Raw genomic sequence first — 57,671 nt, 5'->3', positions numbered from 1 at the left:
TCTCGATCTCCGCCGCCGCATAGAGGACGTTGCCATCGGGATCGAGGAGCACGTGGTCGGTCGGGCCTGTCCGTCGGCCCGTCGCCTCGATGTCGATCTCGGGGTCCTCCTCGATCAGCAACTCGGCAAGCTCCACATCGTCGGGGCAGCGGTGACGGAGCACCCCGTAGCTCCTCGACATCGGCGCCTTAATGAACCGGGCTGCCTCGACGGCTCGCCCGTCGAGCGCCTGGAGCGTCGGCCGGCCGCGGCGATGGGCAGGCTCCATCCGCACCCGCGCATCGCGGCCGCGGCTGTCACGAATCCGAATCCAACGCGACATCATCTGTCTCCTGCATCAGAGCCTGGCGAAGTCGAGGCCGTCCCAGGCCCCATCGCTCTCGGGGATCGACAGGTCCGCCTGGTCGGGACCCACGAAGCGGAAGCCGCTCGGCTCCCCTATCATGAGGAAGTAGCCGGCGGCGTTCTTCACGAGGAAGCGTACCTCGCCGCCATCGTCCCCGCCCTCCAGGCGGCAGATGCCCGTGGCGGCGAGACGCCTATCAAGCTGCGCCGACACCGCGACGGGCACCAGGCCATAGACCCGGCGAACGACACAATCGAGAAGGTCAGCTGCCTTTGCGACCTGCGGCTCGGGAGCCGATGCCGCGCCCTGGCCTCGCTGCGCCGCGCGCAACTCGCCGCGCTCGACGGCGTCCCCGCGATCATCCAGGTATAGCGTGGCTGTCGTGCCTGGCGGCAACAGGAATCGGCCGTCGCGGGTCAGGGCGGCAGCCTTGCACTCTCGGCCCTCGCAATCCACCGGCACCCGCCGCCTCGTGCCGTACAGGGTCGCCCGGCTCAGCTTGCGGACGGCGAAGCTGCTGGTCGTCCCCTCGCAGGCTACCTCAAGCGTTCGTTCCATGGTCAATCCTCCATCGGCGGGCGGCCCAAGTGCCGCCGCAGCCTTGTCTCACATACATCCTCGTTCGCGGGGGAATATCAAGGCGCAAGTGAGGAATTCAGCGGGAATTCTGTGCCGACAGATGGGGGCGTCACCTGGGACGCCGGCGGGGCTTCTTCTCCGCCCGGTCGTAGCCGCGCAAAAGGATGATGGCCAGCTCGGAGCACTCCTTCAGGAGGGTCCGGAGGCGGCGGGCCTCCGTCACCCACCCTCTGACCTCCTCCACCCGGCCCGCCGGCACGTAGACCGATTGCGTCCGCCCGCCCTCCTTGAATGTCAGGCGGTGGCTGATGTGCTTCTCGCCCCGATAGCAGCGGCAGCCGTACCGCCCACAGGTGCGGCGGCTCTCTGTCAGGCTTGCGGCCATGACCGGGCCGCGGGCCCGGAGTTCTCGCAGCCGAGTGTCGAGCAGGCGGCGAATCCGGATGGGATCCTCGGCAGTGGCCATGAGGCACCTCGCGGCGGGGGTGTGAGGAACTGCGCCATGCGATCCGAGGCGCCATCTTACGCCCTGGATCGCGCGCGGTCAAGACGGCGCGTTCGCGATCTGAGGACACCGAGGCGCCTCAGATCGCGCAAGGCGGGCTCTGCGATCTGAGGAAACCTCTGCGCATCAGATCGCGGCCGCGAGCGGCCCTCCGAATATCCTCCGGGGCCTCTCGGCCCCCTTACCTGGATTGGCGGGCCCCCTTACCTGGGGGCCTCCGGGGACCTTACCACCCCCCCTTTTTTCGACCTTAGCTGAAAACCGTCTCCCGGCCGCGCCGGAGAGGCGTTTTCCGTTTCCGCGCCGCGCACGCGAGCAGCGGCCGGCGAAGGCGCGAAGGAAGGCGACCTGAAGCATAGTTAACCTTCCTTCCGCAGCCGGCGACGGCTACGGAACATCTGCCACGCCAATGACGTACGCCGCTGACCAGAGGATGGTCTCAAGCCCGAACCCAGGCCCGGAACGCGGACCCCGCGGCGGGAGGAAGGCTGGTTCAACCAGGCTTCCGATGCGTCTCCAGACGCCAGTCTCGGAGACTGTTGACAGCCGGAGAATCGGGAGGGGGCCCGAGGCCCCCATGGGGTTGAACCATGGATTTTGTTTTGGGGCTCTTGGTAGGTCAGGAGAATGCCGGGCGATGAGGCGCGCGGCGTAAGTGGCGAGCCGGGGCGGACATGGAAGGAGCCGCTGCCGACGATGCTCAGCAACGGCTCCAGTCAACCAATGCGGAGAAACCCGCAGACCGAAAAATCGTGGCTCCCCGACGAGGACTCGAACCTCGAACCTAGTGGTTAACAGCCACCCGCTCTACCGATTGAGCTATCGGGGAACGTGGAATCCGTGACTCCTCATGCTTATACCAGGACGGGGCGCGATTGTCAAGCTTGACTGCTCTCCTTCGGCAGGATAGGATGCCCTGCGCCCCAGAGAGGACTCCGCGGGCGCCAGTGAGAAGTTCAGTCACGGTAGGACGCCGTGCAACGAAGGATACGATGACGTGGGTCCATCACGGCAGGAGAAACCCGAGTCAGGCTCGAAGCCTGAACTACCCGATGAGACCCTGGCACGCAGGTGTCTCGATGGCGATGGGGCGGCTTTCGAGACGCTCGCTCGGCGCTTTCAGAACAGGTTGTTCACCTTCGCACTCCGAATGACAGGGGACGTCCAGGAGGCGGAGGATCTGACGCAGGAGACGCTGTTCAGGGTGTTCGAGTCCTTGGGCCGATTCGACCCGGGGCTGTCGTTCGCACCATGGGTCTTCGGTATCGCGGCGCACGTGTGCCGGGACTGGCTGCGGCGGCAGGGACGTCGGTGTGAGTCGCCATCGGAGGCTGTGGAGCAGGCCCACACGACGGCGACGCCCCGCGATGAGGCGGGGGCGAACGAGGAGCGTGAGCGGGTGCTGCGCGCTGTGAGACGTCTGCCACGCAAGTATCGAGAGGTGATTGTGTTGCACTACCTCGAGGAGATGGGGTACGATGAGGTGGCCGCGAGCCTGGGTATTCGGCCGGAGGCGGCGCGCCGACGCGCGCTGCGTGCCCGCGAGATGCTGCGAGACTATCTGGGCGGGGGGGAATCGGCATGAACCGTGAGTGCCGCAGAATCCGGGTGAGCTTTCTGGCGCTGGAGGAGGGGACTCTGTGGTCGGATGAGGTGGAGGAGGTCCAGACGCATCTGGGCGGCTGTGAGGGGTGTCGGCGGGCGTGGGAAGCTTGGCGGGGGGATGATCGCGCGTTGCGTTCGGCTCTCGCTTTGGTGGAGGCGCCGCGTGATCTGTCGTGCGCGGTGGTTGCGCGGTTGCGAGGCGCCCGGAGGCCCCAACGTTCGATGGGGCGGCCCAGTGTGTTGCTGCGCTGGGGGCTGGCGGCGGCGGCTGCGGTGCTGCTCGTGGCGGGTGCGTTCGCGCTGTTGAGCAAGCGCTATGTGCAGGTGGGCCGCGTGGCGGCCCTGGAAGGGCAACCGATGGCCCGCCAGAGGGGGGCGCGGCGCGCGTCGCTGGTTCAGATTGGCTCGCCGGTCTATGACGGCGATGTGTTGATCGCGGGCAAGGGCAGTCGGTTGACGCTGGAGGTGGACGATGGTTCGTTGCTTGACGTCCATCCCCAGACCGAGGCTCAACTGCACGGGGGCGCGTCGGGGGCGGCCTGCGCGCGGCACTTCCGCCATGTGTGCCTGCATGAGGGCGAGGTGGAGTTCGATGTGCGGAGCACCAATCGGTTCCAGGGGGTGGGGACGCCGTTTGGGTCGGTCTATGTTCGTGGCACCAAGTTCAAAGTGACCTATGAATCGGGCGTTCGCACGACGCTGGAGGTGACGGAGGGGGAGGTGACGTTCAGTTCGGAGCGTGGCGAGGTGACCGCAGGCCCCGGCTCTGTGTGGGCGATTGACGGCCCTCTGAGCCTGCCCAGGCTGGTGCGGCCGGGGCCGTAGCTCGGGGCGACATGGCGGTGGGCAGGGGTTCGGCCCCAAGGACGTGGTGGGCCGGCCCCTGACAGGGCCTCATCGGGAGGAATGAGGGCGCAGGCAAGGCGTCGCACGGCCGAACCGGCGGCCAGGGCCGGCTACTTCTCAGGCACAGTGATGTCGGCGAGGAACTCAGGCGTTCTGCACCACCTGGGCACGCGGGCGGGCCGGAGGGGGTTGAAGCCGGAACGCTGGAGAAGCTCCTGGCCGGTGGGCGAGAGCACGTAGCGGACGAACTCCCGTGCCAGCTCGGGATGGCGCGACTTCTTCGGCACGATGATGCCACAGGCGATGTAGGTGCCCTGGAGGGTCTCGCGCCCGCCGTGGTAGTCGGGCACGGTGATTTCCGCCTGGGCGTACTCGCCGGCGTGGGCGGGGTCGCCGAGGTTGATCTCCTTCGGCAGGGGGGTGAAACTCAGCCTGTGGCCCACCGCATGCGTCTTGTAGACGAATGCGTAGTCCACGCGTGCGGGCACGAGTAGGTCGGAGATGAGGCGGGTGGCGTCGAGGGCGATGAACTCCTCGGGGCACTTGGCGATGAGTTGCTGTGCGAGGGGGCGCGGTTGGCTCTGGGAGGTGGCGTAGTGCTTCTCCGCGAGGAGCCAGGTGAGACGGGTCCAGTAACCGCAGGGGTCTTGCGTGGGATTGGCGATGCCGAACTGGATGTCGGGTTTGAGCAGGATTTCGTACCAGTTGTCGGCGTTGATCTCGGCGCGCCGCCGGCTCGAGTTGTGGTTTGCGAGCACGATTTCATTGGCGGCGAACTTGGCGACCCAGTCGGCAACGTCGGGGTGGAGCACCTTCTCGATGAGTCGGCAGTCGGCGAGGGCGGCCACGTCGGCCTCGTGGTCGGGGAGCAGCCGCGTGACGAGCACGTCGCCGTGGAGGTTGAGGGCGATCCGGCAGTCGGGGCGCAGATGCTCGAACTTGGCCTTCAACTCGCGGAGGCTGGCGGCCAACGTGTCGGCGGCCCACACGTGCAGGGTCACCCGCTCCTCCGTGCCGCAGCCTGCGAGTGAGATCAGCAGAAGGCACATCCAGGCCCACGGCCGGCGTCGAGGGCTCTGCACCACGGTTCCTCCATCGCCACATCCCACATTCAGAGTAGCACAGCCACGGCGGCGGACGCAAGACGAGGCGGCGCGCAAGGCACGGTCGTGCGGCGCTGTGGTGGCGGGGAACGGGGAGCGTCATTTGACAGCGAGCCGGCGAAGCGGTGTACTGATCGCGTGCATGCTGCCTGAGCGGAGGGGCCGCGTCGCCAGGGAGAAGTGTCACGCCGAAGGACGTTCTGTCGAAGACACATTCGGCCTCCGCGGCAACGGACCCTTCGTGCCGCGGCGGCCGCAACGTGGCGTCAGCCAGCAGTTCCTGCACCAGGCATAGGCGTGGGAGAACGCCGTGGGGTTGGGTCGGGCATTGCCGGTCCTGCTCGTGTGGTCCTGTGTTGCCCAGGGCGCCGAGGCACCTTCCCCCGAGGGCGGGAAGCCGGGTGCGAAGGCCGAGCCGGACTTCCTCGACCGGCTGAAGACGGTGAAGGCAGGCGACATCGTGTTCCGGTTCGCCGCCGAGGAGCGCATCCGCTTCGAGCGCTGGAACAACGAGGACCTGGACGATCACAAGGACGACCGCGACCGCCGCCTGTTCGCCCGCACGCGCCTGAAGATGGACACGGTGTTCAGCGACTGGCTTCAGACGCGCGTGGAGCTGGTGGACGGGCGCGAATGGATGTCGGAGCGCGACCCTCGCAGCCAGAACGACGACCTCGATCTGCACCAGGCCTACGTGGAGCTGGGCGGCAAGCCAGTGATGGTGCGCCTGGGGCGGCAGGAGATTGACCTGGGCTCGCGGCGCCTCGTAGCCGCGCCCACCTGGAACAACATCCTCCGCTCGTTCGACGCCGTGCGCGCGACGTACACGAGCGACGCGGTGGAGGTCCACGCCTTCTGCGGCAGCGTGGTGGTGGGCGAGGACGACCACTTCAACGAGCACCGCCACGACGAGCGCTTCTCGGGCCTCTACGCCACCCTCAAACCCGTGCCCGACCACAAGCTCGACCTCTACGTCTTCCGCCTCCACACGTGGAACCCCGGCTACTATGTGACCGGCGAGGACAAGGTGAAGGGCGAGCACAAGCGGTACACCTACGGAGCCCGCCTCCACGGCAACCTCGCGAAGCGGTGGACCTATGAGGTCGAGGGCGCCGTCCAGCGCGGGCATTACGCGAATGACCCGATCCGCGCCTGGGCCTTCTACGGCACCACCACTTACACCTTCGACCTCCCGTGGCAGCCGGCCATCCAGCCCGTCCTGGTGTGCGCCTCGGGCGACAAGGACCCCACCGACGGTAGGCACGGCACCTTCGACCCGCTCTACGCCTCTACCCACGATATGTTCGGCGGGATCATGGACCGTGTGACTTGGATGAACGTGCGCTCGGCGGGCGTGCGCCTGCGGGCGAAGCCCACCGCGAAGCTCACCGTGGGCGTCGAGGCCCACCGCTACTGGCTGGCCGAGGAGAAGGACGCCTGGTACACCACGGGCAAGAAAGCCGCGCGGCGCGACAAGGCCGGCAAGTCGGGCGACGACATCGGCTGCGAGATCGGCTGCTGTGCGAAGTACGCCGTGAACAAGCGACTTGAGGTGGAGGGCGGCGTCGCGCGCTTCTTCCCCGGCGCCTTCGCCGACCGCACCGGGCCGAGCGACACCGCCGAGTTCTGCTACCTGATGACCGTGCTGAAGTTCTGAGGGGTGGCCCCTGCCTGTTGTGACGGGCGCGACGTGCGCCTCGCGCGTGCGGCTGCTCGGCACTGCGGGGGCTGGCTCGCCGTGCGGCCATCGCGAGAGGCGAGAGTCAGGGTCTCAGGACGGCCCAGTGAATCCGACCGCGCCGTGTTACAGCGTCTGGCGCGTTGGCCGTGCCCCACGACGCGTGGTCGGGCTCCGACCATTCGCTCATGAAATCACGGGCCGAGTACAGTCCAATATGCCCATCCACGAACACGACGTTCCCACGCCCGCCATGGCGGAAGCGGGGGCCCTTCAGGCCGTCGTTGAGGAGATTGGGCGCCACATCCGCCTTCACGTAGTCCATGAGCAACATCGTACGGGCGGCCTCAGGAACCAGCGCGAATTCACCCAGGCGCGTATAGGCGCAGGGCCAGGTCTTCCGAGGAACTAAGCCCGTGTCGCAGTTGCAGTACTTCATTCCGCCGGAGTCCTTGCTGGGGTCATAGAGGTGCCTCGGCCGGCCGACGATGACCCCCCAGGAGATTGCGAGGTCGCGGTAGTAGCTGCTGTTGCCCGGACAGCTCCAGTCAATGGGAGCCGGGCTGCCGATGGCACACTTGTTCTCCTTCGCCGTGTCTCCGACATTGTAGGCAAACCCGAAGTTATTGTAGCCATAGCAGTTATCGAATACGCGATCCTTGTCGGTGCCTTGGACCTTCCAGAAGGCGCCCCTCACCCGCGTCTGGTCATAGGGGTCGGGCGAACCCGGGCAACGCAGGGCGTACCGCTCGTGGGGCACCGCGGCCCCCTGGAGCGGGTCCATCACTGTGGCACCGAATCGGGGATAGAGCGCGGCTGATACCTTTCTGTACCACCAGCGGTCCTCCTTTAGGGGGTAGTTCTGGAGCTTCAGAGGGTTGTCGGCCGTGTCGAGTTCCACGCAGGTGGGCAGCTTGCCGTAGTTGGCGTTCCTGACCAGTTCGACGCCCAGGTGGACCTGTCGGAGATTGCTCGCGCACGAGCGAGCCAGGGCCGCATGCTTCGCCTGGAGGATCATGGGGCTCGCCAGCGAGGTGATGATGGTGAGGATGGAAATCACCGTGAGGAGTTCAACGATCGTCAGCCCGTGCTGCCAGGGGCGTCTGGGGACGGCAACGCAGCCTCTGTGACTCGTCGCCGGGGTCTGAGCGGCTAACATCACCCACTCGATGCGTCGCGGCCTCATAGCGCCTTCTCCACGGTCTGCGGGGGCTCTTGGGGACCTGCCTTGGCCCCTCCGGCTTCCTATTCGCGTGGGGGCCACGCACCATGACACCATCTGCCTTCACGCAACGAGAATGGTCGCACAGGCCGCACCATGTGCCCAAAGCGAACACGAGCAACACGGCTCTTGGCGGTCTACAGGAACAGGTGTCACGCGGCCGTGCGCAAGAGCGAATACGATGCGTGACGTGCGCGGCGGCGCGCCCATGCGGCACAAACCTGCGGCCACGCCGGGCGCCGAAGACGACGGGAAGAGATAATGCGCACCCACGACGGAGTCCAGGGCCGATGGACCAGCAAGGATTGTCAGCAACAGACGGGACCAATGGCTTTCCCAGGCCTGGCCGGTGCGCCATCTGCGGGTGCCCGCGGGGTGTGGAGTTCCTGCGGGCCGCGGTGGTGGCGCGGGCGCTGGACGTGTCGGCGATGACCGTTCGACGCATGTGCGCGCGGGGCGACTTGCGCGCCATCAAGGTGGGCAGCACGTGGCGCATCTCGCACTATGGCGAGGGCGGGATTCACGAGTACCTCGCGCGGGCGGCGGACGAGTAGCGCGGCTCAGCAACCAGGGGCCAAGACCCACCTTGGGTCTCGGTGTGGGTTCGGCGCACAGAACGCCCAAGTCGAACAAGCCGAACACCCGTATTGCGTTAGCGCGCTATGATTCACGGCTACGGGGCCCCATAGCATCGAAAGGAGACCCTGGTATGCCGTGCCGTGCCCCGACCCGAGCCCGGGCCACAGATTCCTGTGTCACGCACCCGCCTGCCAGACGAATAGTCAGTCAGCTCACGTTGTCAGGAGGGAAGCGCGAGACCGCACAAGTCTCAGCCTACATGCTCACGCGAAAGGAGTTGGGTGCTATGCGACGCCTCCTGATCGGCTTGTGGCTCTCAGTTCTCAGCGGAGCCGTGTGGGCGGTGCCTATCACGATCTCGATCACGCCGACGGCGGACGCGTTCGTGCGTTCGGAAGCGCCGGCCAGCAACTACGGGCTGGCGGGCGGCCTCTCGGTCTCGGGCTCGGCCGCCGTGAACGCCTCGGGGCAGCAGCGCGGGCTGCTCAACACCTTCATGCGTTTCGATCTCTCTGCCTTTGTGGCGGCCATGGACGCGGCCTTCGGCGCCGGAGGCTGGCAGCTCGAGGACGCCGTCCTGGACCTTACCGAACAGGGCACCCCCAACAACCCTATCTTCAATCGCGGCATCGGGCAGTTCGAGGTGCGCTGGCTGGCGAACGACGCCTGGGCCGAGGGCACCGGCACGCCCAACGCGCCCACCGCCGACGGCGTAACCTACTCGTCCGGGCTGCTGCTGCTTCAGCCCGCGCTGGACATGTCGCTGGGCCTCTTCACCAACCTCGGCGTGGACGGCCCCCTCTCGCTCACCCTGAGTCTGCCGGAGGCGTTTGTGGACGACATTCTCGCGGCGGGGCCGGTGAGCCTGTTCCTCACCGCGGCGAGCGACACGGTGGGCTTCACCTTCAACGCGCGCGACATTCCGCTGCCGCGCCTGCCGCCCGTGTTGCGGCTTACCGCCGACGCCGCGCCCGCGGCCATTCCCGAGCCGGCGTCCGTGGCCATCTTCTCCCTAGGGCTGGCGGCGGCCGGCCTGCGGCGGCGAAGGAACTGAACCATGACGGCGGGCAGAAAGCGCGCCTTCACCCTCATCGAACTGCTCGTGGTCATGGGCGTGATCGCCGTCCTTACCACGTTGCTGCTGCCGGCGCTGCACCGGGCCCGCGCCAGCACCCACGCCCTCGGGTGCAAGGCCAACCTCTCCCAGCTTGGCCAGGCGCTTGCCCTCTACCTGGAGGACTGGGACGGCTTCATCCCTCGCCGCGGCCAGGGCGAGCAGAAGCTCGCCGTGATCAACCGAATGTCGGACTGGTTCAACTGCCTGCCTCCCTACGCCGGGCTGCCGCCGTACTGGCAGATGGCCGTGGAGGGGCGACGGCCACGGGAGGGCGAGCACTCGGTGCTCGTGTGCCCCATGGCCACGGACCCCGGGTGGCTGTACTTCCTGCCCTACGCGATGAACATCTACGTCTCGCCCTGGATCCGCCCTGCGCCGCATCGCCTGAGCGAGATGCCCTACCCATCCCAGACCGTGTTCATGGCCGACGCGCACGGCGCCTACTCCGCCACCGCGCCGTCGAAGAAGGAGTACAGCGTCGTGGCGCGCCATCAGGGCAAGGCCAATCTCGTGTTCCTGGACCATCACGTCGAGTCATTCCAGGGCGTCTACGTCGGCTGCGGCGTAGGAGACCCGCGCCGCAGCGACGTGCGCTGGGAGACCGGCACCGGCGGCATCAACCAGCCCCCCCTGCCATGAGAGAATCAACATGCGCACCATTGCGATTCCGGTTGTGCTGACGCTGGCCTTCGGCTCGTGTGGCACCCAGCGTGAGGCCGCGCGGCCTGAGGGCCGTTCGCGAGTCGTGCGCACAGCGGTGATCGGCGGCATGGTGATGACCGGGCTGTGGCCGGAGATCGCCAAGCGCTTCGAGGCGGCCACGGGCTACCAGGTCGAGGTCGTCGCCTCAGGGCCGCGTCCCCTCATCTCCGAGCCGTTCCGCGCCGGCAAGGCCGACCTGTTGACCATGCACTCCGGCGACATCACGACCGACCTCGTGGCCGACGGCTACGGGGTGAACATGCGGCCCTGGACGCGCAACGACCTGGTCATCGTGGGGCCGGCTGCCGACCCCGCGGGCATCGCCGGGCTGGCCGACGGCGCCGAAGCCTGCCGCCGCATCGCCCGGGCTCAGGCGCCGTTTGTGGACTTCCACGGCATCGGCACCCGCGAGATGTCCCACAAGCTCTGGCAGAAGGCGGGGGTCGAGCCCAAAGGCCCCTGGGTGATCCCCGACGAAACCGACGGCCATCTGGACGCGCTCACCTTCGCGCAGAAGCGCGGCGCCTACATCATCGTGGGCCGCATGCCGGTGCTCTTCGGCAAGCTCAAGGCCGAGGGCATGAAGATTCTGGTCGAGGCCGACCCCGACATGCGCCGCCCCTATGTGGTGATGGAGGCCAACCCCGCGCGCTTCCCCCACACCAACTCGACCGGGGCACGCGCGCTGTCGGACTTTCTGGTGTCGCGGGAGACGCAGGAGTTCCTGGCGGAGTTCGGCGCCGCGAAGCACGGCCGCATTCCACTCTTCCACCCCATTGCCGCCGCGCCTCATTGACCGCCGCAGGCCGGCTCTACTGCCCCAGAGCGCAGGACCCACCGGGGGCAACGAGTTGGGTCATCTCGAGCGCACGGCGAGCCGTCTCGATGGGGCAACCCCGGGCCGATCGCCTTGTGGCCCGAGCCCCCGGGCCGGCTCCTGCTTCCTCGCCCTTCCGCCCATACTTGCTCATCGCCCTGACAGGCCCGGCATCGCCGGAGCCGCGAGAATCGCCCATCCTCGCCCTTCCACCCATACTTGCTCATCGTTCTGACAGGCCCGGAATGGCCGGAGCCGCAAGAATCGCTCATTCTCGCCGTTCTGCTCATACTTGCTCACTTCCTCCCCACAGGGATGAGCAAGTATGGGCGCTTGCCCGGCCCCGCGCGCCCGCACCGACGCGCCTCCCTGCCTCACGGGCGGGTCGGCACCACACCTAACTGCCTGATACGGAAAAGCTTGCGCCGGCCAGGCGGTCCGCATGGCGTCTGAGAAGATTTCCGAGCGCCGATGGCGTGTTGCGGCAAGTCGGCGCAGGCGAACCCGGGCGCGGCGGGTCAGCAGCCTCGGCTCCTTCGCCGCGCCGAGGCCCGTCGAGCGAGCGCGGCGACGCCCAGCCCCAGCAGCCCCAGCGTGGCGGGCTCGGGGATGGCCATGTTCTGCGGGAACACATCGGTCCACGAGGTTCCCAGGCGCAACTCGTCCACGATCACCAGCTCGCCCGCATCCAGATTGACCGAGCGCAGGCCGACGGTGGTGAAGGACGAGAACCCCGCGTTCCCGGTGGCGATGACGTCGGGGATCGTGTCGTTCTCGAAGTTAGGGTTCACCCACAGCTCGTAGGTCTCGTAGTTGCCCGAGCCGCCCTTGACGAGACGGCCGATGATGAAAAACGTGCTGTCGTCGGTGATGTTCCCCGCGTAGCGGGCCGTGCCGGAGCCCGAGAGACGGGTGAAGAAATCGAGCCGATTCGGGTCGGCCGTGTCCTCGTTGCCCTTGACGCCGATGCTGGGGCCGTTGCTGTTGCCCAGCCAGATCGCCACGAAGTCGTTCTGGCCCACCGAGCCCTGCGCCCAACGCAGGAGGAAGCTGATGTAGACCTCGTTGGCGCTCCAGGTGCGGCGCAGGGTGCGGCTGGCGAGGGTGGGGTCGGTGTTGCCGGTGATGGCCAGGGCGCGGTCGCCGCCCTCCACGAGGCCGTAGCCCTGCGCGTAGCTGAGCGGCAGCGCGGGCGCGATCACCGACTCGTTGGCGCTGGTGGCGGTCCAGGGGCTGTTCCAGCCCAGGCCGCCCGCGCGGTTGTTCAGGTCGCCGGTGTCGTAGCTGAAGCCCTCGTGCGCGTAGTAGGTGGGCGGGCCGAGCACGGCGCTGGGCAGCACGAGGCTGGCCGGAGCCACCGTGCCGTGCTCGCGCGAGGCGAGCGCGTGGGCGTAGTTGACGGTGGCGTTCGGCGCCTGCGTGTCGCGGGTCACGATGAAGGTCACCCGCTGGTTGGTGTCCGCGGCCAGGAAGCTCTGGAGCGCGGCGCCCGAGATCGTGTAGGTGGTGGACGAGCCGGTGTAGCCCTTGCCCGAGACGGTGAAGGTGCCGAGGCTCACGGTCTTGGTCGGGTCCACAGCGGTGCCCGAGCCGGTGACGTTGGCCGGCGCCGTGTTCCACAGCAAACTGGCCTCGCTCCAACTGTCGAGCGATTCATCGGTCAGGCCGTAGACATGAAACGTCCAGTTCCCCGTCGCGTCGGTGCCGAGGCCCGACTCGATCATGGGCAGGTTGAGGCTCGGGTTCGTGAAGTCCGCCACCACGAGGTCCGACAGGTCATAGCGGATCCACGTCTTCCGGCTGTAGAGCGTGTCGCCCGGCTCGCTGTACTTGAGGGCCAGAATCGTGCTCGAGCCGTAGGGGCCCGAGTTGTTGCTCTGGCCGTACGTGTCGGACTCAGGATAGAGCAGCGCTGCCTGGATGGTTGGCGATGCCGTCACACCGAGGAGGGCGATCCACACGAGCATGCGCAGGCGAAGCACTCACCTACTCCTTCTGCCGGACCCTGGTTGGGAGGGGGACTGCCACATCCCTCACATACTAGCAAACCCACGACGGGCGATCAACCCGGATTTTCGCCCGGCGACAGGCCGCAGAGGCCGGGCGAATGCCAAGGGGGCGTCGGACGGGTCGGACCTGTCCGGCCCCTCGGCCGCCCGGGGATGGCGCGACCGCCCGTCGAGTTGACTCGGCGCGGGCGCCGGGCTAAGATCGCCGGCGAAACAGCCTGCCCCGCCGCAGCGCGCGGGGTCCGACCCTTGCCGAGGAGGCGCCCGTGCTCTTCCGCAACTGCCGCGTGATCACGCCGTGGGAGGACCGGCCCAATGGCTGGCTGCGCATCCACGGCGAGGAGATTGCCGCCCTGGGCCATTTCCAGGCGCCCGACACCCACGAGGGCGAGACGGTGGTGGACCTCGATGGCCTGATCCTCGCCCCCGGGTTCATTGACATCCACTGCCACGGCGCGGGCGGCGGCAAGGCGTCGGACGAGGCGGGCATCGCCACGATGGCGCGGTTCAAGGCGCGCCGCGGCGGCGTGGCGTTCGCGCCCACCCTCCAGTCGCTCGAGCCCGAGTGGCTGGGCATGGTGGACTATTTCCGCACCGAGCCGCCCCACGGCGCGCTGGTGCTGGGCGCGCACGTGGAGGGCGTGTACGTGAACCCCGTGTGCATCGGGGGCCTGAACCCCGACCGCGCCCGCAGCCGCTACCAGGACGGCGAGCTGGACGACGTCCTCGACCGCTTCGGCGACGCGATTGCCCTGATGACGCTCTCGCCCGAGATCGAGGGCGGCACCGAGCTGATCCGCGCCCTGGTGACGCACGACGTGGTGGCCTCGGTGGGCCACTCGTGCGTCACGTGGGAGGAGTTCCGCACCGCCGTCAGCGCCGGCCTCTCCCACGCCACCCACCTGTTCAATGCCACGCGCTACGGCTATCCCCCGCCCGAGCGCGGCCTGAGCCGCGCACGCCTCGACGAGATGGTGATGCTCACCGACGAACTGACGAGCGAGCTGATCTGCGACGGGGTGCACGTGCACCCGATCATGCTCCGCCTGGCGCTCAAGGCCAAGGGCCTCAGCCGCCTCTCGCTCATCACCGACGGCACCTTCACCGCCGGCCTGCCCGAGGGGCGCTACAAGCGCGACGACGGCGAAGAGGTCTACGCCCGCCCTGACGACGTGTGCCGCAGCGTGCACGACAACCGCATCCTCGGCTCGAACCTCACGATGGACCGCGCGGTGCGCAACGCCGTGCGGCTCATGGAGATACCCCTGAAGGACGCGGTGCAGATGGCCACCATCAACCCCGCGCGAGTCGTCGGAGTGTCGGCGCGCATGGGCAGCCTCGAAGTGGGCAAGGAGGCCAATCTCGTGGCCTTCGACGAGCGCCTGAGTGTGCGCCTCACCTGCGTGCGCGGCGTCGTGGTCTTCGACCCCGAAAACCGCTGCCCGCCCTGCGTGCATCGGCGGGTGGTGGAGTAGCAGGATTCTCCCGCGCCCTCACGCCCATTTGGCGATGCCCGCCCGGATGGCGCGGGCGCGCGAAGCGGTGCGGTCGGCAGGTAGTTCGCGGTAGATGTCGGTGATGTCGCCCATGCGGTCGCGGAGGCGCTGGGCGAAGTGGCGGGCGGTAAGGCGGTCGCCCGGGGCCAAACCCAGGCGCTCGCACCAGCGGCGGTCAATGAGCAGGTTCCACTCGCGCTTCGACCTGGGCGCGGCGGGGCGGAAGCTGGTGTCAATCACGTCGTCGCACAGGCCGCCCACGTTGTGGACGCACGGCGCGCAAATGTCGTCGGCGCCCAGCTCTATCTCGAGCAGCACGTCGGGGTCGGCCAGGATGGCGGCGGCGACGCTGTGCACCGCGTGGCCGTAGGGGTGCGGCTCCCAGGCGGTCTGGCCACGTCCGATATCGGCCACAAGATCAATGAAGTGGTGGGGCTTGATGCGGATCACGTTGCGCCCTCGCCGTGCTCACAGGCCGGCCGACTGCTTGAGCGCCTGGAATACGGCGCTCTGGATGGCCTGCGACGTGATGGTGGCGCCGGTGATGGCATCCACATCGGCCCGCTGCTCGCGCACGATGCGCTCGGGCAGGACGGTGCGGGCACCGAGGTCGGCCCTCTCCTTGTGGTCCAGCGTCACGTCTGCGATCCTGCCGTCGCGCACGGTCACGGTGGCCCGGATGTGGTCGGAGTAGCCGAAGACGGTGGCCGAGAACGTGCCGTCGCGCAGTCGGGCCGTCTTGAGGGCGTCGCGGCCGAGCATGTCGGCCTTTGCCGCGACGCGTGCGGCGGCGCGCGATGCGGCCAGCTCGAGCGGGGGCTTGGGTGGGATGGCTGCATAGAGATCCCTGGCGCGCTCGTAGGCGGCTTCGGCGGCCGCGCGGTCGCCGCGGTCGGCCAGCACGTCGCCCCGGGCCTCGCTCACTTGGGCTTCCTGGAACGAGCGCCAGGGCGGGTCGGGCAGATGCTTGAGCGCCTCGTCGAGCGCCGCGAGGGCCTGCGCGTGCTCGCCGAAGTGCCGGTAGCACGAGGCCAGGCGCATCCAGGCCACGGCGTTCTTGTTCGCCAGCTTCCTGTGCTCGACCAGTGCCCAGGCTGTCTCGCCCGCCAGGAAGTAGGTGGCGGCAGGCATGCCGTCGCGCGCCCTGCCATCCTTCTGGTACTCGTAGGCCAACTTCACCGCCTTGCGCCGGTCGGCGGGGTCGGCCGTCATCAGCAGCACCTCGATGCGGTCCCACGCCTTGTTCCAGGGTGTTCCGGGGGCGACATCGAGCGGCACGGCGTCGAGCCACGGGGGCGGGATCTTCAGGTCGGCCAGGGCCTGGTCGAGCGACGGCTTGCGCGCGGGGGTTGCGGCCAGGGCTGAGCCCGCTGCCGCAAGGAGGGAGAGGGCCAAGGCAGAGCGCACAAGGGTCTCCGAGGCCTAGTCGGCCAGCCAGCGGGCCACGTCGCGGGCGAAGTAGGTGATCAGGATTTCGGCCCCCGCGCGACGGATGGCGGTGAGCACTTCCAGCGCGGCGCGGCGCTCGTCGAGCCAGCCGTTGGCCGCGGCGGCCTTGAGCATGGAGAACTCGCCGCTCACGTGGTAGGCGGCGACCGGGACGCCGAACTCCTGCTTCACGCGCCAGATGATGTCGAGGTAGGGCAGGGCGGGCTTCACCATCACGATGTCGGCGCCCTCGGCGATGTCGAGCGCCACCTCGCGGATCGCCTCGTCGCCGTTGGCGGGGTCCATCTGGTAGCCGCGGCGATCGCCGAACTGGGGGGGCGACTCGGCGGCGTCGCGGAACGGGCCGTAGAGGGCCGAGGCGTACTTGGCCGAATAGGCCAGGATGGGCGTCTGCGTGAAGCCCTGCGCGTCGAGCGCCGCGCGGATGGCGCCCACCCGGCCGTCCATCATGTCGCTGGGGGCCACGAGGTCGGCGCCCGCCTTGGCGTGCGAGACGGCCATCTTCGCGAGCAGCTCGAGCGTCGCGTCGTTGTCCACCTCCTGGCCTCTCAGCACGCCGCAGTGGCCGTGGCTGGTGTACTCGCACAGGCACACGTCGGTGATGAGCAGCAGGTCGGGCACGGCGGCCTTGACGGCGCGGAGCGCGCGCTGCACGATGCCGTCGGCGGCGTAGGCCTCGGCGCCCACGGGGTTCTTGGCCGACGGGATGCCGAAGAGGAGCACGGCGGGAATGCCCAGGGCGGCCGCCTCGCGGCAGTCCTTCACCAGCTCGTCCACGGAGAGTTGGCAGTGGCCGGGCATGGACGCGATGGGGTTGCGCACGCCCTTGCCGGGGCGCACGAAGAGCGGCAGCACGAGGCTGTCGGTGTGGAGATGCGTCTCGCGCACGAGGCGGCGAATCGCCTCCGAGCGGCGCAGTCGGCGCGGGCGGATTTCAGGGTAGCTCATACCGGCTCGCCCCCCTCGCTGAAGTCGTAGACCTGCTCCATGTCATCCGGCCACCAGTCTACCAGTTCGGCCTCGTCGAAGAACAGAGCGATCTCCTTCTCAGCCGTCTCGGGCGAGTCGGAGCCGTGCACGAGGTTGAAGCGGTTGCTCACGGCGAAGTCGCCGCGGAGGGTGCCGGGCGGGGCGTCGGGGCCGAAGGTGGGGCCCATCATGCGGCGCACGACCTCGACGGCGCGCTTGCCCTCGAGGATGAGGGCCACGGTGGGGCCGCCGGTCATGAAGCGGATGAGCGGCTCGTAGAAGGGCTTGCCCTCGTGCGGCGCATAGTGGCGGCGGGCCAGCTCCTCGGAAACCTTCATCATCTTGAGGGCGACGAGCTGAAGGCCCTTGGCCTCGAACCGCGCCACGATGCGCCCGACCAGGCGCCGTTGCACAGCGTCGGGCTTGATCAGGACCAGCGTGCGTTCCATGGGGTCTCCGGTCGAAGTTCAGGAAGCTGGCTTGATGTCCAACAGGCCACGCAGCACGAAGATCAACGCGTCCTCTCCGTCATCCGGGTAGGCGTTGGGCTGCACCCGCTCGAAGCGGAAGCCGAAGCGGCGGTAGAGGTCCTGGGCCTCGAGATTGCCCCGGCGGACCTCCAGATAGGCCTGCGACAGGCCCAGGCGCCGGGCGTGGTCGAGCAGGTGGCGCAACAGCAGGGTGCCGATGCCGCGGCGGCGGTGTTCCTCGCGGACGGCGACCTTGGCGATGTGGGCCTGATGGCCCTCCACCCACATGCCCGCATAGCCCACGATCTCGCTGTTCACCTCGGCCACGAAGAAGCTGTGGTGGGCGTCGGCCACGGCGCGCGCATAGGAGTTGGGCCGCCACGGCCCCCGGAACGAGGCGTTCTCGATGGCCACCACGGCGCGCAGGTCGCGGTAGCCCATGCGCCGCACGCGCACATCGCCCGCGAGAAGCTGCGGCAGCCCTCGATGGCCCAAGGCCGCCCGCACGCGGCGCAGGAACGAACCCATCGCACTCATGGCCAACAGGCCCTCGCAGGGAGCCGATCGCACAATCCCCGGCACCATACTGCAAAGCCGGCGCCGAGTCAAGGCACGGAACAAGTCAGAACTGCGCCTTCGGCCAACGGATGCGGACGCCGACGTCCGGGGCCTTGCCCTCGCGGCGCTCCGTGTCGCCGCCGTCGTCCTTCCCATCCGAGCCTGTCGCGTACACGACGAGGCCTGCGCCATCGGCTCGATAGCGCAGCGGCCTGCCGTCGAAGGGGTCCGCGGGCACAGCCTCGAGGTACTCGGGCACGAGCGCCTCGAGCTTTGGGGGCAGGGCCTGCTGCCTGGCCCTGTAGCGCAGGGCGGCGAGAGCCACCCGCGCGCTGTCGCAGCGGGCCAGATGCTCCTGCCCCGACTGGAACACGCGCTGAAGCGCGGGGAGGATCAGGCGCGAGACCACATAGTAGTGCGGGATTCGTTCCTCGAGGTTCCGCCTCGCCTGCGCCGCGGCCCGCGCTCCCTCGGAGGGCGTCATCCGCGACGCCGCCACGTAGTCGCCCATGATGTCCAGGTAGTGGGCCATGTCCGACTTGAAGTAGGCCGGGGGGATGGCACCCCAGAGCATCTGCGCGCCGACGGGCAAGTCTATGCCCACCATCGCTGCCACCTGCGCCCCGCCGGGCTTGAGCACGTGGTTCTCGTAGATATCTATGCCGAAGCAGCGCTCGCTCACCATCGCCCACTCGATGATCTTGCGGTCGCCGGCCGCGGCGAGGGCCGCCTCCACGCGGCCCAGAGCCTCGGGCGAGGGGCGCGCGCGGCTGGCCCACCGCTCGACGGCGTTGACGGCGATAGCATCGCACGCGATGCGGACCAGGCCGCTGATGAGGGTCGGCTCGCGGCGGATCATCTCGCCCATGCGCAGGCAGGCGATAAGGGACGTGGCCGCTTCGTCGGCCTTGCCGGTCTCGGTGCGCTCGATGGCCTCGAGGGCCAGCAGCCGCGCAGCGCCGCGGAGATTCGACAGGTGCGGCAGCGGCATGGCGGGGCCCTGCGCGAAGTCGAGGTCGAACTTGCACTCGTCGAGCGTCGCGGCCTTGTGCAACAGGGCGAGGGCCTCCGCGTTCGCGCGCAGATACGCCTGGACCGCGGCCCGCACGGGCGGCGCCAGAGGCTCGTCGGGCGTGGGAAGGACGGCCTGGCCGACGAGCGGCAGCCGGTCCTCCAGGGCGGCTTTCTCGCCTTCGCGCGCCTCCATTTTCACGAAGGCCGCCAGGAGCAGCAGCGCTGCGTTCCTGCCCGGCGGCGGATCGGGGTAGCGCTGGGCCAGGTCAACCAGCGTCACAGGGTCGCCTGCGTCGCGAATGGCCTTGAGCCGGGACTCGACGCGGGCCGTTGCGAGCGCATTCCAGCCGTCGAGCAGGGAGAAGGGCAGCCAGGGGATGAAGGTGAGCAGGACTTGAACGACAAGGGGCATCGGCGCGGCTCCTCTCCGTCCAATTCTACCCTCACGCCCGTGAAGGTCAAGGCAGTTCCACGGCCTGCACTTCCACGTTCGTGGCCTTGCGGATGGCCGCGAGCAGGCGCCGCTCCAGCGCGTCCGAGATGCGGCTGGGCATAGGGTCGCGGCGCATCAGTTCGTGCGCAACTTCCCGCGCGACGTCGGCGTCGCTCCTCGAGCCGTGGCGCTGCCAGCCGGCGAGCATTTCGCGGGCGAAGACGAGCGGCTCCCACAACTCGCCGCGGAAGTGACGCACCGTGTGCTCGGCGTCGAGGAACCCGCCGCCGGGGCCGACCCGGCGGATGAGGTCGAACGCCAGCGTTTCGTCGTTGACCTCGAAGCCGCGGGCGAAGCGTTTCAGCGCGCCCACTATCTCGTCGTCTATCACCATCTGCACGGGCGAGAACACCTCGTCCACCGAGAGCAGCCCGGTGGCGATGCTGGCGTGCCCGCTGGCCATCAGGCAGGCCATAGCGCCCAGGGCCTTCTGAAAGCCGGCCTCGGCGCTCGGGCGCTTGGCGTCGCACGAGCCGCAGTGGCCCCAGAAGGGCACGCCGTAGCGGCGGGCCATCTGGGCAAGGGCCACGTTGGCCAGATGCTGCTCGGGCCGGCCGTAGCAGTACATGCCCGTGCGCATGTCGAGGGGGGATATGGCGCAGCCGATCCCGAAGGCCCGCCCGCCGAAGTACGCGCGGTGGATGACGTGGGTGAAGACGTCCTGGGCCAGGTTCAGGGCCAGGGCGCCGGCGAGCGTCACGGGCGCCGTGCCGCCGAGCGAGAGCATGTGGCCGATGCCGGTGGCGATGCCCCGCTCGGCGAAGAAAGTAAAGACGTCGGCCTCCTGGTGCCCGAGCTTGAGCGGCGAGACCAGGTAGACCACGCCGCGGAAGCGGCGGCGGCCGTCGTCGCCCAGCTCGGCCGCGGCGGCCTCGCATAGGTCGAGCACCGTCGCGGCCTGCCGCACGTCGGTCACGCCCGCCGCACTGTGGCCATAGAGCTTGAAGGCGAGGTAATGGAGGAACGGCTCGAGGGCCGCCGAAGGCACGCCGCGGATGCCGAACGTCACGCTGACGAAGCCGTTCGTGTGCTCGAGATGGTGGGCGAGCTTGAGATAGCGGAGCAGCAGGGGCAGCGTCCACGGTTCGTAACGGCCGGTGTCGGGATCCAGATGATAGCCGTGGTAAACCCCGGCCGAGCCGGCGACCGAGGGCTCGGCGGCGTCCCAGTCGAAACGGGCGGAATCGCCGATGAACCGTTCCACGAAGTCGGGGCCGAGCCGGGCGCGCTGCGCCTGGCGGTCCACCCGCGCGCCGGCGGCGGCGAGGCGATCGAGGATCGCGGGGCTCTCGACGAGGAGGCCCACCTCGTCGCACAGGCGCAGCAGGGCGCGATGAATCGCCTGCTCGTCGTGCGGGGTGAGCGCGGGGCGCGGTCCGCCTATTCTCATCGCCGGCCCGTTCAACGGGTGGAAATCTGGCGGATGCGCGCCTCGCCGACCTCCCAGCCGCCGCGGTCCACCACGATCACCGCCATGCCCCCCTCGATCTTGTAGTAGAGGTAGATGTACGTCGGGTCCTGCTCGCGGTGGTCGGGCGTGCCCAGGCGGTTCATGAAGTCCACCTGCGACAGCTTGACCCCTGCCGCGGGCGCGCCGGGGGCGATGCCCAGCTTGGCTCTCAGTTCGGCCAGAGTGGGCGCGCCACCGCCGCTGGAGAGGATGCCGATGAGCAGCACAATGGCGGCGATGCCCACCGCGGAGAGAATCAGAATGAGGTGCACCGGCGTGCGTGACGGGTGATAGTGATGCGCGTGCACGTGCTCGCCGTGCCCCGCTGCCGGCGCGGGGTGAGCGAAGCCGGCCCGCAGCGGGTCCTGCCACCCGACGGTGGCGCGGCCCGCCCTGCCTGCTCCCGACCCAGATCGCCTGGCCATCATTTCGCACCCCCTTCCCACAAGAGGCCCGTGACTGCCGCACCGAACGCCACCCTGGTGGGCGGGACGGGACTCGAACCCGTATGGGGTTTTTACGCCCCTTTGGATTTTAAGTCCAATGTGTCTGCCGGTTCCACCACCCGCCCGGCGACCCGTGCGCCCCATTCTACCCCCGCGAGAGGGGGTATTCAAGAGGGAACTTGCGGGCAGCGGTTGCTTGACAGGGTGCGGGGCGGGCGGTATCATCGCGGGCGGAGTTCGGCACGGGGAGCCGAATGCGCGCCGCGCCTCTGCCAGTCGAAGGGAGTTGCCGCGATGGGCTCAAACCGGATGGTTCAGACCATTCTCCAGGCGATCATGGTCGTGCTGCTGGCGGCCCTCGTCTTCCGCCTGCCCGGCCTCGGTAGCGCCGCGGGGTCCGGCGGCCTGCACAGCGCGCCCGAGCTGCCCTCGGCGCAGGAGATCACGAACCGCTTCCACTCGTACTTCGCCGACGACAAGGAAGCCAGCTCGAAGGTCGAGGGCTTCACCGTGTCGGTCGAGGACATCTCGGTGGAGGGCCCCGTGGCCCACGTGAAGCTTCGCCTCCAGTTCCGCTGGGAGGGGCACAACGTCAACTACACCGACGGCCCGCTGAAGAACGCGCCGGGCAACCGCGGCGACCGGGTGCAGTATACCGAGGTGTTCAAGTTCCGCCGCTGGTCGAAGGGCTGGGACGTCGAGGGCCGGCGCGAGCCGCCGATCATTCAGTGAACGCGGGTGCGGGCCGCAGCGCGCCGGCGCGCGGTGCCCGCACGATGTACACGTCGTCCACCGGAATCCCCCACTTCCGCGCGGCGGAGGCTACAGGCACCCCCTTGCGGTAGACCTGCGCGAAGAGCGACCCGGGCGAGCCATAGCGCGGCAGCACCGCGGGGTCGAGCCAGGCGCTCGTATGGTGCACGCCGCGCGGCACGGCGTCGGCAGCCACGCCAAGGTCGAACACCCGCACGATGCCCCACGGGTCGCGGCAGGCCACCCAGAGGTCCACGGCCACGTCGTCCGCCTGTACTGCGCCACGCTGCTCCCACACGACGCGGAACTCGTACCAGCCGCCCTCGGCGAGGCGGCGCTCCAGGCGCAGAATGGCGATGCCCGCGTCCTCGCCGGTCGCCTTGCCCCACGTGTCGGCCAGCGCGCGCGCCCGGCGGGGCCGCCAGGCTGCGTTGGGGGGTCCGGCCGCCCCGCCAGCCGGCGCCGCCGCCGACTTCTCGATGGCAACCTCGTCCACGCGCAAGCGCCCCGGGTCGGCCGCCACGCGGAATTGCAGCACCTCGCCCGCCTCGCAATGGAAGGGAACCCTCAGACGCTCGTAGCCCTGGGCGGGCAATTCCTCCAGGCGCACGGCCGCGGCAGCCACGCGCTCGCCATTGGCGCGTGCGACCTCGAGCCACACGGTTCCGCTGCCGGCCATGCCTCGGAGGCCGAAGACGGCCGCCCACGGTCCGATGGTGGGCAGGGCGACATCCTGGCCGTCCATCAGCCACTGGTCGGGGCCGGCGCCCCGGAGTTCCACCGCTCGGCCTCCGAGGGCCTGGCCGTCGGGCACAGCGCGACCTCGGTGAGGGAACAGCTCGGCAGCGCACGCGAGCCGGTCGGCCCCTTCGCGTGCCTCCCCTGGGGCCGCGCGGAGCCGGCAGCGGCGCACCTGTGCCCGTGTGCCTCCAGCCACGGCCAGGCGCACCCCCGACTCCATCGAGCCGGCAGCGTCTACCCGCAGAACCGGGCGACCGCCGAGGCGGTACTCGAACGAGCCAGGACGCACGCGCAACTCGATGGTGTGCCAGGAGCGGGCCACAAGCTGCGGCCCGCGGCACTCGAAGACCCGCCAGGGCTCTACGCTCGCGGCCACGCGATAGCCCGCGCTGCCCACGGAGTGGGGCCCGGCCAGCACGTCCACCCCGCCGCGCTGCGAGGCCGGACACGTCCAGCGCAACTCGATCTCGAGGTCGAATGCGCCCGGCGCGGGCGAGGCGAGGGGGATGAGCGCGGCTCGCTCAACGGGCGCGGTGATGTCGAGGACCCCGCTGCTGAGCGACACGCCGGAGGGCGGCGGAATGAGGCAATCGAGCCATTCGGCGGCCTGCACGCAGCCCAGCGTCAGGCTCCAGGCGAGCGCCGCTCGTCGGGCGGCGGCGAGGTGGTGTCTCAGGACCTTACTCCTTCCTCTGAAGGTCGCACGCTTCCTCCGCATGCGCGCCGAGGCGCACGCGGGCCACGCGCAGGCCCACGGTGTCACTCACGTAGGCGTGGGTGTCGCTCACGGCCACATAGGTGGGCCACGCGAGCGGGATATCGGGCGTCTTGACCCTCGGCGCGGGGCCGCCAGAGTCCTGGTTGCCGTAGTGGCCGAAGGTGGCGATGGGGTTGTTGTTGGTGTCAATGACTTCGATGCGGAACTGGCAAAGGTTGGGGAAGAAGACGCGGCCGAAGGCGTCCACGTCAAAGCCTGTGCCCTCGCACATGCAGGCGGGGGTGCCGATGCTGTAGGTTTCGGAATAGGGCGAGTAGCCGAAGCGCACCCACTCGGCGCCCTGGACTTCGCACGGGGTGTGCGGGTAGCGGCCATCGCGGAAGTACTGGAACTTTGCCCTCGGCTTCGCCTTCACGGCGTCGGGCAGGCCCGCCAGGTCGTTGCTCTCGCGCGCGGTCTGCTGCCAGAGGAAGGCGCCGCCCTCGGGCGGAAACTTGACGAGGCTGCCGTGCATGTAAGTGTACCAGTAGTGGCCCTCGCCCAGGTTGCGGAAGTAGTCGGGCAGCTTCGCCAGCTTGCCGTCGAAGAAGGCGGGGAAGTCGCGGTCGAGCGGGCGAAGCGGCACGGTGAGGTAGAGGTTGCCGCGGGCGTCCACGCGCGGACAGGAGCCGCGGCGGACGTTCCACACGGCGCGCCGCTTATGGCGCAGGCCGAAGTCATAGACGTCCAGATGATGCGGCCCCTCGACGGGTTTGATGACGTAGATCTCGTCGCGATGGATGGCCATGTAGTTGAGTTGGAAGGTCATCATCCCGCCCCAATCGGTGCGATGGGTGGCGAGGCCGTCCCAGGGCAACGGCTTGAAGTCGCGTGCCCAGCGCATCAGGCCACTGCGGTCGCCCCAGCAGTGGGTCACGTAACGGCCGGCGGAATCCACGCCGAGCTGCGCGCCCGATGAGCCCATGTACGGGCCGCCCTCATTCTTGGGAAACCGCACCCGGCGCGCCGGCTTGCAGGTCTCTTCGTCGAGTTGATGCCATTGCTCGCCGTTGACCTTGATGTAGAGATCGCCTCGGGCGCGGTCGAGCACGAGGTCGCGCGGCCCGTCGCCCCAGGGTTCCGTGGGCTCGGGCAATGCGACGGCCTCGAAGGCCGTCCCTGTGTCGCGGTAGCAGGCGATGCGGCGGCCGGTGCGGGCGTAGGGCAGACCCGGCGCCCAGAGCAGCGGCGGGTCGGCGGTCGCGTCGAGCGCAATGCGGTGCGTGCCGTCGTTAGGGCTGAGGCCCGTGCGCGGCAGCGGCATCTGGTAGAGGGGGTGCGCGTCCTGGTAGCTCGCGAACTTCAGCAGGTGGGCGTCCTTGATGCGGCACTTGCCGTCGGGGCGCGGCTCGTCCTCGGGCACGTAGCTGACCACATAGACGGCGCCGGTGCTGGGATGGACCTGGACGATGTGGGGCAGCGTGGCCTTCAGTTCTCCGACGAGTGATCCGTCGGACTCTCTGAAGACAGCGACGCGGCCGGCGTCGGGGTCGGCCACGTAAAGCAAGCCGCCGGCCACGGCCACGCCGCGGGGGCCGGCGAGCAGCGCGCCATCCGTGCCGCGCTGGTCACGCTTGCCCGCGAAGACCGTCGCCGCGCGGGTCGCCACGCTGATGCGGAACACGCAGGGGAGGGGAGCGGAGTTCTTGCCCCAGGAATCCTCCGCCGTGCGGATACCGGCGGCATAGAGGTGCTTGCCATCGCCGCTCACAGCCAGCGCCGGGCGGCCGCCAGGGAAACTCACGCCGGGGAATAACGGTGGGCTGAGGAACGTGTCGTAGGGGATGCCTCCATCCGCGTCCACCGCGCACAGGCGGCCCCCCTCGATGATCCAGTAGACGCGCCCGTTGGCGTCCACCGTCGGCTGGCTGAAGTCCGACATGCTGCGCCCGCGGGCCCACTGGGTGTCGGGGTAGAAGCTGAGCGTGTGCCAGTTGTGGCAGTGGGGTACCAGATTGCCCGCATCGTCCTGGAAGGCGCCCGTGGCCTTCACGCGCTCGTAGGGCAGGTCGGCGGGGAAGGGGATGATCTGGCGGAGATGGCGGCCCTGGCGGTCGAGGACCTTGAGCTTGACACCCCCCTGGTTGCCGTTGGCCGTGGGATCATGGTAGAAAGCATACACCTCGCCCTTCGGGCCGAGCGCGAGGCTGGTGATGTCGGGCGTGGCGTCGGGCTGGAAGAGCAGGAAGGAATCGAACTCGGGCCTCAAGCCCAGCTTCACGCGGACGCGGAAGGGGCCGCCTGCTGCGGGGTTGCCGTTGTCGGCCGTGCCATCCCACGCGAGGGTCTGGGTAAGGCCCGGCTTGAGGGGCGCGGGCGGGTTGGTGCCGAGCACGCCGGCGGCGAGGTGGCGGACGACGCGGCCCGCCGCATCCTCGATGGTCACCGACACGTCGGTCTCGCGGTCGGCAGCGAAAGTGATATGGACACTCCCGCCGACCTGGGCGGTCGCCGGCTTGCTGGCAAAGGCTGGCGGAGCATCGGTCGCGCTGCTTCGGGCGGCCGCGAAGGCCAGCCACAGAAGCACCGCGCGCGTGATCTCGAACCGCGTCACCTCTCGGTCTTCCCCCTTCCAGCTCTACTTCTCTCGGAGCGCCTTGAAGCCCATGACCACGGCGCACACGAGGAGGCCCAGGCCCGCCAGGTTCGCATAGAAGAGATAGTCGCGGCAGCCCGGACCCGCCTCATGGAAAATCATAGGCGATAGAGTGAGGAACGCGCCGACCAACAGGGTGGACAGGAAGACCACGTGCTTCATCGCTGCCATTCCTCCTCGTGGCGATGCCGTCCGAGCCGATTGGCCGCCCAAGCCGCTGCTCACGGCAACTTGCGGAGGCGCACCTCGATCCCCTTCTCGTCGGCGAGGAGCTTCACCAGCTCAGCCGTATCGGTCTTGCCGAAGTGGTAAGGGTAGAGGATGCGCGGGCGGAAGGCCCTGGCCGCGTCGGCCACCATCTCGGGGGTCATCGTGTAGGGAAGGTTCATCGGGAGGAAGGCGACCGCAATGTCCTTGAGCGTTTTCATCTCGGGGGTGTTCTCGGTGTCTCCCGCGATGTAGACCCTTGTGTCTCCGAAGGTTACGACATAGCCATTCCCCTCGCCGCGAGGGTGGAAGGGGTCGCCCGATGGTCGCTTGTGGGTGATGTTGTAGGCGGGCACGGCCTCGACTTTGAGCCTGCCGACCTCGCGGGTGTCGCCGTTTTTCATTATGGTGCCGCCGGTCAGTTTGGCCGCGCACTTGGCTGTGAGCAGGATGGTTGTAGCGGGCTTGCGGATGGCGGCCACGGCGGCGGGGTCGAGGTGGTCGAAATGCTCGTGGGTGATGAGAATGAGGTCGGCCTTGGGCATCTTCGAGTAGTCGGCCTCGGCCGAAACGGGGTCCACGTGGATGATCGTGTCGCCCAGAGCGAACATCAGCGTACCGTGGCCGATGAAGGTGATCTTGAGGTCGCCGAGCGAGGTCTTGAGCGTGTCGGTCTCGAACATGGGCGTTACTCCTTTGGCCTGTTCGGCCCCCGCGTGACTCGCGAGTGCGGCGAAAAGAGTCAGGGATGCCAGGCGTCTCCGCATGGTCGCTCTCCTTGGTGACAAGCCCCTGTCATCTTCCCCCTTTGCGAGCGCGATGTCAAGGCCCAACCGGCGCCCACATGCCCTCAAGCTGGCCAAAAGGGTCTTTCATAGCCAACTCGTGTTACGGCGAGCCCCTGCCGCCTGCGCGTGCACGGCCTGACTGCCCACCCCTGGCAAGCTGAGACGCGGCAGCTCCAGGCGCCCGTCTGGCACGCGCGCCGCTGTGGCGACGAAATCGCGGTTGACAGGCCGCGGTCGGTCTGCACAATGGCGCCGGGGGAGACTCGCAGGAGGCCCGCCATGCGTACGCTCGCGCATCTGTTGCTTCTCGCCCTCGGATTCATGACGGCATCGGCCGGGGAGGACATGCCGAAGATGATTCTCGACCCCTCGGCGGCTGACTGGCTGGTGGACCGCTTCGCCGGGAACAGCACGGCGGGGCCAGAGTTCCTTCAGGGGCCGGCGCGCGAGACGGGCGGCCTGGGCCGCTGTGGCGCCTGCGCGCTGCCCGACGGCTCGGTCGTGATCCCCTTCGCCGGTGGCCTGGCCGAGGTGGACCCATCCGGCACCCTGAGGCTACTACTCGAAGACAGCGACATCCTCCAGGCCACCACGGCCCAAGTGTGCGCCCACGCGGGAGTGGCCTATAACCCCAGGGACAAGCAGCTCTACCTCGCCGGCCGTAACTGCCTTCGCCGCCTGACGGCCAGCCCCGATGCCCCGCCCCGCGCCGAGCTAGTCGCCGGCACGCCCGGCAAGGCAGGCTTCGACGACGGACCGGTCGCCGCCGCCACCTTCACCCGCATTGACAGCCTTGTATTCAACTCGCGCGGCACCCTGTTCATCCTCGACCACAACGAGCGCATCCGCCGCATCGAGGACGGACAGGTCACGACCCTTAATGCGAAGGTCCGCAGCGGCAAGCGCACCGACGGGCCGCTCGCCGATGCCACGTTCGCCCTCATCGGCCTCGGCGGCAACCTGTGCGGCGGCGAGGACGACGACACGCTCTACCTCTCGGACCACTGGAACTTCTGCGTCCGCCGCATTGATCTCAAGAACGGCGAGGTCACCACCGTGGCCGGCATGCCCAAGCCCTTGGGGATCAGGCCCGACGACCAGACGCCTCAGCAGAAGCGCTTCAACGCCAACTGCGACGGCCCCGCCCTCACCTGGGCCAGCTTCAACTCGGGATGCGCCTATGTGTGTTGGGACCCCGTTCATCGCGCCCTCTGGTGCGGCGGGCCGGACGAGAACCGCTTCCGCTGGCTCAAAGAGGGCTGGCTCCGCACCGTCGTCGGCGCTAAGCCCGACCAGCACAAGTGGCCCAAGGACGCCGTCGGCGTTCCCGCCGAGAAGGTCTACCTGTGCTGGAACGCCGTGGTGGCTACCGATGCGAAGGGGGGCGTCTACCTCTCCTGTTCGGGCGAGCCGAACGGACTCTGGCGGGCCTATGACGCGAAGGAGGCGAAGCCATGAGAAGCCTCTTTACTCTTCTGCTCACGTTCGCACCCCTGGCCGTCGGTGGCGAAGGGGGCATTGATGTCGGCGAGGAGTTCCCCCTCCTGGCCGACGGGCCGGGCAGAGGCATTCAGGCCACCCCCGATGTGGCGTTCGGCGGCGGCGCCTACCTGGCGGTCTGGCGCGAGGGCTGGCACGGCAAGGGCGGCAGCGCCCGCATCTACGCCGCGCGCGTCTCTGCCGATGGGAAGGTGCTCGACCCTAAAGGCATCGAGGTGAGTCCCTGCAAGAACGGCGTACAGGAGCAGCCTCGCGTAGCCTTCGGCGGCGGGGCGTTCCTTGTCGTGTGGCAAGACCTGCGGAACGGGAAGGACTACGACGTGCTGGCGGCGCGGGTGAGCCCCGAGGGCAAGGTGCTCGACGCCGAGCCTATTGCCGTAGCGGCCGGCCCGCGCACCCAGGCCCTGCCCGCCGTGGCCTCGGATGGCCAGGGCTTCCTGGTCGTCTGGCAGGGCCTGGCCGGAGCCGAGGCCGCCTACCGTGGCTTCGCCGCGCAGGTGAGCGCCGACGGCAAGGTGGGGGCGGCCGTCGAGACCGGCGCCACGCCGCAACCGAAGGTGGCATGGAATGGCAAGTGCTATCTCGCCGCCTGTGGCGGCGCGGGCTTCTGGGCGGGCGAGGTCCGCAGCATTCTGCTGGGCGCCGACGGCAAGCCGGCCAGCAAGCCCGCGCCGGCGCTTGGCGGCACCAAGGCGGCCATCTTCTCGCTCTCGGCCGTGCCCGACAGGGGCTGGCTGGTCATCAGCCACCGCTCGCCGCCCGACCCCTGGGGCTGGGGCGGCCCCGGCGCCATGCGTGCCGCCTTCATCGGCCCCAACGGCACGCCCGCAAGCCCTGTGAAGGAGGAGCACCCCCAGGCCCGCCTGCCGCACTGGCTCGACTTCGGCCGCGAAAAGGGCAGGGGAGCCACGTGGCCCTGGGGCCACAGCGCCAGCGCCTGGGCCGGCAAGCATTCGCTCGTCGTCTGGCAGCGCTATCACCTGGGCGGCGAGAAATGGACGAACTTCGAGAACTGCGACCTTGTGGCCGCGCGGGTGGACGGCGTCACGTCGCTCGACCCCGCCGGAGTGCCCGTGGCGGCGAGCGACGCGGACGAACGACGGCCCGCCCTGGCCGCCGACGGTATGGGCGGGCTCCTGTGCGTCTATGAGCGAGGCAGCGGAGAAGGCATGAGCCACGTGGCCGCACGCCGCATCGGAGTGAGGTGAGGTTGTCTGCCCCGGCGGGTCGAGGCATTGCGCGATGCAGTTGACGATCTGGCGCCACATCCGCCTCGAACTGCCCGCCGACTGGGAAATGCTCCAGTTCTCGCGGAACGCCGCGGCCGGTCGCTGCGCATTCGCCGATCGCAGGCAATTCCGAGCCGAACTGAGCTGGCAGACCGTGAGCGAGCCTCCTGACCTCGAGCGCCTGGCCTCGAACTACCTGGCGAAGCAGCGGCTCGAAGGCACGATGCCCGATGCTGCCTCGGTTCGCACCGGCGAGTGGCACGGCCTCCGCGGCCTTGAGGAGGGGCTGCTCACGTCGCGCTTCAGCCGCTACCTCGCTGAGGAAGGCTGCCTGATCGAAGTCGCGCTGCTGTGGCCCGATGGACTCGATCCGTCGCTGGAGGCACGAGTCCTGGACAGTGTAGGCTCTGAGCCGCCCTGGCCGGGCGGAAGGCGCCGCTGGCGCGCTCTCGGGATAGACGCGTTTGCCTCGCCCAGCCTCGATCTGGTTGAATGTATCGCGCAGCCCGCGCTTGCACGGCTGGAGTTCGCCGACGCCAAGGAGGCGCGGCATGTGACCTTCGAACGGCTCGGCATGGTGCCGCAGTGGCTGCGGGGCTCGGTGCGCGACTGGCTGATGTGGCAGATGCCCGCGGATGTTCAGGCGCCGGTGGTCCAGGCATCTTGCCTGTGTGCCCCGCAGATGCAACGCCTGCGCCACCAGGTGGAAACGATCGGGGGTCTGCGCCGGGGTGGCCTGTTCCGCAGGCCGGCCCACTATGCGGCGGCCGCCTGGCTCTGCCCGGCCGATGGGCGACTCTACCGTGTGGCCGTCACGGGACCTGAGGCCGGCGAGAGCGGGCAGTTCATCTCCGACAGGCTCTCTTGCTGTGAAGGGAAGCCTTTACGTGGCTGAACGGCACTCGTGGCGTGCCATGCTCGCGGCGCGGCCGGCCCGCAACGCCGCGGCCGAGGCCGCGCGGGAGGCGTCGGGCGGCCTGGCGGTCGCGGTGAAGCGGCAACGCCCGCGGTGGCACGTGCCCCCGCTCTCGTGGGTCGTGCCGATCCAGCCGACCCGCACCGTGCGCCTCGACTCGTTGGGCGCGCAGGTGTGGGAGCTGTGCGACGGAGAGCGCACCGTGGAGGCGATCGTGGATGCCTTTGGCGCCGAGCACCGCCTGAGCTTCCACGAGGCCCGCGTGGCTGTGACCGGCTACCTCAGCCAACTGGTTCAGCGCGGCGCGCTGGCGGTGGCAATGACAGAGGGGTGAGTCGTGGATGGGTGACAGGATGATTGGATGGGTGGATGAATGGATGAATGCCTGACAACCATCCAACCATCCAATCATCCAGCCAGCCTCCGTTCACCCATGTGAAGTGGGCGAGGACACTCCATGCGGCCCATCGCCATACTCATCGGCCTACTCTCCGCCGCGGCCGTGTGCAGCTGCGCATTCTTCAACGACTTCATCATGCGCCAGACCTTCCTGGTCGGCAACTATATGCCGATCTCGGTCTACGGCGGCCTGTTGCTCTTCCTGCTCTTCGTGAACCCGCTGTTGCTGAGGGCCTCGAAGCGGCTGGCGTTGACGAACCGCGACCTCGCCGTGATCATCGCCCTCACGCTCGCCGCCTGCTACGTGCCCGGCCGCGGGCTGATGCATTACTTCGGCACCTTCCTGATGCTGCCGCACAAGTACGCGCGCACGACGCCGGGCTGGAAGGAGGCCGGCGTGATGGACCTCGTGCCGAAACAGATGCTGGCCGACGTGTCGCAGGACGAGAGCACGGCGCTGAACGGCTTCGTGCAGGGCCTGGGCAGCGGCACGCAGCACATGGCCTTCTCGCGCATCCCGTGGGGGGCCTGGGCGCGCACGCTGGCCTTCTGGCTGCCGCTGCTGGCGGCGTTCTCGATCGCGATGATCGCCCTGGCGCTCGTCGTGCACCGCCAATGGTCGAGCCACGAGCAGATGCCCTATCCCATCATCGCATTCGCCAACGCCCTTCTGCCGCAGGAGGGCCAGGCGCGCGGCTGGGTCTTCGGCAACCGCCTGTTCTGGATCGGCGGCCTCGTGGTGCTGGCGATCCACTTGAACAACTATGCGGTCGAATGGTGGCCCCGGTACCTGATCCGCATCGAACGCACGTTCGACTTCCGTTCGCTCAGCGAGGGCACGGCCCTCCAGCGCGGCTGGGACTACCTGCTGATGAACCCCACCCTCTACTACACGGTGATCGCCTTCGCGTTCTTCCTCTCCACCGATGTGTCGTTCTCGCTGGGGATCGCGGGCTACGTGTACGCCTGGGTGGCGGGCACGCTGGCCGGCTACGGCATCACGCTGGGTGGAGGAGGATTCGTTTCGCTGAAGATGGAGACGTTTCTCTTCGGAGGGGCCTACTTCGGCATGTTCCTCGTGCTGCTGTACACGGGCCGCCACTACTACCTGAACGTCTTCCGCCGCGGCCTGTTCCTGCGCTCGAGCGAGGAGGTCGAGCGCGAAGCCGTGTGGGCCGCCCGGGTCTTCCTGGTCTGCGCGGCGCTCTTCGCGCTTCAGCTCTTCCTGGTGGGGCTCGACTGGTACCTGGCCATCCTCTACACGGCCGGCTCCGCCATCATCTTCACCGTCATCAGCCGCGTGGTGGCCGAGACAGGGGTCTTCTACATTCACTCCTACCACTTCCCGTGTGTGATCCTCTGGGGCTTCCTCGGGGCCAAGGCGCTCGGGCCGAGGGCCATGCTCATCATGTTCATGGTCACCTCGCTCCTCCTGATTGACCCGCGCGAGGCCGTGATGCCGTTCATGGTGCAGGCGTTCAAGCTGGTGGACTCCAACCGCGCGAAGCTGGGCAAGGTGGCCGTCTGGAGCGTGGCGGCGCTTCTGCTCGGGTTCGCCGTGGCTGTGCCCGCGACGCTGTACTGGAGCTACGATCAGGGCTCGGGACGGGCGTCGGACGGCTGGACCGCCAATGTGCCGAGAATGGCCTTCGACGCCACGGTGAGCGCGATGGAGAAGCTGAAGGCCCAGGGCAATTTGGGGGAGGCCGGCAAGCTCTCGGGCTGGGCGTGGTTCCGCGAGCTGACGCCCAACGGGCCGTGCGTGCTGGCCTTCTGCATCGCGCTGGGGCTCACGCTGTCGTTCGCCGCCGCGCGGCTGCGCTTCCCGCGCTGGCCGCTTCACCCGATCATGTTTCTCGTCCTGGCCACGTGGCAGAGCCGGTGCTTTGCCTTCTCGTTCCTGCTTGGCTGCCTGATCAAGGTGGCGGCGACGAAGTACGGCGGCGCGTCGGCCTACCAGCGGCTCAAGCCGCTGATGATCGGGGTCATCGCCGGCGACATGCTGGGCGGCCTGCTGCCGATGATCATCGGGGCCATCTCGTACCTTGTGTGGGGCGAACCCCCCAAGCGGTTCATGGTGTTCCCGTCGTGAAAGCCATCGAGATTCGCGATCAGCCCATCCTCGGACTCCGCCGCACGGTGCAGATCACGGCGAACGGGGTACGCTATCGCCTTTTCCGTTCGGCGGTCACGGTGGGCGTGGTGGCCGTCGCCGTGGCGTTCCTGATGAACATCCTGAGCGAGAGCCTGATCCGCCGCGCCATCGCCCGCCGCGCCCTGGGCCGGATCGCTGAGCTGCGCCTCGCGGCCACGTGGGTCGCCCGGCTCACCAACCCGGGCACGGTGGAGGAACTCCTGTCCGAGGTCTCTCAGGACGCGACGGGCGAGCCGGCCCTGCGCGATGCTGCGCGCCGAGCCATGGAGTACCTTCGTTTCTTCGATGGCCTCGACTACCCCCGCCGGCGCGCGCTGCTGCACGATGCCATCGGCCCCGAGGCCCTCGACGCCCTCCAGGAGCCGGCGGCGCTTGATCGCTTCCGCTCGGCGCTGGGCACCTTGCGCTCGGTGCGCTTGCCCTCGACATTCGAGCAGTTTGAGGGCCTGCTGCACGCGTGGCCGGAACTGAAGTCGCACCTCCTGGCGCTCCGCAAGAAGCGGGCGGAGGGCATCGCCGCCGTAGCGGCGCGCCTCGATGGCCGCACGCTCATCGAGGCCCTCGCCGATGCCGATGGAGCACTGGGCGACGCGATCCGCGCGGCGGGCTTCGACCTCGACCCCGACACGGCTCGGCGCGTCGCCGAGCAGGCCCGCCGTACACACGACGCGCGGCTCGTCGAGAAGTCGGTCGGAATGCCCGAGATGCGGCAGGCGGTGGCAGGCTACCTGGACCTCCTGCCCAACGATGTGAACGTGCGCACCCTCTGGCGGCTGCTCAGTGACCCGAGGGGCGCCTTGTGGTACCTTGCGCGCCAGAAGGAGACGGGTGGGGACGCGGCGAATCTCACTGCCGACCGCCTGGTCGAGCTGGCCCGGGCCGAAGAGGAACTGCACTCGCTTGCGCGGGCCGAGCGCATGACCGTGACGTCCGGCGGCCTCACCGGCAGCGGCGAGCGGATGGACTGGCTGGTGCTGGCCTCGATGCTTGTGTGCGTGGTGGGCATCTCGAACTCGATGCTCATGTCGGTGACGGAGCGGTTCCGCGAGATTGCCACGCTGAAGTGCCTTGGGGCGCTGGATGGCTTCATCATGCTCATGTTCGTCCTCGAGGCGGCCTTCCTGGGCCTCGTGGGTGGCCTCTTGGGGGCTGTGCTTGGCGCGTGGCTGGGCTTTGCCCGGATGGTGGTGCCCTTCGGGTCGCTCGTCACGGCATCGTTCCCGATCGGGCAGATGGCGGTGACGGTCGCCGTGTCCGCCATCCTGGGGGTCGTCCTCGCCGCGGTGGCAGCGGTTTACCCCTCACTCAAGGCGGCTCGGCTGGCGCCGATGGAAGCCATGAGAATCCAGTGAGGAGGATGGGTGGATGATTGGATGGGTGGATGAATGCCTGGCAATCCCCTCGTCGGCCATTTGTCCTTTCGTCCAATCATCCATCCATCCCCGCGTGGAAGGTGTGTGACACCTTGGAAGTCTCCTCTCGCCGCGTGATCATCCGCACCATTGGCCTCCAGAAGCACTACGTCATCAAGAACGTGCTCACGGAGGCGCTGCGCGGCGTGGACGTGGCGATCTACACGGGCGAATTCATCTCGGTCATGGGGCCGTCGGGCTCCGGCAAGTCCACGTTCTTCAACATGATCGGGGGCCTCGACAGCCCGACGAGCGGCCGCGTGTTCATTGACGAGGTGGACGTGGCGCAGCTCACGGCCATCGAGCTGGCGTTCCTGCGCTGCCGCAAGATCGGCTACATCTTCCAGGAATACAACCTGATTCAGTACATGACCGCGCTGGAGAACGTCACCACCCCGATGGCCTTCGGCGGTGTGCCGCCCGACGAGGCGCGGCGGCGCGGCATCGAGCTGCTGAATCTGGTGGGCCTGGGCGACCGCTGGTTCCACCGCCCCATCGAGATGTCGGGCGGCCAGCAGCAGCGCGTGGCCATTGCCCGCTCGATGGCCAACCGGCCCAGCGTGCTGCTGTGCGACGAGCCGACGGCCAACCTCGACCTGCGCACCGGCCGCGAAATCCTCGACATCCTGCGCCGCCTCAACGAGGAGCGCGGCGTGACGATCATCTGCGCGACCCACGACCACCGCATGATGGATATCTGCGACCGCCTGATGTGGATCCGCGATGGCCGCATCGAGCGCATCGCCCGACGCGACGAGGTCCACGTCGAGGTCGGCTCCATCGCCGGCGAGCACGAGTGATGATGCGACGCTTCGGCCAACTCCTGTTCCTCCTTCTGGCCGCCACGAGCCGGGCGGGAGAAGACACGTTTCAAGCCGATTGTGCCGCGCTCACGGCCGCGCCGCATCGCCTGAGCGGCACGGCGGAGTACCAGGCCGCGGCAGACTACCTGGTGAAACGCCTCGAGGCCCTCGGGGCCGAGGTCGTGGTCCAGGAGTTCGCCAGCCTTCAGACCGAGGACGAGTGCTCGATCGAGGTTCAGGCGGACGCGCCCACGCCGACTCTCCGGCCGCTGTTTGCGATGAGGCCCAACGGCATCGTGCCGCCCGCCACCCCGCCCGAGGGGATTACGGGGCGGATTTTGCACGTCGGCGCGGGCGGCCCGAACGACTTCGGCGAGCGCTCGCCCGAGGGCAGGATCGTGGTGGTGGACTACAACAGCGGGGGCGCCTGGCTGCGGGCATTCCGGCTGGGCGCACGAGCCGTGGTCTTCGTGCCCAACGGCCGCGCCGAGGCCTGGCAGTGCCACTACACGATGGCCAACGCCAATCTTCCGCGCTTCTATTATGCGGGGCCACGCTCCGACCTCCCCGACGGCGCGGCCGTGCGAATCCGCGGCCGGACTCCGTGGCGGAGCGCCGTGGGGCGGAACGTGCTCGCCTTCCTGCGCGGCACCGACGCGCACTTCGGCCAGGACGCCGAGGAGTTGGTGATCGTGGCCTGCTCCCTCGACACGTTCGGCGAGGTGCCGCGCCTGTCGCCGGGCGCGCGCGGCGCGGCCAACTGCGCCGCGCTTCTCCGCCTCGCCGAGCACCTGAAATCCAACCGCCCCCGCCGCCACGTGCTGCTGGCCTTCCTCGACAACCAGGCCCGCGGCCACGCCGGCGCCGCCGCGCTCTATCGCCTCCTCGACCAGGCGAACGACCCCACCATCACCCTCGAGAGCCGCGCGAAGTCGTTGGAGGCCGAGGAGCGATTTCTCTTCGACCTGCGCGCCCAACTGGCTCGGCCCGACCCGGTCGCTGCCGAATCCCCCGTCCGCCGCGAACTGGTGCTGCGTCTCAAGCGCAACGCGGCCGCCCACTCGTTCGAGCTGCGCCAGGCCCTCTACGATCTGCGCAAGACCCTCGCCGCCTTGCCGGCGGAGGCGCCCGAACGCGAGGCCCTCGAACGCCGCATCGCCGACCACGAGGCCGCGAAGGATCGCTGGAACGTGCTGCTGCGTGTGCTTTCCCGAGGGAGCGACCCCCGCGAGGCGCAGGGGATTCTCGCCGCCGCCGTCTCCGAACTGCGCGAGGAAGTCGAACGGCGGGCCGCCGAGTTGAGGGCCGAGCGCCGCGCTCTCGCCGCCGATCAGCGGCTCTACAAGCTGGTTGGCGCGTTGTGGGTGGGCCTGCACGTGTCGCTCCTCCTCGGCGACGCCTCGCCGCGATGGGGCCTGGTCATCGGCGGCGACTCTGCCATGCACATCCCCGGCGATGACCCTGGCCTCTACGGCAAGATTCAGACGACCTTTCTGCGGGCGGCCGAGGCGCTCGACGGCTCGCCCGCGCGGCCGGCCCACTTCGAGCGCGCCTCGGCCGACGGCACCCTCGACCCGCCCCGGCTGCTCTGGGCCGCGCCGTTTCTCATCCACAGCGGCGAGGTGGCGGGGCGCCTGGGCATCTACAACGTGGCGCTGGCCACGGCTCAGGAGAGCCTGCCCCGCGAGGGCACCCCAGACGACACCCTGGCCGCGCTCGACCTGCCGCGCCTCGAAGCCCAGGCCGCCGAGGTCTGCTCTCTCCTGGCCGCCGTGGCCAGCCACCCGGGCCTCTCGCTGCGGCGCGCCGTGGTCGCCGACGCCTTCTACTCGTTCCCCGAGTTCCCGTCGGACTTCCATCCCCGCGGCCCGATGGTCATGGGCCGCCTGCCCGGCAGCCCCATGCCGGACCGCCAGATGGCTCATGTCGTCGTGCAACTCCACCACGCGAAACGCGGCATCGCCCCCTGGACCGATCTCGCCTGGCAGCCGCGGAAGCCCTATGCCTTCGACGACTTCCTGGTCCTGCTCACTAACCAGAATGGCTCATACGGCCTTGGCCCTGTGCGCAAGGACACCTGGAACCTCGCCGGCTTCGCTGCCGGCTTCGACGGCGTGGGCCAGGTGAGCGCCGCTTCCGACGCGGCCTCGGCAGGCGGCGTGGCCACCCGCCTGAACATGTTCCCCTGCCGCGGCGGGGCCGCGGTGCTGCCGCCGCAGCTCCAGCCGAACCCGATCCAGGTGCTCCGCGCGCGCGGCAACAGCCCACTCGACGACGATCGTTCGTTCGCCCAGACCCTCGACGGGGTGGCCTACTGGTACTGCGAGACCAAGGAGGACAGGCTGAAGCTCTTCGGGCTGCGGGCGCTGGTGGCCCTCGGCAGCGGTGGGGGCCCGCCGGCGGACGGCAGCGGGCAGCCGGCAGGGGGCGGCGGGCATCCGGCAGTGAGCAGAGCGGGAAGCCCGGAGGAGGCCGAGGGCGTCGGCCTCTCCACCGAGCCGCCCTGGGCGCTGCCGAGCACGGCGCGGCTGTCGGCGGGCGATCTCTGGCGGCTCAACGAGGCCCGCCTGCAGGTGCTCCGCTCGCGCGGCATCGTCAACAGCTCCGTCGAGCAGCTCCACGGCGAGGCCGAGGATCTCCTGCTCGAGGCCGCGAAGACGCCCGGCGTGGCCGAAGCCGAGGCCGTAGCCGCCTCGGCCCTCCTCGCCGAGCAGCCCGTCTACCTGCTCACGCGCGACACGCTCAACGACCTCGTGCGCGCCGTGCTCGTGCTGCTGGCGCTCTCGGTGCCGTTCGCCTTCGCCGCCGAGCGGCTGCTGATCGGGGCCGTCAATGTGTATCGCCAGATCGGCTGGTTCGCGGGCTTCTTCACGCTCACCTTCCTGGTCCTGTTCTTCACGCATCCGGCGTTCGCCATCTCGCAGACGCCGACGATCATTTTCCTGGGCTTCGCCGTCGTGGTGCTGGCGGCGCTGGTGATCGTGATCATCATGCGGCGCTTCGAGGTCGAGCTGAAGATCCTCCAGGGCCTCACGAGCACGGTGCATGCGGCCGACGTGTCGCGCTTCAGCACGGTGATGGCCGCGATGGCGATGGGCATCTCGACCATGCGCCGGCGCCCTCTCCGCACGGCCCTCACCGCCATCACCATCGTGATGCTCACCTTCACGATCCTGTGCTTCGCCTCGTTCGGCACACAGACGGGCATCGTGAAGCTCTTCGTGGGCGCGACGCCCGGCTACACGGGCGCCTTCGTGCACAGGGTGAGCTGGACCGAGCTGAGCCTCGACATCCTCGATGTGCTCGGCCCCCGCTGGGGCCACCACGCCGAGGCCTGCTGCCGCTTCTGGATCTCGCCCAAGACCCCGCAGAATCAGGGGCCGCTCATCACCCGCGCCGACGGCACCCGCCCGCTGGCCCTGCGCGGCGTGCTGGGCCTCGATGCCCGCGAGTTCGCCCACCGGCCCGACCTCGCGGCCCTCTTCGGCGCGAACGCCGACCGCTGGGCCGACGTGGTGCTGGTCACTCGCGCCGTGGCCGAGCGCCTCGGGGTGAAGCCGGGCGACCCCGTGCTCGTCGGCGGCCGCCTGCTTCACGTGGGCACCCTGCTCGACCCCAGCCAGGTTTCCGCGGCGAAGGACATGGATGGCAACGGCATCCTGCCCGTGGACTTCGTGGAGATGAAGACGGCCCTGAGCGAGACGGTCAGCGGCGAGGCGTCCCTGGCGGCGCAGGGCGAGCAGAACTGGGCCTATCTGCCCACCGACTCGGTCGCCGTCGTGTCGGCGGCGAACGCGCACCTGATGGGAGCCGCTCTGCACGCGGTGACGCTCTACACGCCCGACACCCGCTCGGCCACGGACCTGGCCGAGGCGGTGGCGAAGACGCTTCCGTTGCCCGTGAGCGCGACCCGCAGCGAGGGCGTCTACCGCCACGTGTTGGGCACGCTCGTCGAGGCGAGCGGGGCGGGCGACCTCGTGTTCCCCATTCTGCTGGGCGGGCTGGTGATCTTCGGCACGATGCTGGGCTCGGTGGCCGACCGCGAGAAGGAGATCTACACCTTCAGCTCGCTGGGCCTGGCCCCGCCCCACGTGGCCAGCCTGTTTCTCGCCGAGGCGATGGTCTACTCGGTCATCGGCGGCATGGCCGGCTACCTGCTGGCGCAGGGCGCCAACAAGGTGCTCGCGTGGCTCGCGGGCTATGGACTCGTGCGCGTGCCCGAGATGAACTACTCGTCGGCCAACGCCATCGCCACGATCCTCATCGTGATGGGCACGGTGCTTGTGTCGGCCATCTACCCCGCCGTCAAAGCCTCGCGCAGCGCGAATCCCGGCATCCTGCGCACCTGGCGGGTGCCGGCGCCGAAGGGCGACGTGCTGGACCTCGAGTTCCCCTTCACCGTCTCCGAGTACGATATCACGGGGGTCGTGAGCTTCCTCAAGGAGCACTTCGACAACTTCGGCGACACGGGCCTCGGGCGGTTCATGGCCCGGAACGCGCGGCTCGTGCGCGGCGAGGGCCGGCAACTCGGCCTGGACGCCGACCTGGCTCTCGCGCCCTTCGATCTGGGCGTGACGCAGGCGTTCGAGCTACGCAGCGCGCCCAGCGAGATCCCCGGCATTGACCTCGTGGCGATCCGCATCACGCGCAAGTCGGGCCAGCCGAAGGACTGGCGCCGCCTGAACAAGGTGCTGCTCGACGACCTGCGCCGCCAGTTCCTCATCTGGCGCGCGCTGCCCCATCACACGATGGAGTTGTACCGCCAGCGAACGCTGACATTGACCGAGTAAAGGTCCTATCGGTTCTATCTGTCCTATCGGGTCACGGCAGATGCCCCCACGCGTGGACAAAGAGCTCGAGGAGTTCCGCAGCCTTACAGAGGTGCCCTCGTCCTTCGAGGAGGGGTTCACCTGGAGTTCGCTCTTCGGCGCCCTCTTCATCGCGCTCATCATGGTGCCGGGGGCGATCTACATGGGCCTGCTCGCCGGCGCCACCCAGATCGGCCAGGCCGCCACCTGGGTGACGGTGATCCTGTTCGTCGAGGTCGCCAAGCGCGCCCACCGCTACCTCAATCGCTCGGAAATCTTCGTGTTGTTCTTCATGGCCGGCTCGATCATCGCCATGCCCTTCCACGGCCTGCTGTGGAACCAGTTCTTCGTGCGCAGCGACCCCGCCGCGGCCTTCGGCATCGCCAAGGACCTCCCGACGTGGTTCGCCCCGCCGGCGGATTCCGCCTCATATGCTCAACGCACGTTTTTCCACTGGGACTGGTTGCCGGTGATCGGGCTGATCATCTTCGGCACCTTCTTCAGCCAGCTCTCGAACATGGTGCTCGGCTACGGCCTGTTCCGCCTGACGAGCGATGTCGAGCGGCTGCCGTTCCCTATGGCGCCCATCGGGGTGCAGGGGGTCCTGGCGCTTGCCGAGGATGCGGAGGCGAAGGACTCGGCCACGGCAGAGAAGGCGTGGCGCTGGCGGGTCTTCTCCATCGGCGGCGCGATGGGGCTGGCGTTTGGCGCCGTTTACCTGGGCATTCCGACGCTGACCGGCGCGATGACAGGCAAGCCGATCCAGATCCTCCCCATCCCCTTCTCCGACTTCACGGCGACGACGCAGCACTACCTGCCCGCGGTGCCGACCGGCATCGCCTGGGACCTGGGGAACCTGCTCATCGGCATGGTGCTGCCGTTCTTCGCCATGCTCGGCAGCTTCATCGGCCTCGCCTGCACCATCGCGGCCAACCCGTTCCTCTACCGCTACGGCGTCCTCACCTCGTGGGCGCCGGGCGACAACACGATGAACACGCTGTTCAAGAATAACGTGGACTTCTACTTCAGCTTCCAGATCGGCATCGCCGTGGCCATTGCCATCGGGGGCTTCGCCACCGTCGTCCGCCAGGTGCGGGCGCGGCGGGCCGCGCGGGCCCGAGGCGAGGCCCTGCCTCGCGCGCTCGCGCCCACGGCGGGGCGGGGCGACATCCGCACGTGGCTCATCCTGCTGGTCTACTTCGCGGTCACGACCATCTACATCGTTGTCTCAGGCTTCCTCATCCAGTGGCACCCGGGCGTGATGCTCGTGCTGGTGGTGCTGGGGTTCGTCTACACGCCCGTGATCAGCTACGTCACGGCGCGGCTCGAGGGCATCGCGGGGCAGGTGGTCGAAATCCCCTTCATTCGCGAGGCCAGCCTCATCCTCAGCGGCTACCGCGGGGTGGCCTGCTGGTTCGTGCCGATCCCCATCGCCAACTACGGCGGCATGACCGTCTTCTATCGCCAGTGCGAGCTGACGGGCACGAAGTTCACCAGCATCTGGAAGGCCAACCTCATTCTCTACCCGATCATCATCGCCAGCTCGATCTTCTTCATGAACTTCGTGTGGGGCCTGGCCGAGGTGCCGTCGGCCGTCTACCCGTTCGCCCAGCGCATGTGGGAGTTCCAGGCGCAGAACACCTGCATCGTCTACTCTTCGACCCTGGGCGAGTACTCGATCTTCGAGGAGGCGTTCAGTTGGACGATTCTGGGCGCGGGCACGGGCTTCGGCGTGTCGCTGTTCGCCGGGCTGAGCCTGCTGGGCGCGCCCACGTTTCTCATCTACGGCCTGATCCGCGGGCTGGGGCAGACGATGCCCCACTCGATCCTCCCGCAGTTCATCGGCGCGCTCCTCGGCCGCTACTACTTCCAGAAGCGCCTGGGCCTGCGCTGGCGCCAGTATATCCCCGTGGTCACGGCCGGCTTCATGTGCGGCATGGGCCTTCTGGCCACCTTGTGCATCGGCATCACGTTCCTGAGCAAGGCGATCATCCAACTGCCGTTCTGAGGCATCCAATGCCCGAGGTGCTGATCCGAATCCGCGATCTCAACAAGGAGTTCCGCCTGGGCGGGGTGGCCGTGCGCGCGCTGCGGGACGTTTCGCTCGACATCTATCGCGGCGAGTATCTCTCGATCATGGGGCCGTCGGGCTCGGGCAAGAGCACGCTCTTCAACATGATCGGCGCCCTGGACCGGCCGACCTCGGGCGAGGTGGAGGTGGCCGGGGTGCACCTGACGCGGCTCACGGGCCGCCAGCTCGCGCACTTCCGCGGCAATCACATCGGCTACGTGTTCCAGGCCTACAACCTGCTGCCCGCCTACACGGCCGCGGCCAACGTGGCGATGCCCCTGCTCTTCAGCGGGAAGAGCCACGACGAGGCCATGCGGCGGGCCGAGGAGGTGCTGGCCCGGGTCGGCCTCGGCCACCGGCTGCACCATCGCCCCTACGAGCTTTCGGGGGGCCAGCAGCAGCGCGTGGCCATCGCGCGCGCGCTGGCCAACGAGCCGGCCATCATCCTGGCCGACGAGCCGACCGGCAACCTCGACCTCCACACCGGCGAGGAGATCATCCACCTGCTCCACCAGTTGAGCAAGGAGAGCGGCGTCACGGTCATCACCGCCACCCACGACCACAAGATGCTCGACGTCTCCGACCGCATCCTGTGGATCAAGGACGGGGCGGTGGACAGGCTCCAGCGCCGCGACGAGGTGGACATCCGCGTGGGCACGGTGCGCTGAGGCGGCGCTTCAGTCAACGGCGCCTGCCGCTCCCCCCAGAACAGCAGAAGGCGCCGCGGGCTCGTCGCCCGGGGCGCCTGGTGCATCGGCCGCAGTTTCCTGCCGGTGGTGTGGAGGCGGCGGCCGGATTCGAACCGGCGGATAAGTGATTTGCAATCACTCGCCTTAGGCCACTTGGCTACGCCGCCCGACATGGCCGCGCCGCCTCTCGCGGCGGCGCGGCCTGGAAACCCCGTGAGGTCATTGGCTCAGGACTTGTGGTCAATCTGCTTGTTGGCCGGCTGATCGGAGGCCTCGATTTCCTTGCGGACCTCTTCGCCTGTGTCGCGAAGGCCCTTCTTGAATTCGACGATGCCTTTGCCGATCGAGCGCATGACGGAGGGCAACCGCGGGCCGAAGATCAGCAGCGTGATGATGCCGATGATGATCAGCTCGGGCATGCCGAGGTTCTGAAAGATGGCCAATGGGCAGAAGCTGAACATGCGGTCATACCTCAAAGAGTCACAGAGCCAATGGTCCTCGCCTCACTTGACTATAGCGCCGGGCAGGGCGGAATGTCAAGCAGCCACTTGATCTCAGAAGTCGTCCTGATCCTTCGGCTTCGGGCCGCCCTTCATTCTCGGCCCCTGCTGCTGCTCGATCATCGCCCGCACGCGGGTGACGAGGGCGAGGATGGGCTGGTGGGGGATGCGGGTGCGGGACTCGACCATGTTGGCGCCGAAGCTGACGTAGGTGGTGATCGGCTCCTCTCCGGGGTCGGCCTTGATGATGGCGCCGGCCATCATGGCGATGGCGGGCTGCTGCTTGGCCATCTCCTCGACGAACTTGGCGAGCAGGCTGTTGAAGCTGACGTGCATGGCCAGGTTGGCGCCCTTGGGCGCGCCGGCGGCGATGGCCTTGCAGGTGGCGGTGGTGCTGAAGCCGGGGGTGCCGGCGCCCTTGATGCGGTCGAGGATGCCGTTGAGCAACTCGCCGGAGGGGTTGTTCGTGGTGCCGGCGCCCAGGGTGTCGAGGGCGGCGAGTTCGGTGACCTGGGGCGGCTGCTGGCCCATCATCGGGTTCGGCGGCGCGTCGGGGGCCTGGGCTACGGTGACCGTGAGGCGGTCAATGGCGACGCCCTGGTACTCGCGGGCGGCGGGCTTGTGGTCAATGGTCATCTTCACGCCGGCGGCCTCCATGAAGCCGGCGAAGCCGGTCTTCATGAGCCATTCGGTGGTGGCCTTGGTGGCGGCGCGGAACTTGGCGGCGTCGCCGATGCGGAGGACCTGCACGGTCTGCATGCCGGGGTTGGCGGCTCCGCCGGCGATGCCCGCCGCGAATTCGCCGGTCTGGGTCGAGGAGAACAGCAGGTCCCGGATGGTCGTCTGGTCCGCGGCCGTGAGGCCCACGGCGGGGGCGATGGCCTGGAGGACGCTGTCCACGAAGGGCTTGGCCTTTGCGACGTCGAGCTTGCCGGCCATGCTCATCGCGAGGTCGGCGGGCAGGTACTTCGCCAGGTCGGTCATCTCGGTGGGCTGGGCGCTCAGGAAGGTGCCGAGCGGCGTATCCTCCGCGGCGTAGAGGCGGCCCCAGAACTCGATGGAGTCGGGGTTGAACGTGACGGTCATGGTGGCGCGCCGCACCTGGTTGCCCGCGAGGCGCACGAGCGGCCCGATGCACTTGACGATGCTGGTGAGGTTGGCCATGGGGCCGGCGGCGGGCATGCCGGCCATGCCCTGCTCCAGTTCCTTGATGCCGCCCTCGATCTCGTCCTGGTACTCGGCCACGGCCAGGCTGAGGTAGGCGGTGAGGTAGAGGTCGGCATTGCCGGCGATCTTGGGGACCTTGCTGTAGAGTTCCAGGCGCTCGGGGGTGATGGCGGCGAGGGCGGCCTTGTCCTGGGCGAGGACGACGACGTCGTTGCGGATGTCGAAGCTCATCGGCCCGCCTTCGGGGTGGGCTTGGCGGAACTGGGCGGCGTCGCCAATGCCGGCGAGGATGACCGGCACGGGCTCGGCCTTGCCGAACCCCTTGCCGCTGAAGAGCACGATGGTGGCGGGCTTGGACCAGTCAATGCCCGCCCACTCGGGCCCCTGGGTGAGCATGGCGCTGGCGCCTTGCACCTGGGCGCCCGTGCCGGGCACGAACTTCTCGGCGAGCGCGCCGATCTTGGTGAACAGCCCCTTGAGGTCGGCTGCCGTGGCGCAGCCGAGGACGACGGTCTCGCCCCCGCGCGCCGGCCCCGCGGCCCCCGCCAGCAGTGCGGCGCCGAGGAGCGCGGCCAGGAACGTGCGACGGCCCGTGGCAACCCGCTGCATCGCTTCTTCCCTTCCAGAAATGCCCATGAGTCCGACGCGTTGCACGCAGACGGAATTATACGGCATGCGGCGTCACAATTCAAACCCCGAATGAGACGCCGAGCGCCTGGGCGGCTTTGATCAGGGGGTGGGTCCTCGGGACCAGCTTGAGCTTGGCCACAGCTCTGGCCACGGGCACCGAGGTCACGCGCTCGCCTTTGAGGCAGACCATGCGGCCGAAGCGGCCCGCGGCGACGAGTTCCATGGCGTGGTGGCCGAAGCGGGTGGCCAGCGCGCGATCGTAGGCGGTGGGGGTGCCGCCGCGCTGGAGGTGGCCGAGGATGGTGTAGCGGGCCTCCAGGCCGCTGGCCTGCTCGATCTCCTGGGCCACTTTGGCGCCCACGCCGCCGAGGCGGATGGGGTCGTGGCTGTCGGTGAGCACGCGCTCGACGGTCATGGTGCCTTTCCTGGGCCGGGCGCCCTCGGCGACCACGGCGATGCTGAAGCGCCGGCCGGTGCGGCTGCGCTCGACCACTTTGTGCACCACCTTGGCCAGATCGTAGGGGATCTCGGGGATGAGGATGATGTCGCCCCCGCCCGCCACGCCCGCCTTCAGCGCGATCCAGCCGGCATAGCGGCCCATCGTCTCGATCACCATCACGCGGTGGTGCGACATGGCGGTGGAGTGGATGCGGTCGATCGCGTCGGTGACGCAGGCGACGGCCGTGTCGTAGCCGAAGGTGACATCGGTCTCGGCCAGGTCGTTGTCAATCGTCTTGGGTACGCCGACGATGGGCAGGCCGAGGCGGGCGAGCCGGGTGCCGATGTTCATCGTGCCATCGCCGCCGATGAGCACGCAGGCGTCGAGCTTCCACTTCCGGGCGTTGGCCAGGAGCGCGCGGGTCATGTCGCGGAAGACCTTCTTGCCGCCCCGCTCGACGGGGAAGCGGAAGGGGTTGTGCTTGTTGGAGGTGCCGAGGATGGTGCCGCCCTGGGTGAGGATGCCGGAGACGTCGTGGTAGTGGAGCGGGTAGCCGTCGCCCTCCACGAAGCCGCGGAAGGCGTCGCGGATGCCGAACACCTCGATGCCGTGGACGTTGATCGCGGTCTTGGCGACCGCCCGGATGACGGCGTTGAGGCCGGGGCAGTCGCCTCCGCCGGTCAGGATGCCGATGCGCCGGATGCTGGGACGCCGCTGTGCCATGGCCATCTCCTTATCGAGTGCGTCGCATTATCGCAGGCGCGGCCCGGCCCGTCAAGGCGCCTTGACCGCGTCCGCACAGGGCGATATACTCTCTACCAGACACCGGCCCCCCGAAGTTTCCCAGGAGCATGCCTTCGATGAGAACCCCGTCTGCCAGGTGGATGCTGCCGGCGATCCTCGGCCTCTTCATCCTCAGTTCTCCGGCACGCGCCGCGGCTCTGCCGGAGGGCGACGTCCTCGGCGACCTGGTGCGCGCCGGCCGGACGCTCTACGAGCAGGGCAAGCTCGAGAGCGCGCTCGAGAAGTTCCAGCAGGTGCTCAAGCTGGACGCCGAGAACAAGATGGCCCACCACTATCAGGCCCGCATCCAGGGCCAGCTCAAGCAGTTCCGGGCCGCCATTGACAGCCTGAGGACGCTTCAGGGCCTCGGCGTCTCGCTCATCAATGAGGATATGCAGACGACGCTCAACCTGGTGGTGAACGGGATTCTGGACATCAAGGAGCTGAAGGAGCGCGGCGACCTGCTCATCCACCTGCGCGAGACGATCCGCGGGCTGCCGTTGGACTTCGAGCGCCAGGTGGACGTGCATCTGATGGGCATCTACGCCAAGCTGGGCGAGCAGCACTTGCACGACATCGTGAGAACCCGCTACTTCGCCAACAAGCCGATCCCCGCCGAGGTCTACTTCCTCCTGGCCAAGACCTATCTGCTGTACGACGTGAACCTGCCCCAGGCGGCCACCTACTTCGAGCAGGCCGCCGACCTGTTCAAGAGCCGCGAGCTCCGCCCGACGGCCAACCCCGAGCGCGACGCCTTCCTGGCCCGCCAGCGCGACGCGGCGGCCACGGTGGCCGAGGATTTCCTGGCCTACACCTATCACGCGGCCAAGATCACGGACCCCCAGCGGAACCGCTTCATCGCGGCCGAGCAGAAGCCCAAGGTCACCTTCACCGATGTCACCGAGGCCGCCGGCCTGAGCGGCCTGGTGGCCTCGCGCGTGGCGGTGGGCGACTTCGACGGCGACGGGTTCGAGGACCTGTGCATCGGCGGGCGCGTGTTCAGGAATGTGGACGGCAAGGCCTTCAAGGAGGTGACGCGCGAGCTGGGGATCGAGGCGGCCGCCGACGTCTTCGCGGCGCTCTGGCTCGACTATGACAACGACGGGCACCTCGACCTGCTGTGCGCCGCGTTTCCGAAGCTTCGCCTCTGGCGCAACCTGGGCACGGGCGCCTTCCAGGATGTCACGGCCGCGGCGGGCCTGGGCTATGCCTTCCCCGGCCCCCCCGAGGCCATCGCCATCTGCGACTACGATGGCGACGGTTCCCTCGACATCTTCATCGGCTGCTCCGCCCACCCCAACCCGAAGCTCGCGGCGCTCGGGCAGCCCGCCTTCCTGTTCCGCAACAACGGCAAGGGCCGTTTCGAAGATGCCAGCCGGGCCTCCGGCGTCGCCGGGGGCGGCGAGCGCTGCTCGCGCGGCGCCGCGTGGGGCGACTTCAATAACGACGGCCGCCCGGACCTCTTCGTGGCCAACTACCGCCTCCAGCCCAATCAGCTCTGGGTGAACCGCGGCGAGGGCCGGCTGGGCGACGAGGCCCAGGCCCTCGGGGTCCAGGGCACCCCCGGCCTCGGCCAGTACGCGCTGGCGTTCGGCCACAGCGTCAGCGGCGTCTGGGGCGACCTGGATAACGACGGCGACCTGGACCTCGTGGTGGCCAACCACGCGATGGCCCAGTACCTCGAGTTCGCCGACCCGACGACCCTCTACCTCAACGGGGGCGCGAAGGATGGCTGGAGGTTCCAGGACATCACGGCCACCTCGGGCGTCCGCTTCCAGGAGATGGCCACCGAGGCCGGCCTGTGCGACGTGGACAACGACGGCGACCTGGACCTTCTGATCACGGCCATCTACAAGGAGCGCCCCACGGCGCTCTACATGAATGTCGGGGCGGGCAAGTTCCAGGCGGTCACCTGGCGCTCGGGCCTCCTGGCCTTCAACACCTGGGGGCAGGCGTGGTTCGACAAGGACAACGACGGCGACATGGACGCGGTGGTGGCGGGCGCGGGCGGCGTGCGGCTGTTCGAGAATCAGGCGGCCGACACGTCGTGGCTGCGCGTGCAGCTCGCCGGCTCGAAGAACAATCGCCAGGGGATCGGCGCTCGCATCACGGTGACCGCGGGCGCGCTCACGCTGATCCGCGAGGTCACCTGCGGCACGGGCGGCGCCTCGCAGAGCTCGCCCATCGCCCACTTCGGCCTCGGCAGCCACAAGGGCACGGCCGACATCACGGTCCGCTGGCCCGACGGCCACGAACAGAGCGTGGCCGCCAGCCCCATCAACCGACTGGTCAAGGTGGCGGAGAAGTAGGCTCTTCAGGCTCCGGCGAGCCTGGCTCGAGCGGCCTGGCGCCGCGTGTGGGCATGTCTGCCCATCGCGGGTCTGGGGGGCCTCGGCAGGGCTCTGCCGACTGCCTGGCGGGGGCGCATTGCCCATACTTGCTCAACCTGGAGAGGGAGGAAGTGAGCAAGTATGGGTAGATGGGCGAGGATTGGCGATTCTCGCGGCTCCGGCCATACTTGCTCGTCTGCGGGATGAGCAAGTATGCGGGCGGAACGGCCGGAGAGCGTAAAGCATTGCGGCGTATAGGGTTATGGGGCGGACATGGTGGGGTGCCAGCACCCGCCCCAGGCTCCCCGACGGCGGCCGCGTCAGGGTCGCTGAACCCAGATGAGCCGAGGAACAGGCCTGTTCACGGCGCGGCGATGCCCGCCCAGCGCAGCCCGCGCTCGAACTTCGAGAGCACCGAGGCCGTGAGCCCGTGCTCGCGCCGCAGGTCGGCCGCCGCGCTCTCCAGCAAGGCCCGATCGCCGTCGAGCGACTCCAGCTCGACCTCCAGCAGGTGCAGCTCCCCGCGGGGGCCGAAGAAGCGCGCCCGGTCGAGGGCCATCTCGAAGCACTCCCGCGGCCCGTCGCTGACCGCCGCCAGCCGACGCCACGTGACCACGATGAACAGCGGCACCACGGGCTCGCCGGCCGCGATGCGGCGCACCAGGCTGCCCGGCGGCTCGGGCATGCGCAGCAGGGCGCCGATCGAGGGGTTGTCAATCTCGAGTTCCACCTCCTCGCGTTCGTGGAGGGGGCCGGCCGCGCCGCCCAGGCCCTTGAGGGCCGCAAAGGCCCTGTGCTCCACGTGGCGCAGGCGGCAGGCGTAGCCCGCGCGGAACAGCCGGAGGCAGCGGGTGTCCACGTAGGTGTCCTGCTGAAGGCGCTGGCCGCGCGGCTCCACGCGCAGGCGGCCGATCCGCCCGGCGTTCGCCAGCGCGGCAAAGGTGCCCTCGTCGGGCACGATCAGCTTGGCTTCGAGTTCGCGCATCGCCCCGGCTCCGTTCGCCCGGAGTCTAACCGCTCCTCCGCGCCGAGTCAATGGCGCCCCCAGAACCGCAGCCGCCGCACCTCCTCGCAGCCGAGCCAGGCGGCGGTGCCCACATAGGCCGCCATCCCCGCGGCCCCGGGGCCGAGCACGCACAGCAGGCGCCCCGCCAGACCGCGGTCGAGGCCGGCCGCGGCCAGGCCGGCCCAGGCCGCCCAGAGCACGACGCCCATCACGGCGCCGGCTGCCGCCATGCGCGCGACGGCGGCCGTGAGGCCGGCGAGCACCAGGCGCTGGCCCTGCCGCGCCAGCGTCCGCTCGAGCATCACCTTGAGCAGCCAGGCGTGGAGGATCGAGGCGAAGCTCGTTGCGAGGGCGAGGCCCCCGTGCGCCAGAGGCGTCATCACCAGCGCCAGACTCATCACGATGTTCGCCGCCACGTCAATGGCCGACACGAGGAGCGGCGTGCGCGTGTCGAGCAGGGCATAGAACGCGCGCGAGAGCACGGTGCGCGAGCCCATCGTCACCAGGCCCAGGCCGTAGCAGGCCAGGGCCAGCGCCGTGAGTTGCGTGTCGGCCGCGGTGAACCGGCCCCGCTCGTAGAGCAGGCGCACGACCGGCGTCGCCAGCACCATCAGCCCCACCGTGGCCGGCAGCATGAGGAACATGTTCAGCCGCAGCGCACGCGACACAGCGCGGGAGAACCCCTCGGCGTCCTGCGCCGTCGCGCGCTCGATCATCGCGGGAAACGCCGCCCGGCTCACCGCCAGCCCGAACACCCCGAAGGGAAGCTGGAGCACGCGGAACGCCTCGTAGAGGGCCGACAGGCTGCCCACGACGCAAAACAGCGACGCCAGCACGCGGTCCACCAGGCTCGCCAGGCGCGCGAGAATGGCCGCCAGGGCGATCGGCCCCACCGCGCGCCCGACCTTGCGCAGGGCCGGCTGGCGCAAGGCGATGGGCGGGCCGGGCGCACGGCCCTGTCGGCGTCCCAGGTAGGGCGCCGCGCACATCAGCATCTGCACCACGCCGCCCGCCAGCACCCCCAGCACCAGGCAGTTCGCCCCCAGGGGGCCCGCGAACAACACGACGGCGAGCACCATGGCCGCGCTCGCCCCGATGGGCGCCAGGGAATAAAGCCAGAAGCGGCGATCGGCCAGCAGCAGGCTGCCGTAAACCGACGCCAGCGCGATGACCAGCAGGAACGGCATCATCCAGCGCGAGAGCCGCGTGGCCAGCGCCATCAGCTCCGGGTGCGCCACCGCGAAGCCCGGCACCACGGCCAGCATCAGCCAGTCCGCGAACGCCACGCACACGGCCACCACGCCCACGCTCGCCACCGCCACGATCCACAGCACCGACCGCAGCAGGCGCGCCGCCTCGGCCTGGCGCCCGCGCACCACGAGCGTGCGATGCGCGGGCATGAAGGCCCCCTCGGCCGCCTGCTCGCCCAGCACGTCGCGGAACAGGTTCGGCAGCGTGCTCGCTGCCACATAGGCGTCGTAGATGCCCGACGACAGCCCGAAGTACGCCGTCGCCACCAGCTCGCGCAGGAAACCGAACACCCGCGCCGCCATCGTGCCGACGGTCAGACGCACGAACCCGCGCCCCTGCGGCTTGGCCTGGGGCGCCGCCGCTCCCTCCGCCGGCGCATCGGGCTCGAACGTGAACCCCACGCCCCCCACGCGCAGCTCGTCGCCGGCCGCCAGCACGCGGCGCCCCTCCACGCGCCCGCCGTTCACCACAACGCCCGAGCGCGACCCGGGGTCGCGCACGATGTACCGCCCGCCGCCCACCGCGAGAATCTCCGCATGCACCCGCCGCTCGCCGGCGTCGGCGATCACGATGTCGTTCAGCCGTCCGCGGCCGATCGTCGTGCTGCCGAACACCAGGTCGTGCGCCACCTCGCCCTGTTCGGTGCGCTCTATCAGCCGCGCCATAGTGGGACCGCTTCGTGGCTCAACGCCAAGCCGCCAGGGGAACACGGGGAACGGGGGGAGCCGGGCCGCCCCACCTCGGGCCGCGCCCGGCCGCCACGATTATACACCGTCCAACCCCGCTTGCAAGCTCTCCCCCCGAAAATCCGCCGCCGAGCGCGCACCCTACAGGTGGTGGCCCCGCCCGAACTCACCACCACATGCCCGACTCTCCCAGAGTCTCCCAGAGTCTCCCAGACTTCCCGGCTCACGAGCGAGACCCCCCGAGCCCCGCCACACGTTGTGGCTGTCCGCGCATGCACCAGAGCAGGCTCCAAGTCGCCTCACCCGCCGCCCCCTGCGCGCCCACCTAACCCGCAATTCCCACCACCTTCCGCGGAGGCGACCAGATGCTACTCCGGCCGCGAATCAGGTTGCAGTGGCCGGAACCATGTTGCGTCGGTCAGGGCCTCAAGCGTAGCCGCAAGCGTCCCGCCTGCGGAGACCTTCCTTCTCGCCCCTACGCTCCGCGTGGGGGCCGAGAATCGGACGCTCCCGCGTCCAACCCCAATTTCCCGCGGGTTACGAACCAGTACGACTTTGGCGTGCGTGGTCATGGTTTCTGTTAGGAAAAAGTGCCAAATCTTGTGGGCCGGGGCCCAACTTACCATGAGAGGAAAGTGTCTAATGACCTCAGTCATCCACCTGGACCGGCCTGGTTTGAAGTGACCCGTGACACACGCTCCTTCTGCCCGCTCCGAACGTAGAGATACGCCAGGCGGAACGGCAGCGGGTCCGCCTCCTCGGGGAACCGCTCGGTGAGCTTGCTCACCAGCTCGATGGCCTTCTCATACTTCGCCGCCTGCTCGTAGGCGCTCAGGAGCTGCATCGCCGCACCCCGGTCCTGCGGCTGAAGCTCGACGAGTTTCTCCGCCACGGCCAGCGCCCGCTGCGGGTCGGGCTTCACGCTGCTGTAGATGAGGCCCAGCATCTCCAGCGCCGGCTTGTCGTCCGCCTTCTCCTTCAGCGCCGCCTCGTACTTCGCCACCGCCGCGTCGAGCTTCCCCGCACGCTGCCAGTAGCGCAGCAGCTCGCGCCGCGCCATCTCCGCCTCCATCGGACTCGACGGGTCCTTGATCCACTCCTGGTAGAGCGCCTCTACCTTCTCCGGCTGGTTCATCTTCTCGTGGAGCGCGGCCAGAGCCAGCCTGCACCGCCGCAGCAGGAGGCCACGCGACGCCTCGGGCACGTTCTTCAGCGCCTCCTCGAACAGCGGCAGGGCCTTGTCGTAGTCCTCAGCCACGGAATCGCCACGATTCCGTGGCTGGTTCGGGGAGGTTTGGAGGGAAAGACCGATTCCCTCCAAGGGGTGACAGCGGAGCGACGCGAGCTGGCGCAGCGTCGCGCAGCGCAAGAGGGGCGGTAGCCCCTATTGGAACTCGGTGAGGCTTTGCGAGCCGAGTTCCTTCCGCATCAGGAGCTGGCCGAGGCTTAAGGCGTAGTCGGCCCGCGCCCCGGCGTCCTTCTCCCGCCCGTATGCCTCGCGGAAGCACTCCTCGGCCTTCGTCCACTGGGCATACTGGAGGCACACCTGCCCCGTCGCCGCGAAGAACTGCGCGGGCAGCTTCTCCGCCGGCGTCTCCGGCGTGTCGGGCAGCTCGCCCATCGGCGGAGCCACAGGCGGCCTCACGACTGGCGGGGCCGGCATCTTCGCCGGCGGCGCCTTCGGCTCTACAGCCTTAGGCGGCGCCGCCTTGGGCTCGGGCGCCTTGGCCTCAGCCGCCGTCGCCGTCACGCCGAACAGCAACGTGGCCGCGACACACAACACGACCCCCGCTTGCCGACGCAATGCCCGGCTCATTGCAACTCCTTTGCTTCCAACCACTTGACGCCTCCCGTGCCTTCACGCAACGGCCGCTTGGCGATTCTCGCCGTTCCGGCTCGCAGAAACAGACACTCGCCCGACTCGCCGCCTTCGTCGCGCCCTGGGGTCGGATCGGGACCTGCAACTTGACGCCATGCCGCCCGGCCCCCAACCGCGATCTTGACAATCACCTGGGCTTGGCACCCAGATCCGCTAGCTTCCTCTCAGCCATAGCCTTAATACGCTTCCTCAAGGATTCCTCTTCCACGCGATTTGCGAAAAAGGCATCGAGTACCTGAATAGCCTCAATACTCGTAAGGCATCTCTCGATACTCTCGAAAGCGCCGGCAGATACCACGTTACCGCGAAAACGAACCAGTGTGCGGCAAAGCGTTTCGACTGCTCTGGGGTCCCCGAGATGGCCAAGGGCTAGCGCAGCGGTGTTGATGTACTCTGGCGGGCTGGCAACTGGGCAATCGGAGTTTAGGAGCCAGATGAGGGGTTCTACTGCCCTCTTCTCACCGAGGAGTCCCAGCGCTAATGCTTCATAAGCGCGGTCCTCTGTACTCCCCGGGCCAATATCTGCTCGGATCATTTCATTTCCCTTCCATATCCTCTCGATCAGCACCATGGGGGTTTGTCGTGCCTTCTCGGCAAGACCTTTGCTCAGCACTTCGCGCCTGCGCCAAAATGCCTCAGGAGCGCGGACAGTCCTCCACCATTGGACAACAGACGCAATCTCATCAGCTTTGGCTAGCCGCTCCATTAGTATCCAAGCAGTCGTCCGTTCCTGCCATGTGGCGCCCTTGTTGGCCCTTTCCTCAAGGAATGGGAGTATGTGCTTTCCTCTCTGGAGGATTCTGTCCCGGAATCGGCAGTAGACGGACCCTTCGTTCCCCACTGCGGCCCAGAACTCCGCATCCATGAGGTCCTCAGAAGTCCCAGCCGGTATGCCTGTGGTGCCCGTCTTCTCCTTTTGAGGTGGGGGGCCCCCTAAGGCTGAGAGTGGCCGAATGACTCCCACAACACAGAGTCCGAGGAACCCGAGAATGGAAAGTGAGAGCACATAGAGCGCAACGAGTATGGGCATGTTCGCGCGGGTCATTGGGCACTCCTTCCGAAATGTCGACGTGCAGCTACTGGCCGGGCCATGCTACCCACCACAGCGATGCCGCGGGGGCGCGCTTGGTGTTGCTGCCACAGTGAACTTCCCCGAGTCTCGTGTGTAGCTCCCATGCATCAACAAACTCCGCCTTGACGGCGGTGCGGGCCTGCAGTTTTGCCGTAATGTACGTCTCAAACGGGTCCAGCTTCGTATCGTCCGGGTCGGCGCGCGTCATGGGCATGATTGCCTTGCCCCCCGCGACCAAGCAATTGACCACATTCGAAGTGTAGGCGCAGTACAACGCCTGCGATTTCCGCATGAAGAGCACTGGCAACTCGATGATTTCCAGCACCCCCTCCCGCAGTTTCAGCGTACCCAGTGACTCCCTTATGCGGTCCAGGCGACGCTGAGGACCGGGCCAGTCCGGTTCGTACTCCTCCGAGAAGTTCGTCTTGATGAGAGACGTCACGGCATACACCCGGGAATGAACACGATGGGTGGTCCGGGTGATTCCCAGGGCGTCATTGATAGTCTTGCGGTCCACCTTGACTTGTGTTGTACCGCCTCCGGACTCCACTACGCAGTATTCGTTTCCGAGGCGGAGAACCAATCTACGATCCCTGCCTTCCGAGTATTGGCCGGCGAATCTCGGCGCAGCAAGTGCCAAGGTTGATTCTTCATTCGTATCGTCGAGCGGCTGGGTCAGAGTGGTCCATTCGGCCCCATTGTCCTTGACGAGCAGATTCGTGATGGTCTCGGTTTTGGTGGCGCCAGCCCCACCTTCCCCACCGGAGCAGCCCACTCTCAGCTTCGTGTTGCCCTTACCGGCAAGGAACTCCAGGTGCATGATGTCGACCGCCACTCTAGGGCTGGGAACCAAAGCGGCGGCTCCCTTGTCCTTAGGCACGAAGCACAGGACCTCATCAACGTGCTTGGCCGTGTCCAGCCAGCTTGTTCCAACGAGCAGTATGGGATTGAAAGAAGGGCCAACCTGCACCTTCTGAGCTGACAAGAAAGCTCTCACGGCACTATCCGTTCCAAACCTGTCTCCTCTTACAACCCTCCCAAGTGGGTACCCCACGAGAGGAGGAGTGACCTCAATGTCGCCCCCGTTCCCGCCTCCCACTCCAGCGGCTCCGGACGACACATAGCCATAGCAACTTTCTAGCTTGCGCAAGTCCTGAGGCCATGTAACCACTTCGGTACCGTCCCCCTCCTTCCTTCCGAGGTCTAGGATAGTTGGGATGCGCTGGTTAGCACTGCCGGTCGTATTGGTTAGCTCTGCATAGTCCTGAAGCCAAAGCCGGGTTGTGCCGAACCATCCTCCGGTTCCTTGCTCAAGCACCGGGATCGTTGTCTTTGTGCGGATCTTGTTCTCAATGTGGTGGTTGGCATAGATGACTTCGGCTTGTTGTCCGTTCCATGCAAGCACCAGGGGGGCGACCTGGAGGTGGACCTTGTCTGAGAAGCCGGGCACGTCTTCCCATCCCGTTGCCTGTGCTGGGTTTGGTCTTTGGTAGACGAGCTCGATGGTCAAGCTGCCGTCGAAACTAGGCGCTGCAGGGTCGCCCATATAGTGAAGGGCCTCGACAGCCATCACGTGGTCTCCCCTCTTGGTTAGGTATATCATTGGCACCACTGCTTCCATCCACCCCGTGCCGGCCGAGGAGAACAGCAGTTCCTCGCCGCCTGCGTTCCTAGACTTGAAGACTCTCAGATGCGTGCCGGCGCTCGCAGGGATTCGGAGCGCCGCCCGCAGGCCGAGCCTCCGGATTACATCACCAGGGGTTCGCAACACCAGCTGCGCTGTATCATTCACGTCCCCGCCATCGTTTATCACCGTGTCCTGCATGTCCATGGCCTCGGAATCCGTTCGGTCGCTGTTCGAGTTGACCAGAACGACGGCACCACGCTCTCGCGTAAAGGTGTCCTCGCCGAGCTCGTCTTTCCATTGGTCGCATCCGCCTGATCGGTCGGTGTCGACATCCAGGTCCACAAGGAACACTTCGACCTTGCCGCAAGCCAGTGTGACACCGTTGCGCCTGATGTCGCCCTGCAATTGGTAATCCTCGCAGTTCACTCCGTACATCTCGCCAGGGTCCATGCGAAGGTCATTGTTGAAATCGTCCCACACGCGCGCAGTATATGGTTCGCCCTCCGGCTCAACTGTTATCAACCAACGTGAGAGGCCCTTGAGGTAGTATGGCCCACCTTCAGGGTCAACTCTGAAGGCAGCACCGTTGACTGTCATCCTGTAGCCATCCAGCGCCTTGTCTGAGAGCCCACTCGGCAAACCCCTCACTCTCATGCACAATGGCCGGTACAGGGTATTGACGCAGTTAGGGTTCCGCACCTCGCTCGGCACCCACCTTGCCAGCGCGTTGGGCTGACCCGGCATGCCGCCGGTGTCACCCTGGTAGGCCGCGCTGAAGATGCAACTTTGGGCTGCCGTCTCGCTGAACGTGGCGCTCAGGGTCATGACGGCGGTCTCGTCGAGAGCAAGAGTCGCGGTGGCTTGGAACGAGTCCACGTTGCCCGTCGGGCTAGGAAAGGTGGCGGGGTCAATGGCGACGGTCGTGTTGACGCCCTGGAAGGTGCCACGGAAGATGAGGCCGGCGGGGGCGTCGGGGGATTCGGCGAGGATGGGGTCGTCGTGCTGGATCGGCCCGCAGTCGTTG

47 protein-coding genes and 3 tRNA genes (1 of these 50 running past the window's edge) are annotated in these 57,671 nt (G+C 68.4%); 20 read left to right on the top strand and 30 right to left on the bottom strand.

The window, feature by feature from the left end; translation table 11 throughout:
* The 4 genes from PLE19_13250 to PLE19_13235 all read right to left on the bottom strand — a co-directional run.
* Positions 1-322 carry the start of a hypothetical protein gene (locus PLE19_13250; protein ID HPD15913.1) on the bottom strand. Its footprint begins 392 nt before the window's first position, so 322 of the gene's 714 nt are visible here — the first part of the coding sequence; its start codon is at positions 320-322; its stop codon lies off the left edge, out of view.
* 15 nt (positions 323-337) lie between these two features.
* Positions 338-904 carry a hypothetical protein gene (locus PLE19_13245; protein HPD15912.1) on the bottom strand — a complete coding sequence of 189 codons (567 nt, stop codon included), beginning with the start codon at positions 902-904 and terminating at the stop codon, positions 338-340.
* A 130-nt stretch (positions 905-1,034) separates the two neighbouring features.
* Positions 1,035-1,391, bottom strand: a complete 357-nt coding sequence (locus tag PLE19_13240; GenBank protein HPD15911.1) for a hypothetical protein — start codon at positions 1,389-1,391, stop codon at positions 1,035-1,037.
* Positions 1,392-2,183: 792 nt separating this feature from the next.
* Positions 2,184-2,259 (bottom strand) — tRNA-Asn (locus PLE19_13235).
* Positions 2,260-2,427: 168 nt separating this feature from the next.
* Here PLE19_13235 and PLE19_13230 point away from each other — a divergent pair.
* Together PLE19_13230 and PLE19_13225 are read left to right on the top strand one after the other, a co-directional pair.
* Positions 2,428-3,015: an RNA polymerase sigma factor gene (locus PLE19_13230; protein ID HPD15910.1), complete on the top strand. Its 588-nt coding sequence runs from the start codon at positions 2,428-2,430 to the stop codon at positions 3,013-3,015.
* Positions 3,012-3,860 carry a FecR domain-containing protein gene (locus PLE19_13225; protein ID HPD15909.1) on the top strand — a complete coding sequence of 283 codons (849 nt, stop codon included), beginning with the start codon at positions 3,012-3,014 and terminating at the stop codon, positions 3,858-3,860. The genes PLE19_13230 and PLE19_13225 overlap by 4 nt, the downstream gene beginning before the upstream one ends.
* Before the next feature lie 131 nt (positions 3,861-3,991).
* On the opposite strand, the gene PLE19_13220 is transcribed toward PLE19_13225, so the two are convergent.
* A complete protein-coding gene (locus PLE19_13220; GenBank protein ID HPD15908.1) occupies positions 3,992-4,963 on the bottom strand; it encodes an extracellular solute-binding protein in 972 nt (323 codons plus the stop codon).
* A gap of 331 nt (positions 4,964-5,294) precedes the next feature.
* Here PLE19_13220 and PLE19_13215 point away from each other — a divergent pair, with 331 nt between their 5' ends.
* Complete coding sequence (locus tag PLE19_13215; GenBank protein ID HPD15907.1) at positions 5,295-6,641, top strand: alginate export family protein; 1,347 nt, start codon at positions 5,295-5,297, stop codon at positions 6,639-6,641.
* A 106-nt stretch (positions 6,642-6,747) separates the two neighbouring features.
* On the opposite strand, the gene PLE19_13210 is transcribed toward PLE19_13215, so the two are convergent.
* Positions 6,748-7,848, bottom strand: coding sequence for a prepilin-type N-terminal cleavage/methylation domain-containing protein (locus tag PLE19_13210; GenBank protein ID HPD15906.1), 1,101 nt, complete (start codon positions 7,846-7,848; stop codon positions 6,748-6,750).
* A gap of 413 nt (positions 7,849-8,261) precedes the next feature.
* Between PLE19_13210 and PLE19_13205 the strand changes: the two genes are divergently transcribed.
* From PLE19_13205 to PLE19_13190, 4 genes are all read left to right on the top strand, one after another.
* Positions 8,262-8,438, top strand: a complete 177-nt coding sequence (locus PLE19_13205; GenBank protein HPD15905.1) for a helix-turn-helix domain-containing protein — start codon at positions 8,262-8,264, stop codon at positions 8,436-8,438.
* 311 nt (positions 8,439-8,749) lie between these two features.
* Complete coding sequence (locus PLE19_13200; protein ID HPD15904.1) at positions 8,750-9,517, top strand: PEP-CTERM sorting domain-containing protein; 768 nt, start codon at positions 8,750-8,752, stop codon at positions 9,515-9,517.
* A 3-nt stretch (positions 9,518-9,520) separates the two neighbouring features.
* Complete coding sequence (locus tag PLE19_13195; protein HPD15903.1) at positions 9,521-10,219, top strand: type II secretion system protein; 699 nt, start codon at positions 9,521-9,523, stop codon at positions 10,217-10,219.
* 10 nt (positions 10,220-10,229) lie between these two features.
* The gene (locus PLE19_13190; protein ID HPD15902.1) at positions 10,230-11,078 is read left to right on the top strand and encodes a substrate-binding domain-containing protein; all 849 of its coding nucleotides are present in this window, start codon (positions 10,230-10,232) and stop codon (positions 11,076-11,078) included.
* A 539-nt stretch (positions 11,079-11,617) separates the two neighbouring features.
* Here PLE19_13190 and PLE19_13185 read toward each other — a convergent pair.
* A complete protein-coding gene (locus tag PLE19_13185; GenBank protein HPD15901.1) occupies positions 11,618-13,081 on the bottom strand; it encodes a PEP-CTERM sorting domain-containing protein in 1,464 nt (487 codons plus the stop codon).
* A gap of 293 nt (positions 13,082-13,374) precedes the next feature.
* On the opposite strand from PLE19_13185, the gene nagA reads away from it, so the two are divergent.
* Entirely contained in the window at positions 13,375-14,583 is a 1,209-nt protein-coding gene (gene nagA, locus PLE19_13180) for an N-acetylglucosamine-6-phosphate deacetylase (protein ID HPD15900.1), read from the top strand.
* A gap of 18 nt (positions 14,584-14,601) precedes the next feature.
* On the opposite strand, the gene PLE19_13175 is transcribed toward nagA, so the two are convergent.
* The 9 genes from PLE19_13175 to PLE19_13135 all read right to left on the bottom strand — a co-directional run bounded on the left by PLE19_13175 (position 14,602) and on the right by PLE19_13135 (position 21,578).
* Positions 14,602-15,054 carry a hypothetical protein gene (locus PLE19_13175; GenBank protein ID HPD15899.1) on the bottom strand — a complete coding sequence of 151 codons (453 nt, stop codon included), beginning with the start codon at positions 15,052-15,054 and terminating at the stop codon, positions 14,602-14,604.
* Positions 15,055-15,072: 18 nt separating this feature from the next.
* On the bottom strand, positions 15,073-16,011 hold the full coding sequence (locus PLE19_13170) for an FMN-binding protein (protein HPD15898.1): 939 nt from the start codon (positions 16,009-16,011) through the stop codon (positions 15,073-15,075).
* A gap of 15 nt (positions 16,012-16,026) precedes the next feature.
* Positions 16,027-17,001, bottom strand: a complete 975-nt coding sequence (gene hemB, locus PLE19_13165; GenBank protein HPD15897.1) for a porphobilinogen synthase — start codon at positions 16,999-17,001, stop codon at positions 16,027-16,029.
* On the bottom strand, positions 16,998-17,471 hold the full coding sequence (ndk, locus tag PLE19_13160; GenBank protein HPD15896.1) for a nucleoside-diphosphate kinase: 474 nt from the start codon (positions 17,469-17,471) through the stop codon (positions 16,998-17,000). Before ndk ends, hemB begins: the two co-directional genes overlap by 4 nt.
* 18 nt (positions 17,472-17,489) lie before the next feature.
* Positions 17,490-18,029: a ribosomal protein S18-alanine N-acetyltransferase gene (rimI, locus tag PLE19_13155; protein ID HPD15895.1), complete on the bottom strand. Its 540-nt coding sequence runs from the start codon at positions 18,027-18,029 to the stop codon at positions 17,490-17,492.
* An 85-nt stretch (positions 18,030-18,114) separates the two neighbouring features.
* Positions 18,115-19,476, bottom strand: a complete 1,362-nt coding sequence (locus tag PLE19_13150; GenBank protein HPD15894.1) for a hypothetical protein — start codon at positions 19,474-19,476, stop codon at positions 18,115-18,117.
* Between the two features lie 46 nt (positions 19,477-19,522).
* A complete protein-coding gene (locus PLE19_13145) occupies positions 19,523-20,947 on the bottom strand; it encodes a trimethylamine methyltransferase family protein (protein HPD15893.1) in 1,425 nt (474 codons plus the stop codon).
* Positions 20,948-20,958: 11 nt separating this feature from the next.
* The gene (locus PLE19_13140; protein ID HPD15892.1) at positions 20,959-21,432 is read right to left on the bottom strand and encodes a hypothetical protein; all 474 of its coding nucleotides are present in this window, start codon (positions 21,430-21,432) and stop codon (positions 20,959-20,961) included.
* A gap of 55 nt (positions 21,433-21,487) precedes the next feature.
* A tRNA-Leu gene (locus PLE19_13135) sits at positions 21,488-21,578 on the bottom strand.
* 184 nt (positions 21,579-21,762) lie between these two features.
* Between PLE19_13135 and PLE19_13130 the strand changes: the two genes are divergently transcribed.
* Positions 21,763-22,185 carry a hypothetical protein gene (locus tag PLE19_13130; protein HPD15891.1) on the top strand — a complete coding sequence of 141 codons (423 nt, stop codon included), beginning with the start codon at positions 21,763-21,765 and terminating at the stop codon, positions 22,183-22,185.
* Here PLE19_13130 and PLE19_13125 read toward each other — a convergent pair.
* Genes PLE19_13125 through PLE19_13110 form a run of 4 tightly spaced genes read right to left on the bottom strand, consistent with a single transcriptional unit; the run spans position 22,175 to position 27,190 of the window.
* Positions 22,175-23,665 (bottom strand): hypothetical protein, encoded by a 1,491-nt coding sequence (locus PLE19_13125; GenBank protein ID HPD15890.1) that lies wholly within the window; start codon positions 23,663-23,665, stop codon positions 22,175-22,177. The genes PLE19_13130 and PLE19_13125 overlap by 11 nt on opposite strands.
* Positions 23,628-26,258, bottom strand: a complete 2,631-nt coding sequence (locus PLE19_13120; GenBank protein ID HPD15889.1) for a hypothetical protein — start codon at positions 26,256-26,258, stop codon at positions 23,628-23,630. Before PLE19_13120 ends, PLE19_13125 begins: the two co-directional genes overlap by 38 nt.
* A gap of 24 nt (positions 26,259-26,282) precedes the next feature.
* A complete protein-coding gene (locus tag PLE19_13115; protein HPD15888.1) occupies positions 26,283-26,462 on the bottom strand; it encodes a hypothetical protein in 180 nt (59 codons plus the stop codon).
* Between the two features lie 59 nt (positions 26,463-26,521).
* A complete protein-coding gene (locus tag PLE19_13110; protein HPD15887.1) occupies positions 26,522-27,190 on the bottom strand; it encodes an MBL fold metallo-hydrolase in 669 nt (222 codons plus the stop codon).
* 384 nt (positions 27,191-27,574) lie between these two features.
* Between PLE19_13110 and PLE19_13105 the strand changes: the two genes are divergently transcribed.
* From PLE19_13105 to PLE19_13060, 10 genes are all read left to right on the top strand, one after another.
* Positions 27,575-28,753: a hypothetical protein gene (locus tag PLE19_13105; protein HPD15886.1), complete on the top strand. Its 1,179-nt coding sequence runs from the start codon at positions 27,575-27,577 to the stop codon at positions 28,751-28,753.
* Positions 28,750-30,003 (top strand): hypothetical protein, encoded by a 1,254-nt coding sequence (locus PLE19_13100; GenBank protein HPD15885.1) that lies wholly within the window; start codon positions 28,750-28,752, stop codon positions 30,001-30,003. Before PLE19_13105 ends, PLE19_13100 begins: the two co-directional genes overlap by 4 nt.
* 34 nt (positions 30,004-30,037) lie before the next feature.
* On the top strand, positions 30,038-30,919 hold the full coding sequence (locus PLE19_13095) for a hypothetical protein (GenBank protein ID HPD15884.1): 882 nt from the start codon (positions 30,038-30,040) through the stop codon (positions 30,917-30,919).
* Positions 30,912-31,274, top strand: a complete 363-nt coding sequence (locus PLE19_13090) for a PqqD family protein (GenBank protein HPD15883.1) — start codon at positions 30,912-30,914, stop codon at positions 31,272-31,274. Before PLE19_13095 ends, PLE19_13090 begins: the two co-directional genes overlap by 8 nt.
* A 123-nt stretch (positions 31,275-31,397) precedes the next feature.
* Positions 31,398-33,431 (top strand): hypothetical protein, encoded by a 2,034-nt coding sequence (locus PLE19_13085; GenBank protein HPD15882.1) that lies wholly within the window; start codon positions 31,398-31,400, stop codon positions 33,429-33,431.
* Positions 33,428-34,846: an ABC transporter permease gene (locus PLE19_13080; protein HPD15881.1), complete on the top strand. Its 1,419-nt coding sequence runs from the start codon at positions 33,428-33,430 to the stop codon at positions 34,844-34,846. The genes PLE19_13085 and PLE19_13080 overlap by 4 nt, the downstream gene beginning before the upstream one ends.
* Before the next feature lie 113 nt (positions 34,847-34,959).
* Positions 34,960-35,706, top strand: a complete 747-nt coding sequence (locus tag PLE19_13075; GenBank protein ID HPD15880.1) for an ABC transporter ATP-binding protein — start codon at positions 34,960-34,962, stop codon at positions 35,704-35,706.
* On the top strand, positions 35,706-40,499 hold the full coding sequence (locus PLE19_13070) for a hypothetical protein (GenBank protein ID HPD15879.1): 4,794 nt from the start codon (positions 35,706-35,708) through the stop codon (positions 40,497-40,499). The genes PLE19_13075 and PLE19_13070 overlap by 1 nt, the downstream gene beginning before the upstream one ends.
* Before the next feature lie 40 nt (positions 40,500-40,539).
* Positions 40,540-42,525: a peptide transporter gene (locus PLE19_13065; protein ID HPD15878.1), complete on the top strand. Its 1,986-nt coding sequence runs from the start codon at positions 40,540-40,542 to the stop codon at positions 42,523-42,525.
* 8 nt (positions 42,526-42,533) lie between these two features.
* On the top strand, positions 42,534-43,256 hold the full coding sequence (locus tag PLE19_13060; protein HPD15877.1) for an ABC transporter ATP-binding protein: 723 nt from the start codon (positions 42,534-42,536) through the stop codon (positions 43,254-43,256).
* A 111-nt stretch (positions 43,257-43,367) separates the two neighbouring features.
* Here PLE19_13060 and PLE19_13055 read toward each other — a convergent pair.
* The 4 genes from PLE19_13055 to PLE19_13040 all read right to left on the bottom strand — a co-directional run bounded on the left by PLE19_13055 (position 43,368) and on the right by PLE19_13040 (position 46,736).
* Positions 43,368-43,444: transfer RNA gene (locus PLE19_13055), tRNA-Cys, on the bottom strand.
* Positions 43,445-43,504: 60 nt separating this feature from the next.
* A complete protein-coding gene (locus tag PLE19_13050; protein ID HPD15876.1) occupies positions 43,505-43,738 on the bottom strand; it encodes a twin-arginine translocase TatA/TatE family subunit in 234 nt (77 codons plus the stop codon).
* Positions 43,739-43,831: 93 nt separating this feature from the next.
* The gene (locus PLE19_13045; GenBank protein ID HPD15875.1) at positions 43,832-45,553 is read right to left on the bottom strand and encodes a hypothetical protein; all 1,722 of its coding nucleotides are present in this window, start codon (positions 45,551-45,553) and stop codon (positions 43,832-43,834) included.
* A gap of 79 nt (positions 45,554-45,632) precedes the next feature.
* Positions 45,633-46,736, bottom strand: coding sequence for an ATP-dependent 6-phosphofructokinase (locus tag PLE19_13040; protein HPD15874.1), 1,104 nt, complete (start codon positions 46,734-46,736; stop codon positions 45,633-45,635).
* A 137-nt stretch (positions 46,737-46,873) separates the two neighbouring features.
* On the opposite strand from PLE19_13040, the gene PLE19_13035 reads away from it, so the two are divergent.
* Complete coding sequence (locus PLE19_13035) at positions 46,874-49,105, top strand: FG-GAP-like repeat-containing protein (GenBank protein HPD15873.1); 2,232 nt, start codon at positions 46,874-46,876, stop codon at positions 49,103-49,105.
* Positions 49,106-49,487: 382 nt separating this feature from the next.
* Here PLE19_13035 and PLE19_13030 read toward each other — a convergent pair whose 3' ends face one another.
* From PLE19_13030 to PLE19_13005, 6 genes are all read right to left on the bottom strand, one after another.
* Positions 49,488-50,111 carry a CYTH domain-containing protein gene (locus PLE19_13030; protein HPD15872.1) on the bottom strand — a complete coding sequence of 208 codons (624 nt, stop codon included), beginning with the start codon at positions 50,109-50,111 and terminating at the stop codon, positions 49,488-49,490.
* A 47-nt stretch (positions 50,112-50,158) separates the two neighbouring features.
* The gene (gene murJ, locus PLE19_13025; GenBank protein HPD15871.1) at positions 50,159-52,048 is read right to left on the bottom strand and encodes a murein biosynthesis integral membrane protein MurJ; all 1,890 of its coding nucleotides are present in this window, start codon (positions 52,046-52,048) and stop codon (positions 50,159-50,161) included.
* A gap of 673 nt (positions 52,049-52,721) precedes the next feature.
* Positions 52,722-53,327: a tetratricopeptide repeat protein gene (locus PLE19_13020; GenBank protein HPD15870.1), complete on the bottom strand. Its 606-nt coding sequence runs from the start codon at positions 53,325-53,327 to the stop codon at positions 52,722-52,724.
* 126 nt (positions 53,328-53,453) lie between these two features.
* Positions 53,454-53,885 (bottom strand): hypothetical protein, encoded by a 432-nt coding sequence (locus PLE19_13015; protein HPD15869.1) that lies wholly within the window; start codon positions 53,883-53,885, stop codon positions 53,454-53,456.
* A gap of 190 nt (positions 53,886-54,075) precedes the next feature.
* Positions 54,076-54,993 carry a hypothetical protein gene (locus tag PLE19_13010; protein ID HPD15868.1) on the bottom strand — a complete coding sequence of 306 codons (918 nt, stop codon included), beginning with the start codon at positions 54,991-54,993 and terminating at the stop codon, positions 54,076-54,078.
* Positions 54,994-55,024: 31 nt separating this feature from the next.
* Positions 55,025-57,671 (bottom strand): protein-arginine deiminase family protein (locus PLE19_13005; GenBank protein ID HPD15867.1); only part of this gene is annotated, 2,647 nt, incomplete at its 5' end.

Source organism: Planctomycetota bacterium, from assembly GCA_035384565.1.
In the GTDB taxonomy this organism is placed as follows: Bacteria; Planctomycetota; PUPC01; order DSUN01; family DSUN01; genus DAOOIT01.
This window is presented reverse-complemented; position numbering and strand designations above follow the sequence as displayed.

Coding starts and splice junctions, on each gene's coding strand:
- PLE19_13210 (HPD15906.1), bottom strand. CDS start 7,848: ATGAGGCCGCGACGCATCGAGTGGGTGATGTTAGCCGCTCAGACCCCG.
- PLE19_13110 (HPD15887.1), bottom strand. CDS start 27,190: ATGTTCGAGACCGACACGCTCAAGACCTCGCTCGGCGACCTCAAGATC.
- PLE19_13015 (HPD15869.1), bottom strand. CDS start 53,885: ATGAGCCGGGCATTGCGTCGGCAAGCGGGGGTCGTGTTGTGTGTCGCG.
- PLE19_13145 (HPD15893.1), bottom strand. CDS start 20,947: ATGAGAATAGGCGGACCGCGCCCCGCGCTCACCCCGCACGACGAGCAG.
- PLE19_13190 (HPD15902.1), top strand. CDS start 10,230: ATGCGCACCATTGCGATTCCGGTTGTGCTGACGCTGGCCTTCGGCTCG.
- PLE19_13225 (HPD15909.1), top strand. CDS start 3,012: ATGAACCGTGAGTGCCGCAGAATCCGGGTGAGCTTTCTGGCGCTGGAG.
- PLE19_13150 (HPD15894.1), bottom strand. CDS start 19,476: ATGCCCCTTGTCGTTCAAGTCCTGCTCACCTTCATCCCCTGGCTGCCC.
- PLE19_13240 (HPD15911.1), bottom strand. CDS start 1,391: ATGGCCACTGCCGAGGATCCCATCCGGATTCGCCGCCTGCTCGACACT.
- PLE19_13065 (HPD15878.1), top strand. CDS start 40,540: ATGCCCCCACGCGTGGACAAAGAGCTCGAGGAGTTCCGCAGCCTTACA.
- PLE19_13050 (HPD15876.1), bottom strand. CDS start 43,738: ATGTTCAGCTTCTGCCCATTGGCCATCTTTCAGAACCTCGGCATGCCC.
- rimI (HPD15895.1), bottom strand. CDS start 18,029: ATGAGTGCGATGGGTTCGTTCCTGCGCCGCGTGCGGGCGGCCTTGGGC.
- PLE19_13045 (HPD15875.1), bottom strand. CDS start 45,553: ATGCAGCGGGTTGCCACGGGCCGTCGCACGTTCCTGGCCGCGCTCCTC.
- PLE19_13085 (HPD15882.1), top strand. CDS start 31,398: ATGCGGCCCATCGCCATACTCATCGGCCTACTCTCCGCCGCGGCCGTG.
- hemB (HPD15897.1), bottom strand. CDS start 17,001: ATGAGCTACCCTGAAATCCGCCCGCGCCGACTGCGCCGCTCGGAGGCG.
- ndk (HPD15896.1), bottom strand. CDS start 17,471: ATGGAACGCACGCTGGTCCTGATCAAGCCCGACGCTGTGCAACGGCGC.
- PLE19_13060 (HPD15877.1), top strand. CDS start 42,534: ATGCCCGAGGTGCTGATCCGAATCCGCGATCTCAACAAGGAGTTCCGC.
- PLE19_13070 (HPD15879.1), top strand. CDS start 35,706: ATGATGCGACGCTTCGGCCAACTCCTGTTCCTCCTTCTGGCCGCCACG.
- PLE19_13195 (HPD15903.1), top strand. CDS start 9,521: ATGACGGCGGGCAGAAAGCGCGCCTTCACCCTCATCGAACTGCTCGTG.
- PLE19_13245 (HPD15912.1), bottom strand. CDS start 904: ATGGAACGAACGCTTGAGGTAGCCTGCGAGGGGACGACCAGCAGCTTC.
- PLE19_13100 (HPD15885.1), top strand. CDS start 28,750: ATGAGAAGCCTCTTTACTCTTCTGCTCACGTTCGCACCCCTGGCCGTC.
- PLE19_13035 (HPD15873.1), top strand. CDS start 46,874: ATGAGAACCCCGTCTGCCAGGTGGATGCTGCCGGCGATCCTCGGCCTC.
- PLE19_13105 (HPD15886.1), top strand. CDS start 27,575: ATGCGTACGCTCGCGCATCTGTTGCTTCTCGCCCTCGGATTCATGACG.
- PLE19_13130 (HPD15891.1), top strand. CDS start 21,763: ATGGTTCAGACCATTCTCCAGGCGATCATGGTCGTGCTGCTGGCGGCC.
- PLE19_13010 (HPD15868.1), bottom strand. CDS start 54,993: ATGACCCGCGCGAACATGCCCATACTCGTTGCGCTCTATGTGCTCTCA.
- murJ (HPD15871.1), bottom strand. CDS start 52,048: ATGGCGCGGCTGATAGAGCGCACCGAACAGGGCGAGGTGGCGCACGAC.
- PLE19_13115 (HPD15888.1), bottom strand. CDS start 26,462: ATGAAGCACGTGGTCTTCCTGTCCACCCTGTTGGTCGGCGCGTTCCTC.
- PLE19_13125 (HPD15890.1), bottom strand. CDS start 23,665: ATGCGGAGGAAGCGTGCGACCTTCAGAGGAAGGAGTAAGGTCCTGAGA.
- PLE19_13095 (HPD15884.1), top strand. CDS start 30,038: ATGCAGTTGACGATCTGGCGCCACATCCGCCTCGAACTGCCCGCCGAC.
- PLE19_13200 (HPD15904.1), top strand. CDS start 8,750: ATGCGACGCCTCCTGATCGGCTTGTGGCTCTCAGTTCTCAGCGGAGCC.
- PLE19_13040 (HPD15874.1), bottom strand. CDS start 46,736: ATGGCACAGCGGCGTCCCAGCATCCGGCGCATCGGCATCCTGACCGGC.
- PLE19_13140 (HPD15892.1), bottom strand. CDS start 21,432: ATGGCCAGGCGATCTGGGTCGGGAGCAGGCAGGGCGGGCCGCGCCACC.
- PLE19_13030 (HPD15872.1), bottom strand. CDS start 50,111: ATGCGCGAACTCGAAGCCAAGCTGATCGTGCCCGACGAGGGCACCTTT.